Origin of the sequence: Streptomyces sp. NPDC021212, from assembly GCF_044332925.1 — a bacterium.
Lineage (GTDB): Bacteria > Actinomycetota > Actinomycetes > Streptomycetales > Streptomycetaceae > Streptomyces.
Genome location: NZ_JBIRPZ010000018.1, coordinates 112,272 through 164,964 on the forward strand (window position 1 = coordinate 112,272; position 52,693 = coordinate 164,964).

Genomic DNA, 52,693 nt, shown 5'->3' on the forward strand with positions numbered 1-52,693 from the left:
CGTCGTCCCCATGTTCACAGCCACGTGGTACGTGAGGCTCCGCACCCGCCGCTGACGGCGGCGCACCGAGCGGATCCACGTCTCCCTGCCCGCCGTTCCGGCCTTCCGCCGGGCGGCGTCTTTTCTGCTGCCCGGCTCCATCCCGAGCTGCGGAGCACCCTGTGTCATCCCTTCCCCCCGCGGGCTCTTCGAGCCTGCCCCCGAACGCCCATCTGCGCGCCGATGACGTCACCGTCACCCGTGGCGCACGGCATATCCTCCGGCGCGTGTCCGTCACCGTCTCGGCCCGCTCCCGGCTGGCCGTCGTCGGCGAGAACGGCCGAGGCAAGACCACGCTGCTGCATGTGCTCGCCGGTTTCCTCGCGCCCGACAGCGGCACGGTGCACCGGGCGGGCACCTTCGGCCTCGCGCGGCAGGCCCTGCACTCCCGCTCCGGCGAAACCGTCGGGATCCTGACCGCCGAAGCACTTCGCAGCGCCCACGCGGCCCTGCGCGCCCTGGACCTGGCCTCCGCCGACCTCGCCCGGGGCGCCGACGGGGCGGACGACCGGTACGCCTCCGCGCTGGAGGCCGCCACGCGGCTGGACGCCTGGGACGCCGAACGGCGCGTCGACATCGCCCTGGAGGCCCTGCACGCGTGCACCGACCGGACCCGCGAGCTGGCCACCCTGTCGGTGGGACAGCGCTACCGGGTGCGGCTGGCCTGCCTGCTGGGCGCCCGGCACGACCTCCTGCTGCTCGACGAGCCGAGCAACCACCTCGACGCCGACGGCCTGGCCTTCCTCACCGACCGGCTGCGCGGCCACGGCGGGGGCGTCGCCCTGGTCAGCCATGACCGCGCCCTGCTGCGCGACGTCGCGCGGGAGTTCCTCGACCTGGACCCCACCCAGGACGGGCGCCCCCGCCTCTACTCCGGTGGCTACGACGCGTGGCAGGACGGCCGCCGCCGCGACCGCGAGCGGTGGGTCCAGGACCACGAGGAACAGCAGGCCGAACACCGTCGCCTGACCCTCGCGGTCGACCGGGCCCGCGACCGGCTCACGTCCGGCTGGCGCCCCGACAAGGGGACCGGCAAGCACCAGCGCCAGTCCCGGGCGCCGGGCGTCGTGCAGGCGCTCCACCGCGAGCGGGAGGCCCTGGAGGCGCACCGCGTCACCGTTCCCGAGCCGCCGCTGTCGCTGCGCTGGCCCGATCTGGCCACCCGTACCGGCTCGGCCCTGGTCCGCGCGCGGGACGTGCGCGTCACCGGCCGGCTCACCGGCCCCGTCACCCTCGACATCGACGGCGGCGACCGGCTGCTCATCACCGGCGAGAACGGATCCGGCAAGTCCACCCTGCTGTCGGCGCTCGCCGGTGCCCTCACCCCGACGAGCGGTACGGTGCGCCACCTACCCGGTGCGCGGGCGGCCATGGTCGCCCAGGAAGTCCCGGCCTGGCCCGGTGAGTTCACCGCCCGGCAGGTGTACGACGAGCATGTGGGGCGCCTGCTGGTCCACGGCGCGGTGCCCGAGCGCGACCTCGTATCCCTGGGCGCGACCGGCCTGCTGGACCGCGAGGCGATGCGCACCCCGGTGGCCCGCATGTCGCTCGGCCAGCAGCGACGTCTCGACCTGGCCCTGTGCCTGGCCACCCGCCCCCACCTGATCATCTTCGACGAGCCCACCAACCATCTCTCGTCCGTGCTCGTCGACGAACTGACCACCGCCCTGCTGGGCACACCGGCCGCCGTCATCGTCGCCACCCACGACCGGCAACTCCTGACCGACCTCGCGGCCTGGCCGCGCCTGCACCTCACGCGGAACTAATCGCTGGGCGGCAACGGCGTCCGTCCCTACGCTGACCCGTATGCCGCCCACCGACCGACTGCCCGCCTTCGCGGCGATGTCGCTGCTGCTGATCGTGGTCCCCGGCCCCAGCGTGCTGTTCGTGATCGGACGCGCGCTGGCGCAGGGCCGCCGCGCCGCCCTGACCTCCGTCCTCGGCAACACCCTCGGCGCGTACACCCTCGTCCTGGCCGTGGCGCTCGGGGTCGGGACGCTCGTGGAGCGCTCGGTCCTCGTCTTCACGACGCTCAAGCTGGCGGGCGCCGCGTACCTGGTGTACCTGGGCGTGAAGGCCATACGCGGGCGCCGGACCCTCCCCGCCGCACTCACCGGCGACGGCCCCGCCGCCCACGGCGGCCTGCGCACCTTGGCGGAGGGGTTCGCGGTCGGCGTGGCGAACCCGAAGACCATCGTCTTCTTCGCCGCCGTCCTCCCTCAGTTCGTCGACCGCGACCAGGGCCACGTGGCCCTCCAGATGCTGCTGCTCGGCCTGGTCTTCAACGCCATCGCCCTCGCCTCCGACAGCGTCTGGGGCCTGGCCGCCGCCACCGCCCGCGGCTGGTTCACCCGCTCCCCGCAGCGTCTCGCCCTGGTCGGCGGCGTCGGCGGCCTCACGATGATCGGCCTCGGCGTCACGGTCGCCGCAACGGGCCGCAAGGACTAGGGAGTTGGACAGAAAATAATCTCCGGCACACCGAACCTCCCCCGGGTATCGCACATCTTCAGCTGCGTAGGCGCGCACTGATCTCGCGCCCCCGATTCGTATGCGAGGGGAACCCCGAACATCATGAAGAGCAAGCTGACCGCTGTGGCCCTTGCGGCTCTCGTCGTCGCCGGCACTGCCGCCACCGCCATCCCGGCCTCGGCCGCCCCCGCCAAGGCCGCGCCGACCCGCTGCCACACCGCCGACCTGAAGGCCGGCTTCGCCACGGGGGAGGACGCGAGGCCGGAGATGGAGCAGACCGAGAAGCAGACCCAGGCGCACATCTGGTTCACCAACCAGAGCAATCGCACCTGCACCCTGTCCGGCTTCGCCGGTGTCGACATGGTCGGCGCTCAGCAGACCGACGGCACGTGGTCGCTGGCGCGCTCCTCCAAGACCCCCGAGAAGATGACCCTGGAGCAGGGGGACACGGTGGACTTCAGCATCACCCTGCTCCCGGTGGCCGGGTCCACGCCGCAGAAGGAGAAGTTCGTTCCGGCGAAGTTCCTGGTCACCCCGCCGAACGAGACGGAGCACTTCACCCTGAAGTGGCCGTTCGGCGGCCAGATCCTCAAGCAGGACGGTGCCACCCACCCGGCCACCTACCTCAACCCGATCGGGCTGTAACCCTCTCCGCGCTTCCTTCAGCGCCGGTGGTGGCCACCGCAGGACTCCCGGAGTGAAGCCTCCGGGTGGTGTGGTGGCCACGTCTGACGCGCGGCCTGGTCTGGACGCCGCCACCGCGACGCACGTCCACCTGCTCAGCGCTCATTTCGAACTCGTAGGCGATGTCCTCGACCGTCTCCCCGGCTTCCCACAGGTCGGTGATCGGCGTCCCACGCCAGGTAGCGGAGGTAATGGACACCACCTCTTGGATGGGGACCTGCCCATCCCGGGCCCTGCCCGTCGGTGAATCTGTCGACCATGAGCCACCTCCCTTGGGCGTCCGTTCAGCACCCTGCTGGACAAGGGCCTCGTGCTGAACGCGGACATCATGGTGTCGGTCGCCGGGGTGGAACTGCTGGGCATCCGCCTGCGCGCGGTGCTGGCCTCGTTCGAGACGGCTGCCCGTTACGGTCTGGAGTTCCCCTCCGGCACGGACACGGAGACCGCCGCGTGGCGTCGGACGCGCGAGGAGAAGGAGACCTGCCCGGCGTGCGACAAGCGCGTTCCCGTCGAGCAACTGCTGAATGAGTGGTGCCCCTGGTGCGGATGGCGCAGCGCCCAGGCCCGGTTGCGGGACGGCTCCGGACACGCCCCCGAGGCCATCACCGAAGGCGGGCCCGACGAGGCGGCCGTCCCGTCCCCGGCCGAGGAGCGGCATGGACCTCACCGAGGGCATCGTCCGCTGCCGCTTCCACCGCTCCTACGAGAAGCCGGAGTCGCTCACTCCGGGCCAGGTGTACGAGATCGAGGTCACCGCCCCCGGCACGGCGAACCGCTTCGCCGCCGGCCACCGCATCCGGCTCGACATCTCCTCCAGCAACTTCCCCCGCTTCGACGTCAACACCAACACCGGCCCGAACCGGAAGCCGCCGCCCGCCGCACCGCCATCGCCGCGAACACCGTGCACATGGACGCCGCACACCCCTCCCACCTGCGGGTGTGGGTGGAAGGAGGAGCGGAGGCCCTAGGCGGACGTGAGCTCGCTCAAGCGTCGTTGCGTGGCGCGGAGTTCGGCTTGTCTGGCGTCGAGCCGTCGGGCCAAGGCGACCAGCTCGGCTCGTAGGGCGGGGCACATCTCCAGGGTGGTGCCGTGTTCGCCGCTGCGGGCGCAGTCGAGGTATTGCCCGATGGTCGAGGTGTTCAAGCCGGCGGAGATCATCGTCCTGATCTGCATTACGCGGGTGACATCGGACTCGGTGTAGTTCCGGTACCCGCTGCTGTCACGAGCCGGGACCAGAAGTCCCCGGTCCTCGTAGTGACGTAGCGCTCGCGTGCTCACCCCGGTCAGCTCGGCGAGTTCGCTGATCAGCACCGTTACTTCCTCCCCATCGGCTTGACCTTCACGCTGACGTGAACCCATACCGTCCTGCGGCATGACAACAGGAACAACCCAGCGGCGTGCCTCGATCATCCACGGCTACGGGGCATCCCCCGAAGACCACTGGTTCGGCTGGCTGGGCGAGCAGCTCGACGCCCACGGCATCGTGACCACGATCCCGGCCCTTCCGAACCCACAAGACCCGGACCCCGCACAGTGGACGGAAGCCGTACGCACCGACGTGGGAACTCCCGACGAGAACACGATCGTCATCGCGCACAGCCTGGGCTGCCTGACGGTGCTGCGCCACCTGCGATCACTTCCGGCCCCTTGGCGCCTCGGCACCCTCGTGCTGGTCTCCGGATTCGTCGACCAGCTGCCCGCGCTTCCGGAACTGAACTCCTACATCGGAGACGGCTGCGACGTGGAGGAACTCACCCACCACGTCGATCGACTGACGATCCTCCGGTCGGACGCGGACCCGTACGTTCCCCCTGGTCACACCGACCGTCTTGCCGGCCTGCTCGGGATCTCCGCAGAGGTGGTCCCCGGAGCCGGTCACTTCCTCGCCTCTGACGGCGTCACATCACTGCGCGAAGCCCTCGAAGCGATCGCACCGTAAGGGACATTCCGGGATTCACCGGAGCGGCGTAATGTCCGGTAAAGGGGCCGGTCGCGGCCCAACGGGCGGGAGGGGAAAACGAGGGTGGCGGACCGGTTATCGAGAGCGCGCCGCACGCGGGAGTGGCTGCCGGCCACTGTTGTCGGCCTGCTGTGCGTGCTGCTCTCCGCCGGGCTGTTCGCCACCGTGCCGGGCGCGCTGGCGGACGCGCGCGCGTACGCCGCCGCCCCCGCCTGCGCGGGCGGCACCCGGCCGGACGCGTGCACGGTGACGGTTCCGGCGACCGTCGAGGGCACGGAGGGCGAGCCCAGAGGCAAGAGTGTCCGTCACTGGCTCCTCGTCACCGAACGCGGCTCGGACACCGAGCGGCGCGTGCGCATGGCCGGGTCGCGGCCGGTGTACGACGCCGTGCGCACCGGCGACGAGGTGACGCTGACGTACTGGCGGGGCGAGATCCGCACCGTGCGGTTCGGCGCAGCCGCCCAGGAGACCCATGCCTCGCCGGCCGACGACTGGCGGCTTCCCACGGCCTTCGGCCTGCTGGCCCTGCCGTTCGGGCTCGCCATGCTCCTGACCGGCTGGGCGTACCGCCACCGCCGTCCCTCCGCGGCACGAACCGTCCCCTGGGTGTCCACCGTCGGGCTCGTGGCGGGCGCCCTCCTGAGCTGTGTCGGCTCTCTCGGGGGCATGCTCGGCGGCAGCGTACGGGACGCGTTCATGATCACGGCTGCCGGCATTCCGCCCGCCGTCGGCCTGGCGGCCCTGTACGCGTGGTGGTCTCGCCGACGTGCGGTCCGCGCCGCGGACACCAGCGACATCGTCGCGCTTCCCGCCACGGAGCGGCGATGTGTGCGCGCGTCGGTACACGGAGACGTCCCGTACAGCGGGCACGGCTGCGACCACGTGGTGATCGGGGACGGCCGCCCGGCGGCCACCCCGGACCCCACGGGGCACTTCGCCCGCAGGACGCTTCCGGAGACGCTGACCATGCGGCACGTGCGGGGGCTGGGGCCCGATGACCCGACTGACTGGCACAAGAGCTACGAGTACGACGGCCTCGTCATCGAATGCCAGGACGGCGACCGGCCGGTGCTTGTCGTCACCCGGCGGCGTGACGCCCCCTGGATCCTCGGCGCCCTGGCGACCCCGGAGGCGTCCCGCGAGCCTGTGATGCAGGTCAGCTCGCTGTCATAACGGAGCCGTTCTCTTCTGGGATCAACCCAGCTGTGAGGCCGGAACAATGGTGCGGGCGCGCTCGTGCAGTTCGCGTGCCGCCCGGTTTTTCAGGTGCGGGCGGACCATTGAGAACATGTCACGGATCTGCTCGTCGCATCGCCCCGATCGAACATCGGGGTAGTCGTCAAGGCACGAATCCCAGGTGGCGCACGCTTCTTCGAGATATCCGGTTTCGCATTGCCGAGATGCCAACCTGGCGGTCTCCAGGACGCGGCGGCGTCGCCGGTGATCCCCGGTCAATGACGCGACGTATTCACGCATGGGCGAGATCGATGCGGACGCATCTCCCAGACCGTATGTCACCTGCGCCACGTAGCGAGTCAGGGTCGGAGGGCTGAAGTGTCCGACCACCACCTTTCCGTATTCGGGCTCTGCCTGAGACATCGCCTTTTCTGTTCGCCGCAAGTGGGTACCAGCGCTGGAGCGCTCACCTGCAACGGCGGCCGCATACGCCTGCTGAGCGGCCAGGTGCGCACGCATATTGGGGCTGGCGGCGGGGGCCGCATCGGCCGCGGCGTCGGCCAGGCGTAATGCTGATGGGCCGTGTCCCAGATTCGCGGCCTGGGAGCTCATGCCATGCAGGGTGAGGCAGTATCCCGATTGGTCGTCCGCCGCACCGGCGAGCTCCAGCGCTTTGACGTAATACTTCTGGGCCGTGCCGTGTAGTCCTTCGTCAACGGCCATGTAGCCGATCAGGTAGCACAGTTCCGAGGCGGCGGACAGCATCCTTTTGCGCACGTCGTCGGGTGCTTGTGCCTTGAGGTGGGGCACCACGACGTTGACGAGGAACGATGCCGCACTGGGGAGTGCGATGCGCCCCCCTCGCGCGTAGTCCAGCTCGGAAAGTCGCTTGGTTACGTCCGTGACCAGCTCGACGTCGGGCATTCCCATGCGGTGTGTCTTGCCGGTCGGGATGGATTCGAGGCGCCCCGCCACCTCTGGCCACCCAGGTACTGCCAACGCGGCGGAGAAGAGGCTCGCTCCGAGCACACTTCGGCGGGACGGGTCCATGTCGAGCCTCCCCAGGGCAGCTAACTCTTCAACGGTATTGATGCCCGGATCGCCGTTCGGCTCATCCCTCGGAGTAGCGAAACCGGCGTCCGCGTGGGTGATCGGCCGACGCAACCGGCGGGCCAGTGCTTCGAGGATCAGCGTGCGTCGTTCCTCGTTCGGAACGTGTCCCTTGAGCCAGGTGTGAGCGGTCTGAGGCGTGTACGTCGTCGGGGTCCCGCGCTCCGTGCCGACGCGGTTGACCGCCTGGGCGAACTGGCGCAGCGTCCACCCCGTCTCGCGGAACAACCGCTCAAGGTCCTGGTTCGGCACCCGGTTCGCCATGCCCCCACCCTCCCGCGCGCACAGAGCATTTGACGCTTTTGAAAGCTGACGCGGCTTTCACAGTACCGCTCTGCGTAGTGGCGCGGTTGCCTAGAGCGAGAACGCAGGCATGGTCAACGCTGAAATGGAGCGTCAAGAGTGAAGAAGGCTATTGCCCGGATCCTTGAATGGGGGCTGCGACTGTGGCTACCCGCCCCGGAGCCCCATGAGGCAACCTGTGCCCCGAAACGTACCCCGGCACCGGCTGCCCAGCCTCGTCTGTCGGTCTTTGTCTGCGCCGTGGGCCCTCCGACGCTCCCGCTCCCGCGCGTCCCCGTCGCCGACCGTTTCCCCATCGCGTGGGACACCGAGCCCGTGCCGTTTTACATCGTCCGGTACGACCAGCAGCGTCGGGCGCTGGAAGCGACGCGGTGAGCGCGGACGCGCCGCCTCCGCCCGAGCGCCCCACTCCGAAGGAGTTGGACCAGCGCGCGGAATCCCTGAAAAGGAAGATCGACAAGCACCTCGGCCGGGGGAGTGGAGCATGACTGAGGAAACCCCGCCCTGCGCGGAGTGCCAGAAGTACACCGCGCTGCGTGAGAAGGCGAAGCGGTCCGGGGATTACCGGGCCGCGGCCGACTACGAACTGCTGCGCCGTCAGCACCCCTCCCACGAAGCGCCGTCCGTGACGGCGCGTTGGGGGCTGCCCGCGTGAACAAGGCGATGCCGTACGAAGGGCCGCAGCTGGGGCAGGAGGCTTACGACGCCGTCACAGGACGGGCCGGCGTGCTCCAGGCCATCTGCCACGTCAGCGAGCTTGCCTTCGACCACGGGATGCCGGGGCCGCTCGTCGCGTTCCTCCGCCCCGAGAAGGGCGGACAGGAGTGGACGGCCGACCCAGGGAACCTCCGCCGTCCCGAGTGAGTACGGAGGTGCCGCCCGCAGCGGCTCGGCGCACCTACCGAACGTCCTCTGGGACCAAGTGGAACAGGCTCTGCTCCTGTGGCGGGACGCGGGGGCGCCGGACCTGACGGAGTGCGGGATGACCGCCACTCCCTTCGAACAGACCGTGTGGATCGGCTCTCCGGAGGGGCCCAGCCGGCAGCTCCCGGTCTGACCGCTCCGGAACGGGCGAAGGGGCCGCGCCCGCCGGACAGTGGCGGGGGCGGCCCCTTCGGGTTCGGGGGGCGTCAGGCGCGTGCCGATCAGTCGTCGTCGCCGTCGTTCTGGTCGTCGTCCTGGTCGACGTGCTGGGCGAGGACCTTGCCGTCGGCCGCGTCGACGGTCACCTCGTGGCTCTTGTGGTCCTTGCCGAGGACATCGAACTCCCAGGTGGCGGAGCCGCCCCGGTCGTTGTCGTCCAGGCCGTAGGAGGTGACGGTGCCGGGGGTGGCCTTCAGGGCCTGGGCGGTGGCCTTGGCGTAGCCGGTCTTGTCGGCCTTCAGCAGGGCCTGGGTCTCGGCGGCGTCCTCGGCTGCGTCGTCGTCGCGGTCGGTGTGCCGGTCCAGGACCTTGCCGTTGCCCGCGTCGATCGTCACGTCGTGGTTCTTGTGGTCCTTGCCGAAGACGTCGACCTCCCAGACGAGGGAGCCGTTGCGGTCCGCGTGGTCGAGTTCGGCGGAGGTCGCGGTGCCGGGGACGGCCTTCAGGGCCGCCGCCGTGGCCTCGTCGTAGCTGACCTTGTCGGCCTTGACCTGCGCCCGGTCCTCGGCGGTGTCGTCCAGGTGGCGCTGAGCCTGGGTCAGCTGGACCGAGGACTTCGGCGCCGGGCCGTCGTCGTCCGCGAAGGCGGTCGCGGCGCCCGTGCCGCCGATCAGGGCAATGGCGGCGGCCGTGGCGAGGACGACGGCGCGGGGGGCGAGCGTGCGCTTGGCGTTGGCCTTCATGGGGACGGTTCCTCCGGTTCGTGTCGCGGTTGCGGTCCGTCGGCGGGCCCTGTCGCGCCCTTCCGACGCCCACTACGTTGCCGAACCGGACCTGAAGGGACGCTGAAATCCTGAAGCGGTCTTCAGGTTGCCGCAAGCAGAACGGGCGAAGGGGCCGCACCCGCCGGACAGTGGCGGGGCGGCCCCTTCGAGCTGAGGGGTGGCGTTACGCGTGGGCGTGGGCGGGGGACATGGCCCGCCGTTCGACCCGCGCCTTGCGCGTCCCGTACAGGGTGATCGCCGTGGCGCCGACGACGGCCAGCAGGCCGAGGGCGACGGTGCCGGTCCAGCCGCCCGTGTGGAAGGCCATGGCGCCGAGCGTGCCGCCCGCGCTGCTGCCGACGTAGTACGAGGTCTGGTAGAGCGCGGCGGCCTGGGCGCGGCCCGTCTTCGCGGTGCGGCTGACGGCCGAGGAGGCGGCGGCGTGGCCCGCGAAGAAGCCCCCGGTGATCAGGACCAGACCGAGCAGGACGAGCGCCAGCGCGTCGGCGAGGCTCAGCAGGAGACCGGCGGTGGTCATGGAGACCGCGACGTACAGGGCGCCGCGCCGGCCGAGGCGGCCGACCAGCTTGCCGGTGGCGGCGGAGGAGACCGTGCCCACCAGGTAGATCAGGAAGATCGAGCCGATCATGCTCTGCGAGAGCCCGAAGGGCTCGGCCACCAGCCGGTAGCCGATCACCGTGTAGACGCCGCCGAAGACGGTCATGAAGAGCGCGCCGATGGCGTACAGCCGGCACAGCAGCGGGTCGGACAGGTGCCGGCGCACGGTGCGGGCCAGGGCCCGGGGGCTGACCGCGGCGGGGGTGAAGTTCCGGGCCTTGGGGATCAGCAGCCGGAAGGCGATCCCGCACACCAGCGCCATGGCGCCGACCGCCGCGAGGCCCATCCGCCAGCCGTAGCCGTCGGCGACCCAGCCGGTGATGAGGCGGCCGCTCATGCCGCCGACGCTGTTGCCCGCCACGAACAGGCCGATCGCGCCGACCAGCGCCCGCGGTTCGACCTCCTCGGAGAGGTACGCCATCGCGGAGGCCGGGATTCCGGCGATCGCCGCGCCCTGGACCGCGCGCAGCGCGATGAGCCAGCCCAGGTCGGGGGCGTACGGCACCACCAGCGCGACCGTCACCGCGACCGTCAGCGAGACCGTCATCATCGTGCGTCGGCCGAACCGCTCGGACAGGGCACTCAGCGGGACGACCATCAGCGCCAGCGCCAGCGTGGCCGCGGACACGCTCCAGCTGGCGGCTTCGGCCTGCACGTGGAGGTCGTCGGAGATCGCGGGAAGCAGCGCCTGCGTCGAGTAGAGCAGGGCGAAGGTGGCGAGTCCGGCCGTGAAGAGCGCGAGTCTCATCCGGACGTAGCCGGGGCGGCCGGGTGCCATGCGCTCGGGGGTGGAGGAGACGGGCGGGGCGGAGGCGTCCACGCGACGGTGGGTGGACGCCCCGGTATCAGCAGGAGGCATGGTTCGACCGTAGGACGCGGGCATTGATGCGTCCAATGCACGGAATCGCGATAATCGATCCACAGGAGCATCAGCAGAGGTCCAGGGGTGTTTATGTCACGCATCAGCAATGAAAACGACATTCCGGTGACAGTCGAGATCGAGGCCGAATCGTGGGCGGGGGCCCTGACACCCCGCCTCGCCCAGTTCGCCGCGGTCGCCCGCCACGAGCATGTCACCCGCGCCGCCCAGGAGCTGGGCGTGCCGCAGTCGACGCTCAGCCGGGCGATGGTGCGGCTGGAGGAGGACCTGGGCGTGGCGCTGTTCGCCCGCCGCGGCCGTACGGTGGCGCTCACTCCGGCGGGGCGTACGTTCCTGCGCTCGGTGGAACGGGCGCTGGCCGAGGTGGACCGGGCCGCCGAGTCCGTACGGGCCGACGCGGACCCGGCGGCGGGCCGCGTCGCGTTCGGCTTTCTGCACACGCTGGGTTCGGAGACGGTACCCGGCCTGATCCGCGGCTTCCGCGTCGACCACCCCCGGGTCCGCTTCCAGCTGGTCCAGAACTACGGCCAGGCGATGATCGAGCGGATGCGCGAGGGGGGTCTCGACCTGTGTCTGACCTCGCCCGTTCCCGACGCTCCCGACCTGGTCGCGCGCCGCCTGGACGAGCAGCGGCTGCGGCTGGTGGTGCCGGACGACCACCGGCTGGCCGGCCGCCGCCGGGTGCGGCTCGCCGAGGCGTCGGCGGAGCTGTTCGTGACGCTGGAACCGGGTTACGGGCTGCGCCGGATCACCGACGCCCTGTGCGCGGAGGCGGGCTTCACGCCGAAGATCGCGTTCGAGGGGGAGGAGGCCGAGACGCTTCGTGGTCTCGTCGCCGCCGGGCTGGGCGTGGCGCTCCTCCCGCCGCCCGCCGTGCCCCGCCCGGGCGTCGCGGAGCTGACGGTCACGGCGCCGCGCGCGGTCCGGGAGATCGGCGTGGCGTGGCTGGACGGCCACCCCGACACGCCTCCGGTGGCCGCCTTCAAGCGGTTCCTGCTGAGCCGCCGCGGTCAGCTTCTCGACTGAGGTCTTCCGGGCCGAGCTCTTCCGAGCAGGGGGCTTCCGGGCAGGGGGCCTCCGGGCAGGGGGCTTCCGGGCCGAGCTCTTCCGAGCAGGGGGCTTCCCGGCCGGGGTTCTCCCGGCTGAAGTCCGCGGCGTCCGGGCTGATCAGGACGTCGACCCCGGCCCGCAGGAACTGTTCGAAGACCTCCTGGTTCTCCGCCGAGGCCAGCGCCGGGGTCTGGATGGTGCCGCGCATCAGGCTCGTGCCGAGCACCCAGGCCACCAGCAGCTCGGCCCGCACCTCGGCGTGCGGTCCCTCCAGCCGGGCGGCGAACCGCTTGGTGAAGATGTCGGAAAGCTCCTCGCGCAGCCGGCCGATGGCCTCGTCGCGGCTGGAGGAGCGGAGCACGGTGAGCACGGGGTGCGGGAAGTCGGCGTCCTTGGGCTCGCCGGCGATCAGGGCGCTGAACCAGTCCGCGACGCAGTGCAGGGGTACGTCGAGCAGTGGCTCGAACACCCTGGACTTGCTCGACACCGTCTCGAACAGCGCTTCCTTTGAGCCGAAGTACCGGTAGACGAGCGCGGCGTCCACGCCGACGTCCCCGGCGATGTCGCGCACGCTGGTGCCGTCGTAGCCGTACCGGCCGAAACGGAAGGCGGCGGCGGACATCAGGGCGGTGCGGGTCCGTTCCGCGCTGCGCTTGCGCATGGGCGTGGCGGCGGGCCCGGAACAAGCCCCCGAAGTCCGGTCGTTCGCTGGTTCGTTCACCCGATAACTCCTCGCGCAGTACGCCCTGGTACGGCCGTTCGCCGATCGCCCATCCTCCAGGCTCTGCTGACTGTCTCAAAGTCACCGATCGTTGTCAGCGCTTGTTGACTTTCCAATCGGTGCACGCGCACGATGATCGATAAGTCAACGATCGATGACTTAGGGGTTGGGAGATCAACTGTGTCTGATGTATCGGATCGACATGTCGCCGTGATCGGAACCGGCTATGTCGGACTGACCACCGGCGCCTGTCTGGCGTCCCTCGGCCACCACGTGGTGTGCGCGGACGCCGACTCCCAGAAGGTCCAGCGGCTGCGGCGGGCCGAGGTCGACATCCTCGAACCCGGGCTGCCGGACCTCGTCCGGGACACCGTGGCCACCGGCCACCTGGAGTTCACGCAGGACACCGCCGCCGCCGTGGCGGACGCGGACGTGGTGTTCCTCTGCCTGCCGACGCCGATGGGCGCCGGCGGCGCGGCCGACCTGGCCGCCGTCGAGACGGTGGCCGGGGAGATCCGGACCGTCCTGCCCGACGGCAGCGTGGTCGTCAACAAGTCCACCGTGCCCGTCGGCACCGCGCAGCGTGTCGCGGACCTGCTCGGCCGCCCGGACGTGACGGTGGTGAGCAACCCGGAATTCCTCCGCGAGGGCCGGGCCGTCCACGACTTTCTCCACCCGGACCGCATCGTGATCGGCGCCGGGAAGGAAGCGGACCGGGAGGCCGCCCAGCGCGTGGCCGACCTGTACGGGGCGCTCGACGCGCCCGTGGTGCTGACCGACGCCGCCAGCGCCGAACTGACCAAGTACGCGGCCAACTTCTTCCTCGCGATGAAGCTGTCCTTCGCCAACAACCTGGCCACCCTCTGCGAACACTTCGGCGCCGACATCGGCGACGTCACCGACGGCATCGGCCACGACCCCCGTATCGGCCCCGCGTTCCTGCGGCCCGGCCCCGGCTGGGGTGGCTCCTGCCTGCCCAAGGACACCCACGCCCTGCTGACGATCTGCCAGGAGGCCGGGGTGGACTTCCCGCTGCTGCGGGCCACCATCGAGACCAACGTCGAGCACCAGCACCGGCTGGTCGAGCGCATCGCGGCCGAGCACGGCAGCGGTGACGGCTCGCTGCGCGGCGCACGGCTCGCCCTGCTCGGCCTGACGTTCAAGGCGGGCACCTCCGACCTGCGCGACTCACCGGCGCTGGCCATCGCCCGGCTCCTCAAGGAGCGCGGCGCCGAACTCCTCGCCTACGACCCGGCGTTGGGGGGCGCCACCCGCCCCGACCTCAGCGACCTGCTCACCCTCGTCGACGATCCGCTGGACGCGGCGGCCGGTGCGGACGCGTGCGTCGTCCTCACCGAGTGGCCGCAGCTGCGGGACCTCGACTGGGAGGCCATCGCCGGGCGGCTCGCCACCCCCACCGTCCACGACTTCCGCAACCTCCTCGACCCGGCCCGGCTGGAGCGTGCCGGGCTGCGGTGGCACGGCGTCGGCCGTACGCCCCTGCCGGCACTCCACGGCTGAATCCGGCTGAGGACGGCCGAAGCCGGAAACGCGGCTGAAGCCGCACGTCACCGCATCCCGAGCACGCATCCCGTCACCGAACAGAAAGGGTCCACCCCATGCGGGTCCTGTGCACCACAACCGGCAGCCCCTCCCACGGGCGTGCCCAGCTGCCCCTGCTCCGCGCGCTCGCCGCGGCCGGACACGAGGTGCTGGTGGTCACCAACCCCAGCCTGGCCTCGGTCTTCCAGGACGATGACCTCCGCCTGGACACCACCATGCCCGACCTCGACCCCCGGGCCCGGATGATGGAGCGCGCCGACGAACTGGCCGCGCTGCCGAAGGACGACACGGCCGTCCTGCACGGCGCGATCGCGAAGCTGTTGTTCCGCGGCATGGCCGAGACCGGGGCGAAGATCTCCCTGGAGGGCGTCTTCCCGCTGGCCAAGGAGTTCCAGCCCGACCTCATCCTGCGCGACGGCTTCGACCTGGGTGCCGTCCTGATCGCCGAGCGGCTGGGCATACCCCATCTGCCCACCCCCTCCGGCGCCATGAACATCCTCGACCCGGCCGATGTGCTGCCGTACTTCAACGCCACCCGCGAAGAGGTCGGGCTGCCCACCTACGACGACCCGCTGTCCGTCGTGCCGCACGGGCGCGTCGACTGCGTGCCGCCGGAGTTCACCTTCGCCCGGAACCTGCCCCCGACGTGGTCGTACCGGCAGACCGTCGATGTCGAGCGGGCGTCCGTCCTGCCGCGCTGGGTCGCCGAACTCCCCACCGACCGGCCGCTGGTGTACGCCGCCATCGGCACCGCGCTGCCGAAGATGCTCGAATTGAGCAACGACGCGAACGACGCACCGGAAGGCGCCCCCGAAGGCGCCGCGCCGCCCTTCGAGTTCCCGGACCCCACCGCCGCGCTGCGCACCATCGCCGACGCCCTGTCGCGGCTTGAGGACTGCACCGTCGTCCTCACCACCTCGGGCATCCCGCTGGACACCGACGGCCTCCCGTCGCACGTCCACGTCACCGAGCGGCTGCCGCAGCCGATCCTGCTGGAGTCCGTCGACCTGTTCCTCACCCACGGCGGCTTCAACAGCATCCGCGAGTCGCTGCGCACCGCCACCCCGCTGGCCGTCCTGCCGCAGTTCGGCGACCAGCACGCCAACGCGCTCCGGGCGCAGGAGCTGGGCATCGGCCGGGCCGTCACCGACACCGCGCCGGACGCCATCGCCGCCGTCTGCCGGGACGTCCTCGCCGACGACTCCATCGCCGCCCGGGCCCGTACGGCACGGCTGGCGATGCTGGCCATGCCGGGCATCGAGGCCGCGGTCGGCGACCTGGAGAAGCTCACCGCATAGCCCGCCCCGCTGCCTGTCAACGGTACGAAGCGACCCCCGGGAAGAGACGGACCTCCTCGTGACCACCTCCGACACGACCGAGCGGGGCGCGGCCCCCGACGCGGACGGCCCGACCGTACGGCTCACCCACCGCCAGATCACCACCGTCATGTCGGGTCTGGTGCTCGGGATGTTCCTGGGGGCGCTCGACGGGACCGTGGTGTCGTCCGCGCTGCGCACCATCGCGGACGACCTCCACGGCCTCACCGCCCAGGCCTGGGTGACCACGGCCTATCTGATCACCGCGACCATCGCGACCCCGCTGTACGGCAAGCTCTCCGACATCCACGGCCGCCGCCCGGTCTACCTGGCCGCGATCGTGCTGTTCACCATCGGGTCGCTGCTGTGCGGGATCGCCACCTCGGTGTACGAGCTGGCGGCCTTCCGGGCGGTGCAGGGCCTGGGCGGCGGCGGGCTGATGTCGCTCGCCATGACGATCATCGCCGACATCACCTCGCCCCGGGAGCGCGGCCGCTACCAGGGCTACTTCATGGCGGTCTTCGGCGGTTCCAGCATCGTCGGGCCGCTCGTCGGCGGGGCGCTGGCGGGTCGCGAGACCCTGCTGGGGATCGACGGCTGGCGCTGGATCTTCCTGATCAACGTGCCGCTGGCGATCCTGGCCATCACCGTGATCCTGCGTGTGCTGCGCTTCGTCCCGCACCGCCCGGTGCGGCACCGGCTGGACTACGGCGGCGCGGCCGCGCTCGCCGTCGGTCTCGTTCCGCTGCTCACCGTGGCCGAGCAGGGGCGCAGCTGGGGCTGGGGCGCGCCGCTGTCGCTGGCCATGTACGTGATCGGGGTGCTGGGCCTGGCCGGGTTCGTGCTGGTGGAGCGGCGGATGGGGGACGCGGCGCTGCTGCCGCCGCGGATGTTCGGCATCACGTCGTTCCGCCTGGGCACGACGCTGCACTTCATCGTCGGCATCGGGATGTTCGGCGCGATGACGACGCTGCCGCTGTATCTGCAGCTGGTCAAGGGCATGAGCCCGATCGAGGCCGGTCTCGCCACACTGCCCACCGTCGCGGCGAACCTGACGGTCACGCTTCTCGTCGGCCGGCTGATCTCCAGGACCGGGCGGTTCAAGGTCTACCTGGTGACGGGGATCGGCTCGTTCGCGGCCGCCATGGTCGTCTACGCGACGCTGGGGGTGGACAGCCCGCTGTGGCACGTCTCCCTCGGCATGGTGTTCATGGGCGCCGGGCTGGGCGCGGCGATGCAGACGCTCACCACCCTCGCCCAGAGCGAGGTGCCCCGGAAGGACATGGGCGCCGCGACCGCGGGGGTGAACTTCTTCCGTTCCAACGGCGGCACGGTGGGCGCCGCCGCGTTCGTCTCCATCCTCTTCTCGTTCGCGGGGACGCGGATCGGCGACCGCTTCACCGAGGCGCTTCAGCAGCCCTCGTACCGCACGCTCGCCGAACGGCCCGCCAACGCGGAGGCGCTGAAGGCCGCCGTCGGCCCCGGTGGCAAGGTCAACCTGGAGGACTCCGCCTTCCTGCACACCCTCGACCCGCGGGTCGCCCAGCCGTTCCTGGAGGGGTACGTCAGCTCCCTGCGGATCGTGTTCCTCACCGGCGCCGCCGTGATCCTGCTGGCGTTCCTGATCGCCGCCCGTCGGGTGCCGAACCTCACGCTGTCGGACGAGTAGAGGCCCGTACGCGGCTCACTGGAGCGGCGAGTCCGGCGGCGGGAGCCGTACGATGCGCTCCCGGTCGACGGCCTCCACCCCGTCCACCGCCTCCAGCACCGGGATCCGCTCCTCGTCGATGGTGCCGGACAGCGTGCCGAGCAGCGGCTGTTCACCGGTGACCGCGAGACCGGCCGCGCGGGCGGCCCGCACGACCTCCGCGAACCGGTCGGGGTCGACCGAGACGATCACCCCGACCGGTCCGGACTCCTCGCTCACGGGGCCCGTCACGGCGCCTGCAGCAGGCCCGCGCCGACATCCCTGGCGGGGAGCGGCAGCGGATACGCCCCGGAGATCAGCCGGGACTGCAGACCCGGCCCCGACGCCTCCGGCGCCGCCTGGGCGATCAGCGCGAGGACACCGGCGGCGTGCGGGCACGCCATGCTGGTGCCGCTCATCGTCTGGTACTTCCCGTCCCGCGCGGCCGAGAACACGTCGACGCCGGGCGCCGCGATGTTGACCTCGCCGCCCTCGCCGTTGATGGCGCCGCACGAGAAGAACGCCGTCCCCAGCTCCTTGCCGAGGGCCGCGACCGCCAGTATCGACGGGCAGTTGGCGGGCCGTCCGACGGGGGCGATGAACCCCGGCCGTTGGCTCTCGTTGCCCGCCGCGGCGACGGTGACCGCCCGGTGCTGATGGAGCGCGCGGTGGGTCGCCTTCTCGTACGTCAGCGGGTACAGCTCTCCCGGTGCCACCGGGGCGCCGAGCGACATCGAGATCACCCGTGCGCCATGGGCGACGGCCCAGGCCATGCCCGCCAGGATCTGGCCGTCGCTGCCGGTGCCGCGGTCGTCGAGCACCTTGCCGACGAGGATCCTGGCCTCGCCCGCCACGCCATAGCGGGGCGCGTGGGCGGGCTTGGCGGGGCCGGCGATGGTGCCGATGCAGTGCGTACCGTGGCCGTGGCCGTCCTCCACGCTCGAGCCCGGTACGAAGGACGCCGTCAGCTCGATGCACCCGGCCAGATCCGGATGGCCGGTGGCCACCCCGGTGTCCAGGACGGCTACCTTCACTCCGCGCCCGGTCAGGTGCGAGAGGTTGGCCCGGATCGCCTGCAGTCCCCAGGTGGTGTTCTGCTCGTCCCAGGCCGGGCCCAGCGCGGCGGCGAGTTCGGCCCGGGTGTGCCGGTCGACCTCCGCCTCGTCGCTGCGGTAGGTCGGGAAGAACCCGGTCAGCGTCCGCTGCGGCTCGGTGATGACCGAGGCGTACACCCTCCGTTCCGGCTCGGCGGCGATGATGGTGGGCTCGGTCTGTGCCGCGGTCACCAGCGTGTGCCGCTGGTCGGGCTGCACTTCGACGACGGCGGCGCCGAGTTCGTCGAAGAGCACCGAGACGTCGGGGCGTTGGAGCAGCTCGGCGGCGCCGGCGGGCTCGGTCCCGCGGACGCGTTCGACGGACGCTATCCCCGCGGACGAGCGCAGCGCGTCCAGCCCGCGTTCCGTCTCCTGCTGGTCGAGCAGCACCACGTACCGGCCCGTGTACTCGGTGGCGTGGGGCATGAGCGGCACATCGGCCCGCTCGGGGTGTTCGCCGTTGGGCGGCCTGCCCATGGGTCCGTTCGTCATGGGGATTCTCCGCTTCTTGAGCTTGTGTGCGCTGTCTCCCCCGAGGGAGGGGACGTGCGCCGCTTCGCGCGGAGGGTGGGGCGACGCCCCCACTCATCCACCGTCACCCCGCCCACCGGGGCCCGCAACTCAGCCGATCAGCCCCGCCATACGGACATCACAGAGATTAAAAGAGCGTCAAAACGGAATATAACGCACTCAAGAGTTTAACTTTGCGTCATGAATGCTCACTCTCTGTCCGTCGCGTCGACCGAGCCCCGGTCACGACGCGCCCGGCTGCCCCGGCGCCGTTCGCTCGTCTCGGCGGTCGCCGCGCTGGTCGTCGGCATCGGCGGCACCTCGGCCGCCGCCGGCCACCACGGGTCCTTCCTCGGCCCGCTGCACAGGGTCACCACGATCGCGTCCACCATCCCCGCCAACGGGGACCTCAACCCGTACGGCACGGCCGTCGTCCCGAAGAGCATCGGGGATCTGCACAAGAACAACGTGCTGGTCAGCAACTTCAACAACGCCGCCAACGAGCAGGGCACCGGCACCACCATCGTCCAGGTGCACCCGAACGGCAGCGTCAGTCAGTTCGCCCGGATCAACCCGGCCCGGCTCCCGAGCCCCTGCCCCGGTGGCATCGGCCTCACCACCGCGCTGTCGATCCTGCCCGGCGGCTGGGTCGTGGTCGGCAGCCTGCCCACCGGCGACGGGAACCCCGCGAACGCCGAGGCCGGATGTCTGCTGGTGCTGGACAGTCACGGCACCGTCCGCGAGACGTTCACCGGCCACGGCATCAACGGCCCCTGGGACATGACCGCGGTCAGCCACGGCGACCGCGCCGACCTGTTCGTCACCAATGTGCTCAACGGCACGGTCGCGGGCGGCGGCGATGTGGTCAACCGGGGCACCGTGCTCCGCATCGCGCTCACGCTGCACGGCAACAAGCCGCCGACCCGCGAGAAGACCACGAAGATCGGCTCCGGCTTCGCCGAACGGACCGACCCGGACGCCCTCGTCGTCGGCCCCACCGGCGTCGGCCTCGGCCGCGACGGCACCCTCTACGTGGCCGACACCGTCAACAGCCGCATCGCGGCCATCCCGAACGCTCTCAAGCGCAAGACCAGCGCGGGCACCGGCCGCACCGTCAGCACCGGCGGTGCGCTGGACGGCCCGCTCGGGCTCGCCATCGCGCCGAACGGCAACATCCTCACCGTCAACGGCGGTGACGGGAACATCGTCGAGACCACCCCGGCCGGCCGCCAGGTGGCCATCCGCCGGCTGGACTCCACCGGCACCCCGCCGGGCGCGGGCGCGCTGTTCGGACTGGCGGTCGCACCGGACCACCGCTCGGTGTACTTCGTGGACGACGCCACCAACACCCTGAACCTGCTCCACTGACAGGCGACTGATCCGCGACCACCCATGACGTGGGGTGGGGCCCCGCCACCCGGCGAGCCCCACCCCACTTCGCGTTCAGCGCCGCAGCGTGGAGCCGAACCCCGCCGCCAGCGGCATCCGCAGGCCCAGCGGGGGCGGTGCGGCCAGGGCGTCGGCCACCGGGCGGGAGAAGCCGGTGGCGAAGAGGGAACCCAGGAGGAAGTCGATGGCCAGCGCCTGGACCTCGGAGCGGTGCTGGTGCAGCCCGTGGCCGTCGGTGTGCACCTCGAAGCGGCACACATCGCGGTTGACCTTCTTGGCCCGCTCGGCGAACCGGTACGACAGCTCCGGGTCGACGCGCTCGTCGTTCGTCCCGTGGGCGATCAGCACCTGCCGCCCCACCAGGTGCTTGACCGGTTCGGGCTCCAGCGCGTCCGCCTCCTCCGGGAGCCAGGGCGCCAGGGCCACCACCGAGGTGACGGCGGGATGCCCGGCGGCGCGCAGCGCGGCGCGGGCACCCATACCGTGCCCCGCGAGGCACACCGGGACGTCGCCGTAGCGCCGGACGACCTCCTGGGTGGCCCATTCGGCGTCGGCGGCCGCGGCGGCGTCGGGCCCGTTCCAGCCGCGGCAGCGGTAGTGGACCACGTGGGCGGCCAGCCCCTCCTCCTGGCCCGCCCGGACCAGCCGCCGAGCCAGCGGCAGCACGGCCGCGGCGGACATCCGGGTGGGCCGCCGGGTGCCACCGTCCGGATCGCCGCCCGGAAGCAGCAACACCACACCGTGCACGGTCCTCCGCGAGGCGGCCGCGCCCATCGGCCGCCCCAGCCGGGCGCCCCGTTCGGGCAACGCTTGCTGAGCCATGGCAAAACGATCGCAGAACGGCGGGTGGAGTCCACTACCCGTGCGGGTCACTGTTCCGTATCTATCCGCGACGGGCCACGCGACGGTCTACGCGCGTAGGGGCTATGGTGCGCAGATGACGAGCGAGCACAGCCATCAGCCCACCCCCGAACAGATCCGCCGTGCCCCCAAGGTGCTGCTGCACGACCACCTCGACGGTGGGCTGCGGCCCGGCACGATCATCGACCTCGCCCGGGAGACCGGATACGAGGCGCTGCCGGAGAGCGAACCGGACAAGCTCGGCCTCTGGTTCCGCGAGGCGGCCGACTCCGGCTCGCTGGAGCGGTACCTGGAGACCTTCGCCCACACCTGCGCCGTCATGCAGACCCGGGACGCCCTGGTCCGGGTCGCCGCCGAATGCGTCGAGGACCTGGCCGAGGACGGCGTCGTCTACGCCGAGATCCGCTACGCCCCCGAGCAGCACCTCACCCGGGGGCTCACCCTGGAGCAGGTGGTCGAGGCGGTGAACGAAGGCTTCCGCGAGGGCGAGCGGCGGGCCCGGGACTCCGGCCACCGCATCCGCGTCGGCGCCCTCCTCACCGCGATGCGCCACGCCGCCCGCGCCCTGGAGATCGCCGAACTCGCCAACCGCTACCGCGACCTCGGCGTCGTCGGCTTCGACATCGCGGGCGCCGAGGCGGGCTTCCCGCCCACCCGCCACCTGGACGCCTTCGAATACCTGAAGCGGGAGAACAACCACTTCACGATCCACGCGGGCGAGGCGTTCGGGCTGCCCTCCATCTGGCAGGCGCTCCAGTGGTGCGGCGCCGACCGGCTGGGCCACGGGGTGCGCATCATCGACGACATCGACATCGCCGACGACGGCTCCATCACGCTGGGCCGCCTCGCCAGTTACGTCCGGGACAAGCGCATCCCGCTGGAGCTGTGCCCGACCTCCAACCTCCAGACGGGCGCGGCCACTTCGTACGCCGACCACCCCATCGGGCTGCTGCGCCGCCTGCATTTCCGGGCCACCGTGAATACGGACAATCGTCTGATGAGCGGTACGAGCATGAGTGCCGAATTCCAGCACCTGGTCTCGACGTTCGAGTACACGCTGGACGACATGCAGTGGTTCACCGTTAATGCGATGAAGTCGGCCTTCATTCCTTTCGGTGAACGTCTGGCGATGATCAGTGACGTGATCAAGCCTGGATATGCTGAATTGAAGTCCGAATGGCTGTTCCGGCAGGTGGGCACGGTCGCCGCTGTGACCAGGGGATCTATGGTCGAGGGCAGCTGATCGTACGGACGGAAGAAAAGGCCGGGAAAAGGGTTCGGCGTCCGTTCGGTCGCCGCCTTTCCCCGTTTGCGGGCGCCCGAAAAGCGGGGCTACGTTTCCGTATCGGTCAAGCCCCCCGTCTGCAAGGACAGATTTCTGATGAAGCAGGGAACCCTCAAGACCCTCGGCGTCATGGCCCTCGGTGCTGCTGCCCTCGTGGCCGGAGGCGGTGTCGCGTCCGCGGCCGGCAGCGCCCCGGGCCCGCACGGCTCCGGTGCTCCTGGCCTCGGCATCGCCGCCCCGCAAGCGTCGCTTCCCGGCCAGGCGGCCCCCGGCAAGGCTCCCGCCGCCGGCAAGCCCGCCGCCGCCCGGCCCAGCCAGTCCGAACCCCAGGGCCTGCTCGGCAACCTCAGCAACCTCGGCGGGCTCAAGAACCTGCCGACCAGCAACCTCATGCGTCTGGGCTGATCTTTCCGTCCGGCACCCGGCCGGGCCGCACACCCGCCCTCGGGTGTGCGGCCCGGCCGCGTCGTCAGCGGCCTCCTGTCATCACCAGGCCTCGCGGTAGGAATCCTCCGCCGGAAGGAGGATCCACAGCGCGATGTAGAGCAGGAACTGCGGGCCCGGCAGCAGACAGGAGACCAGGAAGATCACCCGCATCGTGGTCGGGGTCGTCCCGAACCGGCGGGCCAGACCGGCGCAGACACCGGCGATCATCTTGTCGTTGCGGGGGCGGACCAGTGCGGCTGCCATGATGGCGGCTCCTCGGGCGTATCGGATGTGTACCCTCCCGGGCCGAGTTGCCCGAGCTGGTACCTCCACGCTAGGTCCGCGAGCCGGATGAGGCGTCGCCCCACGGTGCGAGGCCGACCCTGGTCATCGTCGGGGTCACCGTCCGGGCGCCCTCCTCCCGAGGGAGGGCGGCGCCCCGGGCCCGGTCCGCCCGGCGGCGGACCAGGGCCCGTACGGCGGGCACCACCAGCAGATGCGCGAGCGCGACCCCGACGGTGTTCAGCAGCAGCGCGTCCACGCTCACGATCTGGCCGGTCACATCACTGCGCAACAGCGCGATCCCCATCGCCGTCATCGCCCCCGTGAAGGTCGTCCGGACGAACGAGGCGCACGGGTACGCGTCCACCCGGCCCCCGGCCAGCGGCAGCAGCACCCCCAGCGGCGCGAGCAGCAACAGCCCCCCGCCGATCGAACGGGCCGCGGCCCACGGGGTGAGCGCCAGATCGGCGCGGATGGCGCCCAGCGGTTCCAGGGTCTCGGCCGTCACCCACGGCACGGTCAGCGGGCGCAGGGTCAGCCAGCAGACGAACGCAAGGTGGGCGACGAGGAGAACGAAACCCGCGGCGCGGTAGCGGAAGGCGGCCCGACGGCCGAAACGACCCTGCACGTATCTCAGGACGCGACCGGCCGGGCTCTCGGTTCCGCACCCACCCCTGCTGGTCAGTAACGGGTTACCGACGAGTCGGTCACTGGATCGCCACGGGAAGCGGGCCGGGAACGGGCAGCGAACCGCAGGGAATCGGTCAGTCCGCGGGCCCCTGCGCCGGGGACGTGCGGCTCGCTCCCGCACGTCAGGACACCAGCACCCCGGAGTTCACCGCGACCTCCGGGCGGTTCCGCATCTCCTCGGTGCACTCGTACCGCTTCAGCGGATCCCGGTCACTGTCCGGGCCGCCGAGCACCACCTTGTGGTCATCGTCCGCCGCCGCCGAGCCCGCGAACGTGCAGATGATCTGCGCGAGCGCGTAGGACTGCAGCTCCTCCGGCGGCCGGTTGAGCCGCAGCGCCCCGTCCGGATCGCCCCGCGCCGGACCGGAGACCGTGACCCAGTCCTCCACCGCGGTGGAGAACCCGGCCGAGGACTCGGCCGCCGAGGGCGGCTGCCGCAGCTGCTCCAGCAGCGCCCGGGCCGCCTCCACCCGCTCGATCGGCGCCTTCTTCTCCGACAGCTGCGCGTTCCGGGTCACCGACAGGATCCGCGAGGTGCACAGCAGATAGATCCGTACGGAGATCCGGCCCGCCCCCTCGGCGGCCCGCCCCGTCTCCGGTGCCCGGCACGACGCGCGCGAGGGCGCGGCCCCGGCGTCCACCGGCACCGAGGTGCCGCGTATGCCGCACCCGGCCGCCAGCAGCGCGACCACGACGGTCAGCAGCAGGGCGGCGGGCCACCGGATCGTTCGCGCCCTCATGACGCGCCCCCTTCGCTCCGACGGGGACCGTCCGGGCCGTCGTCCTTCCGCTCCTCGCCCTTCCGCCCCTTCTCGCCCTTCTGGCCCTCACGGTCTTCGATCGAGGCGAGGCGGGAGGCGTCCATGGGCAGCCGCAGCGTGAAGACGGCACCGCCCTCCGGCGAGTTCGCGGCGCTGATGTCGCCGCCGTGGATGTGCGCGTTCTCCATCGCGATCGACAGCCCGAGACCGCTGCCCTCCGAGCGGGGCCGGGAGGCGCTCGCCTTGTAGAAGCGGTCGAAGACATGCGGCAGCACGTCCTCCGGAATGCCCGGACCGTGGTCCCGCACCTTGATCAGCAGATCGTCGCCCTCGGGCAGGATCGACACCCGCACCGGGGAGCCGCCGTGCTTGAGCGCGTTCCCGATGAGGTTCGCCAGGATGACGTCCAGCCGCCGCGGATCCAGCCGGGCCATGATCCCGCGCGCCGCGTCCAGCTCCACCGCGTCCAGCCAGGCGCGCGCGTCGATGCACGCCGTCACCTGGTCCGCCACGTCGACGTCGTCGAGTACCAGCCGGGCGGTGCCCGCGTCGAAGCGGGTCACCTCCATCAGGTTCTCCACCAGGTCGTTCAGCCGCCGGGTCTCGCTGACCACCAGCTGCACCGCCGGGGCGATCATCGGGTCCAGGGAGTCGGCCTCCTCCTCCAGCACCTCGGTGACCGCCGTGATCGCGGTGAGCGGGGTCCGCAGCTCATGCGACATGTCCGCGACGAAGCGCCGGCTGGACGCCTCGCGCGCGCTCAGCTCGTCCACCCGCTTCTGCAGCCGCTCCGCGGCCCGGTTGAAGGTGCGCGACAGATTGGCCAGCTCGTCCGAGCCCGAGACCTGGAGCCGGGTGTCGAGATGCCCCTCGCCCAGCCGGTTCGCCGCCTCGCCCAGCCGCTGCACCGGCCGCAGCACGGTGGCCGCGGCCGCCTGCGCGAGCAGCGCGGAACCGACCAGCGCCAGGGCGGTGGCGATGCCCAGCGACCAGGCGAGCGAATTCAGATCCTGCCGCTCGGTGTCCAGGGACTTGAGCATGTAGCCGGTCGGCCCGCCCCCGTTCACCTGCGCCCCGCCCACCAGGTACGGGGTGCCGTCCAGCGTGATCCGCTGCCAGTAGAGGTGGTACGGGGCGGCGTGCGACCCCTCGGCCGCGCGCCGCTCGTCCACCGCGCGCCGCAGCACGCCCGGCACGGCCTTCATGGTGAACAGGTCCGGAGCGGAGGCCGCCGTACAGGCGCCGCTGCCCCGGGGCCGGGTGACCAGCAGCACCTCGTACTTCTGCGTGTTGTCCGCCATGCGGTCCGCGGCGTCCTGCAACTCGGGACAGCTCGGCGTGGCCGGCAGCGGATCGGTGTCGTCCTTCAGCGCCTTGCGGAACTCGTCCAGCGCCGCGTCCTGCGTGCGGGTCAGCACCGCGTCACGGTTCAGCCAGTACGCGATCGCCGACGCGGACACCGCGGCCGCCAGCGCCACCAGGCCGAACACCAGCATCAGCCGCAGCCGCAGGCTGAGCCACCGCAGAATCCCCGCCGCCCAGCCCCGCGCCCGGCCGGGCTCCTCGCTCACACCGCTCAATTCCGCGACTCTCCGCCCCACCTGTGCGCACCGGCGTACGTGCCCGTGCCCGCGCCCGCGACCCTCACGCCGGAGCGTCCAACCGGTACCCGACCCCACGCACCGTGCGGATCAGCGTCGGCGACGAGGGCACGTCCTCCACCTTGGCGCGCAGCCGCTGGACACACGCGTCCACCAGCCGGGAATCACCCAGATAGTCGTGTTCCCACACCAGCCGCAGCAGCTGCTGCCGCGACAGCGCCTGCCCAGGGCGTCGGCTCAGCTCCAGCAGAAGCCGCAGCTCGGTGGGGGTGAGCTGAAGATCCTCGCCGTTCTTGGTCACCGTCATGGCCGCCCGGTCGATCACCAGGCTGCCGAACGACGCCGCGTCGTTCGCCTCCCGTTCGCCGCGGCGCAGCACCGCGCGGATACGGGCGTCCAGCACCCGCCCCTGCACGGGCTTCACCACATAGTCGTCCGCGCCCGACTCCAGCCCCACGACCACGTCGATGTCGTCGTTGCGGGCCGTCAGCAGAATGATCGGCAACTGGTCGGTGCGGCGGATACGACGGCACACCTCGAAGCCGTCGATCCCGGGCAGCATCACATCGAGCACGATCAGGTCCGGCCGCTGCTCGCGCAGCAGCTTCAGACCGTCCTCGCCCGTCGCCGCCGTCGCCACGCGGTGGCCCTGGCGGGACAGGGAGAGCTCGAGGGCCGTGCGGATGGCGTCGTCGTCCTCGATCAGCAACAGGAAAGGCACGTTGGTCATTCTGGCCTACAAGGGGCCTGTAGTTCGACCGTCGGGGGGCCACGAGCTTGATCCCCTGTGACGAGCCTGTGACAGTCGGCAGACAGCGCCATGAAACTGGTTCGGCAGAGTCTTCTGTGCACCGGCCGGAACGAGCGGCCGGGCAGCCAGCGGACAACCGAGCAGGCTCCACCGACGGGGGGCGCGACATGAGCACACTGCACTTCACCCACGACAGCGCAGTCATTCGCACGCGCCTTCACGACGCCGTCCGGAGCGCAGAGAAGTCCGGTGCCGTGAGCGGGCGGGGGTGCGCTCGCGGCACCGGGCGTCAGCGGCCGCCGTACATGGTGGCCATTGACGCGAACCCGGGGGCCGGGGAGGGCCCCGGGGGGAGCGGGGGTCCCGGGGGGGACCACGGGGGAAACAACGAGGGCAGCGCGTACGGGGAGGCAGAGGGGGAGCGGCGCGCGCAGAGCTTGGCGGAGGCGGAATTCACCGCCTACGTCCAGGAGCGCCGCGCCTCCCTGTACGCAACCGCCTACCACCTGACCGGCGACCGGTTCGAGGCCGAGGACCTGCTGCAGAGCGCGCTGTTCTCGACATACCGCGCCTGGGACCGGATCAGCGACAAGGCCGCGGTCGGCGGCTACCTGCGCCGCACCATGACCAACCTGCACATCAGCGCCTGGCGCCGGCGCAAGCTCAACGAGTACCCGACGGAGGAGCTGCCGGAGACGGCCGGCGACCACGACGCGATGCGCGGCACCGAGCTGCGCGCCGTCCTCTGGCAGGCCCTGGCCCGGCTCCCCGAACTCCAGCGCACGATGCTGGTGCTGCGGTACTACGAGGGCCGGACGGACCCGGAAATCGCGGACATACTCAACATAAGTGTCGGCACGGTCAAGAGCAGTATCTGGCGTTCGCTGCGCCGGATGCGCGAGGACGACGTCCTCAGCTTCGGCCGTGACGAGGAAGAGTCCTTCGGCGAACTCGTCGCCTGAGGGCAAGGGGAAAACGGGGGCCGGCGCTCGGGGGAGCGCCGGGAGCACGGGGAAAAATCGGGGGAAACGGGATCGGGGGATCCCCACGGGGGCGAGCGGGTCCGGACGGCCGGGGGGGTCGGTCCGGGCCCGTTCGTGTGTGTGGTCGCACGGTGCGGTTTGAGTACGGATACTCATGCCCCCGTATCGCCCGTTTCGACAGGCTGAGCCGCATGCTGATCCGCAGGAAAACACGCGACGTCCTACGACGCGTCCTCGACGTGGTCGCGGGCGACTGGCTGTCCCGCGGCTACCTCGCCGTGGTCCTCGCCCTGCTGGTCTGGGCCTGGGTGGACGCGAGCTTCTTCCCGTACGACGACGCCTCGTTGGCGGCGGTCGTCCCCGCCCTGTTCACGGCCCCGGCCAGCCTGCTCTTCGTCCTCCTCCCGGAGGGCACTGAGGGTTCCTACTTCGGCCTGGTCACGGCGGCGGCCGTGCTCAACGCCACCGCGATCACCCTCCTGGCCCGCGCGGCGCGCAGCGCCTAGTCCCGGGTGCCGGCGGGGTTCACCACGGGACCGTCCGGCCCCACCGGTCCAGATAGGCGAGACCGGGCGTCCCCAGCCTCGACAGCAGTACGTCCACCACCTGCGGGACGGCCTCGTCGATGGTGAACGGCGCGTCCGGCCCCCCGAGGGCCGTGCGGATCCAGCCGGGCGCCATGAGGACGAACGCGCGCTTGCTCCCGGCCTGCTGGGCCTGCCGGGCGGCGAAGCTGCGCAGGAACATGTTCAAGGCCGCTTTGCTGCCCCGGTAGACCTCGCGCATTCCGGTCGCGTTGTTCGTGATGCTGCCTTGCCCGGAGGACATCGCGCCGATGAGTCCCGTCGGGGACACCAGGTCTTCCAGCGTTTCGATGACGCGCATCGGGCTGAGCGCGTTGGTGACCATCACCTCGACGAAATCGGCGGTCGGAACCGCGCCGATCGGCGTCTGTTCGTTGTTGGTGGTCCCCGCGTTGACGAACAGCACGTCGAGTTCGCGTGGTGCGAGACGCTCGCGCAGGGCCGCCGACTGCGCGGGCTCGTTGATGTCGAGGTGCTCGACGCTTACGCGCCCGTCGGAGCGGTCCGCGAGATCGTGCAAGGGCGTTCGGGCGGTGGTGTTCCGGACCGTGCCGATGACGTTCCATCCGCGGTCGAGGAATGCGGCCGCCATCGCGTGACCGAGACCGCGCGACGCCCCGATGATGAGAGCGGTCGGCGTGTGCCGGTCCGCGTCATGGGATGACACTCCGTGTCATCTCCCTTCTTCTCCGCATCTTCTTCATCTTCTTCGCATCGTGAGCCGATGCGCGTCGAGTCTTTCCGCCACGCCGCCTTCAGAGCACGTCCGGTGCGCGAATTTGTACGATCACCTTTGTGGCACGTCCCTTCATGGCGGAATCCGCCGCTGTGCAGCCCGACGATGTGCGAATCATGCGTGCGCTCCAGATCGCTCCACGAGCCTCGTTCGCCTCGATCGCGGCCGCGCTCGGCCTCACCGAAGGCGCCGTCAGCCGCCGCTATCGTCGGCTGCGCGCCGATGGCGTCATCCGCGTCACCGGTGTCGTCGACCCCGGGGCGCTGGGACAGAGCAAGTGGCTGGTGCGGCTGCGCTGCCGACCCGGCGGCGTCACGGCGATCGCCGAGGCCCTCGCGCAGCGCGACGACGTCAGCTGGGTGGCCCTCACCGCCGCGGGCTCCGAGATCACCTGCGCGGTCCGGTCGCGCACGCGGGAACAGCGCGACGATCTCCTCGGACAGCGCCTGCCGCGCACCGCGGCGGTGATCGACATCAACGCGTCAGCGATGCTCCGTCAATTCGTCGGGGGCCGCGGCCACTACTGGGCCGCGCTCCACGGGACGCTGACCCCGGAGCAAGAATCGATGCTCGGGAACGAGGGCCCCCCTTTCACGGAATCCCCGGTGGTCGCCCGCGATCCCGTGCACCTCACCCCCGAGGACGAGAAGATCCTCGACCTGCTCGCCGCGGACGGTCGCGCCGGCCTGGTCGATCTCGCCGAGGCGGCGGACCTCACGCCCGGGCGCGCATCACGCCGCCTCCGGGCTTTGCTCCAGCGCCGTGTCGTCCACATCGACGTCGAGATCGCCGCGGCGGCCCTGGGCTATCACGCCCAGGCGAACCTGTGGCTCCTCGTCCATCCGTCGGCGGTCAAGAGCGTCGGACGCACGCTCGCGCGGGAGCCCGGAATCGCGTTCGCCGCGGCCGTCTCGGGGCCCCACAACATCCATGCCGTCGCCAACTGCCGGGATCTCGACGAGCTCTTCGAATTCACCACGGACCGCATCGGGGCCCTGCCCGGACTCCAGACCATGGAGGTCTCTCCGCTGCACCACCAGGTCAAGCAGGTCGGCACGCTGCTGTCCGGCGGCCGTCTCGTGGAGCCGCGCGGCGGTCGAGCGCGACGCCGCTCACGCACGTGAGGTGTAGAGCACGGCGGTCTCCGCGGCCTTGCGGGCCAGCGTCCGGCGGAGGTCGTCGGGGGCGAGGACCTCCGCGTCGGGGCCGAAGGCGAGCAGCGCCTCGGCGGCCGGGAGCGCGCGGAAGCGCAGCTCGACCCTGGTCCACCCCGGCTCGTGCTCCGGCTCCACCGGGGCGCCGTCGAGGTCGGGTTGGTGGATACGCAGGAACTTCGCGAGGATCTCGTCGCGGACCCTGACGGTGACGGCGACCGGCGCGGGGATGTCGTCGATGCGGCGGCGCAGGGTGTCCCACACCTCGGCCAGCTCCAGGCCGTCGCGCCGGCGGACAGGCTGATCGAGGACGGCGGCGGACACGGCGCGGTCGATGCGGAACAGCTTCGGTTCGCCGTCGTGGTCGGCGACGACGTACCAGACCCCGGCCTTGTTGACGAGGCCGTACGGGTCGAGGGTGTAGCCCTGCTCCCGGTTGTCGTGGCCGCGCCGGTAGCGCAGCCGCAGGCGCCGGTCGGCGAAGACGGCCTGCTGGAAGACGGCGAGACCGGTGGCGGGGTGCTCGGGGCCGGGGGTGCCGCGCCAGCGGACGGGATCGATGAGGACGCGGCGGCTGGCCAGGTCGGCGTCGGGGCGGTACGGGGCGGGCAGGGCCGCCATGACCTTGCGCAGGGCCGACCCCAGCGCCGGGGCCAGGCCGAGGTCGGCATGGGCGGGGCCGGAGAGCAGGACGAACAGGGCGCGGGCCTCATCGGCGGTCAGCCCGGTGACGTCGGTACGGAAGCCGGGCAGCAGGGCGATCCCGCCCTGGGGACCGCGGACGGTGTAGACGGGCACGCCCGCCGCGGACAGGGCCTCCACGTCCCGCATGATCGTGCGCACCGAGACCTCCAGACGGTCCGCCAACTCGGAGGCGGGCAGCTGTCCGCGGGTCTGGAGCAGCAGCATGATCGAGAGCAGGCGGTCGGATTTCATGGCTCCCAAAGTCCCTCGGGTATATGACCAAAGGTGTCATATATGGGCCGGAGGATGCAGTCATCGGGCCGCCGGCAGGGTGCGGCCCGGACGCTCCGCGCAGGCGAGCGACCCATCAGGAGAGGTGCACCTCCCATGACTGCCATCACCGGATCCGCCCAGAAGATCGCCGACGAATTCGTGCGGGCCTGGCTCGACCGCGACGTCGACAAGGCGATGGGCTTCATCGCCGACGACATCGTGTGCGAGGCCCCGAGCGGCCGCTTCGAGGGCCGGGACCGCTACCGCCAGTTCCTGGAGCCCTTCGCGAGCCGCCTCCTCGGCGGCGCGGTGATCGACGTCCTGGGTGACGACACCCACGCGGTGACCGTCTACACCACCGACACGCCCTTCGCGAAGGACTTCCGCGCCATGGACTACCTCACCGTCGAGGACAGCAAGATCACCCGCTCGATCGTCGTCTTCGACCTCTCCCCGGCGCTCCGGGCCCGCGGCGAGCTCCAGGACTGACCGTCCCCGGACCCCAGAGGGTCCGCCGTCCCCCAACCGGGGACGGCGGCCCTCCGGGGTCCCTCCTCCTAGGCCCGCACTCCCTCGGGACGGCGGCCCGCCGTGGCCGCCGCCGCTATCCGGGACAGCGCCGCGTCCCGGCCGCACGCGTACGCGCCCAGGGCCGTCTGCCGCTCCACGATGCCGCGCTCCGACCGCATCAGCCGCCACCCCCGCCGCACCAGATACGGCGCCGATTTGCGCCCCTCCCGCAGATCGCGCAGCAGCCGCCGCCGGAACGTGGTCGAGGGCCGCCCCCGCAGACAGATCGCGTCCGCCAGCACCCCCAGCTCCCGGCACCGGTCGATGATGTCCGCCGCGAAGATCCCCTCCGCCACGAACAGCGCCGCCCGCCCGATGTCCATCGGCTCCTCGCCCACCCACGAGCTGGAGGCGATGTCGTACACCGGCACGGTCGTTCGCCCCGTCCGGCACAACGCCTCGACAGCCGCCACCGCCGCATCCGCGTCCCACGCCAACGGCGAGTCCCAGTCGGTCCCTTCACCCCCGGCGAGCTGCGGGAGCGTCGGGTCGTCCCCCTCCTTGTAGAAGTCGTCGAGGTTCAGCACGGGCAGCCCGGTACGGGCCGCGAGGGACGACTTTCCCGAGCCGGAGGGCCCGGTGAGCAGGACAACGCGCGCGGAGGCGGGATGAAGGGTCACGGAAGACCAGTGTGAACCATCCCCCACGCCCACATGAACCCATGGTGCCGGGCCCCGTTCGGCGCTGTTCCCGTTCACGACCCTGGAGTGGTGTGGGTACGGTTCGGGTGACGAACTGGGATGGATGGGAGGGGATGCGCTGATGCTGGAGGAAGCCGAGGAGATCGGACGCCGGGTTCGCCGGGCACGGCTGCGGCTGGGGATGCCCCAGGCGGACCTGGCCGCAGCTCTGGGAAAGACACAGGGCTGGGTCTCGAAGATGGAGAACGGTCTCATCGAGCTGGACCGGGTCGGCCTGCTCAACCTGGTGGCTGCCGAGCTCCACGTCCACCCGAACGACCTCATCGGGCGTCCGTACAACAGCTCCCCGGCGGAGAATCAGTGGCAGGTGTCCGCCGCGTCCATCCTCCGGGAGCTGCGCCGGTATGATCTGGCGCCTGTCTTCGAGGGCACCCCCCGCTCGTCCGGCGAGCTATGGGGTGAGGTGACCCGGCTGCACAGACTGCGGGACGCGGCGGCGAACGTGGCCATTCTGCGGGTGCTGCCCGATCTGTTCCGCGAAGCCCGTGCGCTGGCGGAGGTCTCGTCCGGCCACGAACAGGAAGAGGCGTACGCGATCTACGCGGTGTGCTGCAAGTTCACGCATACGGCAGCACATGCGCTCGGCCACCCCGAGCTGATCGCCATGGCCGGTGAACGCGCGGCCTGGTCCGCCCGACTGTCGGGCGACCCGGTGCTGCCCGCGGTGGCCGACTGGATGAGGGTCTGGGACATGTGGGCCACCGCCGACTGGTCGGACGCCGTGACGCTCTCGGACAAGGCCCTCGCCGGAATCCAGCGCGATTACGAGCGGGGCGAGCCGCTGGCCGTACGGGCATGGGGGACTCTTCAACTGCGCGCCGCGGTGTCATCGGCGCGGGGTGGACGGACGAGCGAGACCGAGGATCGCATCGCCCACGCCAGGGCAGCCGCCGACCGTATCGGCGAGTACACCGGACCACCCGTCTACGACCGGCATTCGCTGACGTTCTCTCCCGGCAACGTCCACATCCATGCCATCAGCGTCGCGTTGGAGTTGGGCAAGCACGACAGCGCCCTTGAGATCGATCGCCGTACCGGCCCGGAACTTGTCGCCGTGCTGCCCAACTCCCGCCGGGGACACCACCACATGGACCTGGCACGGGCCTGGCTGTGGGAGGGCAACCGGGACAAGGCCCTCACCGAACTGGAAACGGCCGAGCGGACCGCCCCGCAGCTCATCCGCAACCACCCCATCGCCCGCTCCACCTTGCGCAGCATCGTCTACGCCGAGCGGAGTAGCACCCGCGAGAAGTTGCGTCGTATGTCCGATCGATTCCGTCTGGATGGGTGAGGATGTATTCCTCCGCTTCATAATCAGCCCCTGACGCGCTTCTAACGTCAGGGCATGACTGGACGACTCATCCCTCATCTCCCGACGCAAGGCGCCGGGTTAGGGACAGCGGCTCCCTTCTACCCCCCGGCTCGGCGACCTCGCCCACGACACCGCGCGCGACGGCAGGATCGGCATCGTGGTGGCTCTCCCCGGTGAAGGGGCGGCCACCTATCACCTCAAGCCCCCGGGCGGCGGATGCGAATGGGCGGCGCCTGCTGACGGCTCCACCCTGCGGCCGGTACCGGCCATGGTCACCCACCTGACCCCGATCAAACGCGACGCTGTCTACGATCACCGGGCCCGGCAAGGCGCTCTTCCGGTCCGGGTCCACCGCGAGGACGGCAGCACCAGCGAATCGGTTCTCATCCTCACGCCAGACGAGGTCGAGCTGTACCACCACCAGTTCGCCAGGATCATTGATCAGCGGGAGAAGGCCCGCGGAAGCCGCCCGTGATTCCCGCGGGGCGTTCCGCCGCCCGTCACAGGCGCATCGCTGACGTTCCCGGCGCCGTCATCATGCAGCCGACGACCCTGTGCCTCCCACTCGACTGCCAGTACTGCTATCTGCCCTTTCGCAAGATCGAGCAGCGGATGCCGATCGAGGTGGCACAGGCCGTGGCCTCGTCCGTCAACGCATGGAGCTGTGACGATCCGCGGTTCGAGGTGGTCTGGCATGGCGGGGAGCCGCTGTCCGTCGGCCGTGAGTACCTCGGCCGCCTGATGGCGCCGTTCGTCGGTGTGAAGCACACCATCCAGACGAACGCAGTACTGCTCGACGACGCCTGGTGTGAATTCCTGCTGGCTCGGAACGTGGACGTGGGGGGTTCTCGGCCATCGCTGTGATCAACGATCCTGACCCGACGAGAGCAGCCGAATTCTACGACTTCTTCGTGGGCCTGGGATGCCATTCACTCGGCATCAACATCGAAGAGCGCGAGGGGGTCAATGTCCCTGCGTACGAGGTCATCCACACCCAGGTCGTCGAATTCTGGGCAGCGCTCACGGCGGCGTGGGAGGCCAATCCAGTGATCCGCCTGCGGGAGGTGTCCCGAGTCATGGAGTTCGCCGCAGCTGTCTTGCAGGGGAGGCCGTTGTCCGGGCCCATGACGGGGCCCTGGGATCCGCTCCCGACCATCGCCCATGACGGAGGTGTGGTCGTCCTCTCCCCGGAACTGGCCGGATTCACTGACCAGCGGTTCGGTGACTTCACCTCCGGAAACGTCCTGCGCCACGGGTTGGATCGGCTGATGGGGGAGGTCGAGCGCCGAACCCCGTGGTTGACGGAGTTCTGGCGTGGGGTCGACGCGTGCAGGGAGGGCTGCGCGTATTTCGAGTTCTGCGGCGGCGGTCACCCGGCGAACCGGTACTTCGAGCACGAGGGGCGCTTGGACGGCACCAGGACTCGCTACTGCACCTCAGCGAAGATCGCCCTACTGGAAGGAGTCGTCAAGCATGTCAGGACCCACGGCCGCTGATCTCGTTCTCGCCGCGGCCGATCAGTTCCGGGCCCTGGTGCGACCGACCGGAGAGACGTCCATGGCGACGTTCGACAACCGTCCCACCTGGGCCAATTCAACACCGACCTTTGATAATCGGCCAACTTGGGACAACTGGAACAAAAAGAAGTAGTCTCGGGCGGCCTCGAGGAGATGCTGCACGGGGCCGCCCCTGAAGCGCAGACCGGAAAGATGGAGACTGCCCGTGAAGAGCCAGACCTTCGGACGTGTCACGCTGACTTTGCCGAACCTCGACGAGCCGGGTTTGTATCTGTCCAATCTCACGGCTCTCGAAGGAGGGCGGGGCGGGGTACGAGAGTTCCGGTACGCAGACGCCGATCTGCGTGCACTTGATCTCACCGATTGCCGGCTCGCCGTCGGGTGGATCAGTGGCCTGCGGGCTTCCCGGGTCCACTTCAATAAGCTGCGGATGCACTCCGTCCAGATTGACGACTGTGATTTGGCCTCAGCGCGCTGGCGTGACTGCAAACTCTCCCGGGTCCGCTTCCGGAACTGCAAGATCATGGGAGGCAATTTGACCGAACTGGTCTTGGATGACGTTCTGTTCGAGAACTGCAAGCTCGACTACACGACTCTTGAAAACGTCCGAGCCGCAGGTCCGGTGGCGTTCTCCGGCTGTGTCCTCACAGAGACTTCCTTCGTCGATTGTGACCTCTCCGGTGTTGCCTTCGACGCTTGTGCGATGCGGCTGACGGAGTTCATGAGAGGCCGCTACCAGGGCCTCGATCTGCGTGGCAATGACCTTTCCGCGGTGCGTGGTGCCTCCGCGCTGTCCCAGGTCGTCGTCGACCGAGCGCAGCGGCCCGAATTGGCCGAGGCTCTCCTCCAAGAACTCGACGTGACCTACGGCGAAGACCTCGATGGTGACCGTTGATCCGGAAAGAGGAACCGGCATGGGGCTGAGCGTCGCATTCGATGACATCACCGCCTTACGCGAGCGCTGCCAGGTCGCGCACCTCCGTGTCGTGAACGGCAGGTACGCGTACGAAGAGGGTGCGGTGGTCCCTTCGAGGGCGTGGGAGAGCATCACCGAACCGACCGGGAACTCTGTCAAGGCCTTACCGCAGACACCGGACAGCGCCTTGGTAGAAATCGTCAAGCCCCCACGTCGAGTAAAACTCCTTCGTAATATGGTCGATCACTTGGGTGATACGGACGCTGTCCACCTCGGTCAGGCTTACGCACCTGCCGGGGCACTCACGACCACCGTCAACAACGCGAACGGTCTCCGCATCGGCCTGCACGTCGACAACTGGGACAGGCTCCCGTACGGCACGAGACACACCGGCCGTCGTCGGCTATGCCTCAACCTCGGACCCGGCACCCGATATCTCCTGCTCGGTGACACGGACATCCAGCAGGTATGTCGTGCTGTACACGAACATTACGGCGAGCGGTACCCGCACACTGACGACATCCGACGTTACGTCGCCGCCGAACGTCCGATGCGGTGCTTCAGAATCCGTCTGGACCCAGGTGAAGGCTATGTGGTCCCCACGGAGTTGTTGCCGCATGACGGATCCACCGAGGATCAGCCTGAACAGTCAACGGCGGCGTTTTGGCTGGGCAACTGGCAGCGCGGTGTTCTGCCTTCGCTGGTGTAACGTGGCGTCACCGTCCGGTCGTGTTCGCTGATCGTCACGCTATGTGCGGGGGAAGCGAGACCAGTGTCATCTTTGTGTGTTTGTGGTGAGGAAATTGCTGATCATTTTTCTTTTTGTCCGCGATGTGGAATTGATCTGAACTGGTCTGCCGAAGTGCGTGGGACGCCAAGTCCGTCGATGACTCGTTCTCTGTGCCGAACTCTTCGTGCCTGCGCGACGCGGACATTCGAGCGTCTGGCGCATGACCATTTCGCAGGTCCCGTCCCAGGAGAGGAAGCGTACACTCAGCTCAACCTCCAAGACCTCCATCGACTGCATGGCGATCGCGTGATTATTCGCGATTTTATGCGGCGCGAAGAATCTCGTAATGGAGCCGATTGGGAGTGGTGGTTCCATGCGGGGGGCCTCGGCTTCGGGATGCGAGTGCAGGCCAAGCGTGCGAAGCGCGGGGGCGGATACGACTTGGAACATACGGTTCGCAGCACTGGCGATCGCCAGAGTGAGCTTCTGGTCAATGACGCGCTGGCCGCCGGCTGCCTCCCAGTCTACGTTCTGTACAACCACCGAAACTGGGTGCCGACTTCGAGGTTCGGACAAGCCGTCGATTGCCGTCATGGGCGTGGCGAGCAGGCCCAACTCGGTTGCACTATCGTCTCCGCGCTCACGGTGCAGTCCGTGCTTCGTAGTCGTCCCGTCAGGGCCGCGCACGTTCGGGATCAGAGTGTTCCCTGGCATCGCATCCTTTGCGATGCTCCGAGCGAGAAGCGGACTGGCCTTGAAGCGGCGCACATGGAGGTGCAACACCTCCACTTCCGTGGAGTCGAAGACCTTCAGGCTGCCGTTGTCCGGGTCGAGCACCTCTCAGACGAGAGGGCACGAGCCCGCTATGACACCACCGCTGAGTACGGGGATATGTCTGACGTGGTGGAGCCCCGCCGGGTCGTTGAAGAGGTCCACAGTGTTCCGACTGAAGCAGACTTCTACCGGGCAGACCAGGACGTGTTGAATACGCCTGTTTACCGCGGGCTGAACGTCATCGCTGACCGGCCCCTGGCTCCGTTGCCTGGCCGGGTAAAGGCCATGCTCCGAGGGAACGCTGCTGAGCCCCCTGACGAACGAGCAGCCGGAGCCGTATTGGTGGATCTCGCTGACTGACCTCGCAGTCGTCGGATGCTTGACGCATGCACGTTTGCATTGACGGGGACTGGAAATGGGGCGCCAGCCACAGCGCCAGTCCCCGCCACTGCTAGACGCCCATGGGGTGCCAGACCGTCTTCGTCTCCAGGAAGGAGAGGAGGCGGCCGGTGCCGGGGTCGGCGGTCCAGTCCACAGGGTGTGGACGGACCACGCGCTTGAGGTTGTCGGCGGCGGACCGCTCCAGGTCGGTCGCCAGCTCAGGGGACGCGCCGGTCAGGTCGATCGCGTTGACGTCCTGGTGGGCGGCGAGCGGGGTGGCCAGTTCGGCGGTGCGGCCGGAGAGGATGTTGACCACGCCGCCCGGGAGGTCGGAGGTGGCCAGGACCTCGGCCAGGGAGAGGGCGGGCAACGGGGCGCGTTCAGCGGCCACCACGACGGCCGTGTTGCCCGTGACGATCGCGGGGGCGACGACCGAGATCAGGCCCAGGAACGAGGAGTCCTGGGGGGCCAGGAGTGCGACGACACCCGTCGGCTCGGGGGTGGAGAGGTTGAAGTACGGCCCGGCGACGGGGTTGGCGGAGCCCGCGATCTGGGCGATCTTGTCGGACCAGCCCGCGTACCAGACCCAGCGGTCGATCGCCGCGTCCACCTGGGCGGTGGCCTTGGGCTTGGACAGGCCCTCGGCGGCCGAGACCTCTTGGACGAACTGGTCGCGGCGGCCCTCCAGCATCTCGGCGATGCGGTAGAGGATCTGGCCGCGGTTGTAGGCGGTGGCGCCGGCCCAACCCCCGAACGCCTTGCGGGCGGCGGACACCGCGTCGCGCGCGTCCTTGCGGGAGGCCAGGGGGGCGTTGGCCAGCCAGTTGCCCTTTGCGTCGGTCACCTCGTACACCCGGCCGCTCTCGGAACGCGGGAACTTCCCGCCGACGTACAGCTTGTAGGTCTTGAAAACGCTGAGACGGTCAGACATTGAGGTACGCCTCCAGGCCGTGGCGGCCGCCCTCGCGGCCGTAACCCGACTCCTTGTAGCCGCCGAACGGCGAGGCGGGGTCGAACTTGTTGAACGTGTTGGACCAGATCACCCCGGCGCGCAGCCTGCTCGCCAGCTCCAGGATCCGCGAGCCCTTCTCCGTCCAGATGCCCGCCGACAGGCCGTACGGGGTGTTGTTCGCCTTGGCCACCGCCTCGTCGGGGGTGCGGAAGGTCAGCACGGACAGGACCGGGCCGAAGATCTCCTCGCGCGCGATCCGGTGGGCCTGGGTGACGCCGGTGAAGAGGGTGGGCGCGAACCAGTAGCCGGAGCTGGGCAGGTCGCACTCGGGAGCCCAGCGCTCGGCGCCCTCGGCCTCGCCCGCGTCGGCCAGGGTACGGATACGGGCCAGCTGCTCGGCGGAGTTGATCGCGCCGATGTCGGTGTTCTTGTCCAGCGGGTCGCCGACGCGCAGCGTGCGCATACGGCGCTTGAGCGCGTCCAGCAACTCGTCCTGGACGGACTCCTGGACCAGCAGGCGGGAGCCCGCGCAGCAGACGTGGCCCTGGTTGAAGAAGATGCCGCCGATGATGCCCTCGACCGCCTGGTCGATCGGCGCGTCGTCGAAGACGATGTTCGCGGCCTTGCCGCCCAGCTCCAGGGTGACCTTCTTCTCCGTGCCGGCCACCGTGCGGGCGATCGCCTTGCCGACCTCGGTCGACCCGGTGAAGGCCACCTTGTCGATCCCGGGGTGGGCGACCAGCTCGGCGCCGGTCGAGCCGTCGCCGGTGACGATGTTGACCACGCCCTTGGGCAGGCCCGCCTGGCGGCAGATGTCCGCGAAGAAGAGGGCGCTCAGAGGCGTTGTCTCCGCGGGCTTCAGGACGACCGTGTTGCCGGTCGCCAGCGCCGGGGCGATCTTCCACGCCAGCATCAGGAGGGGGAAGTTCCAGGGGATGACCTGGCCCGCCACGCCCAGCGGCTTCGGATCGGATCCGCTCGTGCCGTTCAGCGGGCTCCGCCCGCGGACCGCGTACGCGAGCTTGTCGGCCCAGCCCGCGTAGTAGAAGAAGTGCGCCGCGACCAGCGGCAGGTCGGCGTCCCGCGACTCGCGGATCGGCTTCCCGTTGTCCAGCGACTCCAGCACCGCCAGCTCGCGCGAGCGCTCCTGGATGATCCGCGCGATGCGGAACAGGTACTTGGCGCGCTCGGCGCCCGGCAGCGCCGACCAGCCCTCGAACGCCTTACGGGCCGCCTTCACCGCGCGGTCGACGTCCTCGGCGTTGGCCTGGGCGACCTCCGACAGCACCTCCTCCGACGAGGGGGACAGCGTCTTGAAGACCTTCCCGTCGCCCGCCTCGCGGAACTCGCCGTCGATGAACAGCCCGTACGACGGGGCGATGTCGACGACCGCGCGGGACTCGGGTGCGGGGGCGTACTCGAAAACGGGCATGGCGTATCAGTCCACCGTCACGTAGTCGGGACCGGAGTACCGGCCGGTGCTCAGCTTCTGGCGCTGCATCAGCAGATCGTTCAGCAGACTCGACGCGCCGAAGCGGAACCAGTCCGCGGACAGCCACTCCTCGCCCAGCGTCTCGTTCACCATCACCAGGTACTTGAGGGCGTCCTTCGTCGTACGGATGCCGCCCGCGGGCTTCACCCCCACCTGCACCCCGGTCGCCGCGCGGAAGTCGCGGACCGCCTCCAGGAGGACGAGGGTGACCGGCGGCGTGGCGTTGACGGACACCTTGCCGGTCGACGTCTTGATGAAGTCGGCGCCCGCGAGCATCGCCAGCCAGGACGCGCGGCGCACGTTGTCGTACGTCTGCAGCTCGCCGGTCTCGAAGATCACCTTCAGATGCGCGGCGCTCCCGTCCTCGCGGACGCACGCCTCCTTCACCTGCCGGATCTCCTCGAAGACGTCCAGGTAGCGGCCGGAGAGGAACGCCCCGCGGTCGATCACCATGTCGATCTCGTCCGCACCGGCGGCCACCGCCTCCCGGGTGTCGGCCAGCTTCACGGAGCGGGCCGCCCGGCCGGACGGGAACGCGGTCGCCACGGCCGCCACGTGGATGCCGCTGCCGCCGAGGGCCTCCTTGGCGGTCGTCACCATGTCGCCGTAGACGCAGATCGCCGCGACCTTCGGGACGGTGCGGTCGGTGGGGTCGGGGTTGATCCCCTTCGCGCACAGCGCCCGGACCTTGCCCGGGGTGTCCGCGCCCTCCAGGGTCGTCAGGTCGATCATCGAGATCGCCAGGTCGATGGCGTACGCCTTCGCCGTGGTCTTGATCGAGCGGGTGCCGAGGGTCGCGGCACGGGCCTGGAGGCCGACCGCGTCGACGCCCGGCAGGCCGTGCAGGAAGCGGCGCAGCGCGCTGTCGGTGGCGGTCACGTCCGCCATCGACGCCAGTCGCTCCGCGGCCTCTGTGCCGTATGCGGGAACTGTGGTGGGCATGGTCACCACCTGAGCATATCTACGCGCGTAGCGGTATGTCACCCCCCGCCGGGATCGGCTCCGGGGCCGGCCGTGTCCGCCCCCCCGGCCCCGATCCGTGCTCGTTCCGTGTTGATCCCGAGGCCCAAGGCAACGAACCGTGGGGCACAATCGCCCCATGACGAGCCCGGACGACCCCGCCGACCCTCCGCAGCCCGACGCGGAGCCCACCCCGTACGCCGACCGCGTCTACCGCTCCCCGGGCGGCATCGTGGGCGGCGTGCTGCTGCTCGGGCTCGGCGGCTGGCTCGGCATCGACGCCATTCTGCGCGGCGAGGGCCGGACGCCGTGGCTGGCCCTCGCCGGGCTGCTGTTCGCCGTGCCGGTGGTGATCGCCTTCACCGTGCGCCCGGCGGTGTACGCGGGCGCGGACCGGCTCCTCGTACGCAACCCCTTCCGCACCATCACCCTCCCCTGGGGCTCCGTCGACACCCTGCGCGCGAGCTACACCAGCGAAGTGCTGGCGGGCGGCGCGACGTACCAGCTGTGGGCCGTCCCCGTCTCGCTGCGGCAGCGCAAACGCGCCGCCCGGCAGCAGAGCCGCGACGCGGCGTCCGGCGGCGTCGCAGGCCCCGGCCTGGGCGCGACGGCGGACCGCCGCGCCCAGGCCGACCAGACGATCGGCGATCTGCGCGAACTGGCCGAGACCAACGCGGGCCGCGAGGGCGCGCAGGGCGAGCCCGAGGTGCGCTGGGCGTTCGAGGTCATCGCGCCGACCCTGGCCGGGGCGGTGCTGTTGGTGATCATGCTGCTGATCTGAGGGCGGTGTGGTGATGCCAGGGCAGCGGAAGCGGCGGCGGCACCGGCAGCAGGAGTTCGCCGCCGGTGCCGGGCGTTGGGAAGTGATCTTCGAGACCCAGGACGCCGCCGAGTGGCGTGCGCGGCCGGCCCGCATGTGGGCCGGGCAGGAACCGGTCGACTGGTCGTCGGTCCGTGTGGACACGCTGTGCGGGCGCTCGACGCGGCCGACGACCTACCGGCTGAGCCGGTTCGTACCGGGCGAACCGACGGCTTAGATCCCGGCTACCGTCGAGAGGTCCTTCTTCAGGGCCGTCAGAACCGTTTCCGCCGTGCTGCGGGACGCGGGCAGGTCCGCGGCGGCGGGCACGTCCACGACCACCTCCAGGTAGCACTTCAGTTTGGGTTCCGTACCGCTCGGGCGGACGATCACGCGGGCCGACCGAACGGTGTCCTTCCCGGCGAGCTGATAGCGCAGGCCGTCCGTCGGGGGCAGGGTCTCCGTCCCCCGGGTCAGGTCCTCGGCCGAGGTGATCTTCAGACCCGCCAGTTCGGCCGGGGGCCGCTCGCGCAGGCGCCGCATCGCCGCCCCGATCAGGGACAGGTCCTCGACCCGCACGGACAACTGGTCCGTGGCGTGCAGACCGTGCGCGACGGCGATGTCGTCCAGCAGGTCCGTGAGGGTACGCCCCTGCCCCTTCAGCTCCGACGCCAGCTCCGCCACCAGCAGCGCGGCCGTGATCCCGTCCTTGTCGCGCACGCCGTCCGGGTCCACGCAGTAGCCCAGCGCCTCCTCGTACGCGTACGCCAGACCGTCCACCCGGGCCAGCCACTTGAAGCCGGTCAGCGTCTCGGCGTACGGCAGGCCCGCGTCCGCCGCGATGCGGGACAGGAGCGACGAGGACACGATCGTCGTCGCGACGGCGCCTCGGGCGCGCTTGTGGACGAGGTGGGTGGCGAGCAGCGCGCCGACCTCGTCACCGCGGAGCATCCGCCAGCCGGTGCCTGTCGTCGGTACCGCCACCGCGCAGCGGTCCGCGTCCGGGTCGTTCGCGATGACGATGTCGGGCGCCGCCTCGCGAGCCGTCGCGAACGCCAGATCCATCGCCCCCGGCTCCTCCGGGTTCGGGAACGCCACCGTCGGGAACGCCGGGTCGGGCTCCGCCTGCTCGGGCACCACCGTGGGCGCCGGGAAGCCCGCGCGCACGAACGCGGCCGTCAGCGTTTCGCGTCCCACGCCGTGCAGCGGCGTGTAGACGACGCGAGCGTCACGGGGCGAACCGGGGGTCAGCACGGCGTCGGTACGGGCCAGATACGCGTCGAGCACGTCGTCGCCCAGCGTCTCCCAGCCGGTGTCCGGGCGGGCGACGTCGTTCAGGCTGCCGATCGCCGCGATCTCCGCCGCGATCTCCGCGTCCGCGGGCGGGACGATCTGCGAACCGTCGCCCAGGTAGACCTTGTACCCGTTGTCGCGCGGCGGATTGTGGCTCGCCGTGACCTCGACCCCCGCGACCGCCCCCAGGTGGCGGATGGCGAACGCGAGCACCGGCGTCGGCAGCGGGCGCGGCAGCAGCGCCGCGCGGAATCCGGCGCCGGTCATGACGGCGGCCGTGTCGCGGGCGAACTCCGCGCTCTTGTAGCGGGCGTCGTACCCGATGACGACGAGGCCGGTGGTGCTCTGCCGCGCCCTCGCCAGGTACGCGGCCAGGCCGGCGGCGGCGCGGATGACGACGGCGCGGTTCATCCGCATGGGGCCCGCGCCCAGTTCGCCGCGGAGGCCGGCGGTGCCGAACTGAAGCGTGCCGTCGAAGCGCTCGGCGAGCGCGCGCCGCGCCTCGGTGTCGTCCCCCTCGTCCTCCTTGGCCGCGTCGAGCAGCGCGCGCAACTCGTCGCGGGTCTCGGGGTCGGGGTCCTCGGCCAGCCAGGTGCTGGCCTGGTCGATGAGGTCGAGCGCCATTGGGGGCCTCCTGGGTGCGGGTGCGGTGTGTTGTTGTGCGGGTGCGGGTGCGTGGGTGGTGCGCGGTCGCTGGGGTGGCGGGTGCCTGGTGCGGGGCCTCCGGGGCGGCGCCCTGGACCGTATATTTACGGCGCCGCTGCCGAAAAGCGTGGGGTGGGCCGGAAGTCCACGGCGCCACACATACACGTCAGCGTCCAGGACCCCACCCCTGCGACCCCGCCCCCTCCCGCCGAACAGCGGCCCCCGGTCGGGACACCGGGCCACGGCTCGGCCCAGGTATGCCCGGCGGGCCGGGTGCCCGGCGGGGGTGGGAGCGGCCCCGCCCCCTCCCGCCGTATGGCGGCCACCGGCCTGTGGCTCCGGCGGCTGGTGGCGGGCGGCGGCGTGGTGAGGCCCTGGTGCGTGGCCCCGGACGGGCCGGACCGTGGGCCGCCGGCGGGTGGCCGCCGACGATGCGGGAGGGGCGGGGTCGCAGGGGTGGGGTTCCGGACGCTGCCGTGTATGTGTGGCGCCAATCGCTCGACGTCCACGACACGTTTCCGGTCGACGGCGCCGTAAATATACGGTCCGGGACCCTGCCCCGGAGGCCCCGCACCGGCACCACCCACCGGACGCGTCGCGCCCCGGGGGCCGGGGCGGAGCCCCGGCGGGGGGTTTGGGGGGCGGAGCCCCCCAAGACCTCAGCCCCCAAGACCTCAGAGGCGGTCCAGGACCTGGGCCAGCAGCGTGCCCATCCGGGTCGCCGAGTCGCGGCCGGCCTGGAGGACCTCTTCGTGGTTGAGGGGTTCGCCCGTCATGCCCGCGGCGAGGTTGGTGACCAGGGAGATGCCCAGGACCTCGGCGCCCGCCTCGCGGGCCGCGATGGCCTCGAGGGCGGTGGACATGCCGACCAGGTCGGCCCCGATGGTGCGGGCCATGGTGATCTCGGCCGGGGTCTCGTAGTGGGGGCCGGGGAACTGGGCGTAGACGCCCTCTTCCAGGCTGGGGTCGACCTGCTGGCAGAGGGCCCGCAGCCGGGGGGAGTAGAGGTCGGTGAGGTCGACGAAGTTGGCGCCCACGATGGGGGAGGCGGCGGTGAGGTTGATGTGGTCGCTGATGAGGACCGCCTGGCCGGGGCGCATGCCTTCGCGGAGGCCGCCGCAGCCGTTGGTGAGGATGATGGTCTTGCAGCCGGCGGCGACGGCGGTGCGGACGCCGTGGGCGACGGCGGCGACGCCGCGGCCCTCGTAGTAGTGGGTGCGGCCGAGGAAGACGAGGGCCCGCTTGTCGCCCAGCTTGTACGAGCGGATGGTGCCCGCGTGGCCCGCGACGGCGGGCGGCGGGAAGCCGGGCAGCTCGGTGACGGGGAACTCGTGTTCCGGGCTGCCGAGCGCGTCGGTGGCGGGGACCCAGCCGGAGCCCAGGACCAGGGCGACGTCGTGGGTCTCCGCGCCGGTCAGCTCGCGCAGGCGCGTGGCGGCGGCGTCGGCGGCGGCGTGGGGGTCGGCGGGGTCGCCTTGGCTGTTCCTGGTAACAGATGCGTTCACGCGCACGAGGGTAGCCCCTCCTGGCCTACGCGCGTAGACGGGCTCCGTGGGTGGTGTTCGGATCGTTGTGAACCGGTCGCGCTACGAGACACCGAGACGCTACGAGACGGTGGCGAGGCGTTCGTAGGGCTGGGAGAACCGTTCCAGGGGGTCGCCGTCGGCGTTCCAGGGCCAGGGGGTCACCACGCCCGTGGTGGCGCGCAGGGCCTTCGTGGCGTCGGCCATGCGGCCGGACCTGACCAGGGCGTAGGCCAGGACGTTGAGGTCCGCGAGGGCGGCGGCGTGGTGGAGGAAGCCGGGGCGGGTCCAGTCCTGGGTGGCCTGGTCGAGGACCGAGGCGACCTGCTCGCGCCGCCAGTGCTCCCCGGCGCTGATCGCCTCCATGCCGCCGGTGGCCATGGCGCGCTGGTGGCCGCGGACGATCGCGGTCAGCTCCAGGGCGGCGGCGGGAGCGTCGGCGGGCATGCGGCCCCGGACCGAGTCGAGGAGGTCGAGGAGCTGTACCTCGGAGCCGCATTCGTCGGGGGAGAGATAGCCGAGGACCTGGAGGTGGGCCTCGCGGTTCCACGGGTCGCGGGCCATGACCTCCTGCCAGACCGCCGACAGCTCGCTGTGGGGGCGGCGCTCGCGGCGCAGGGTGGCCAGGTGCACCACGTAGGGGGTGGGGTCGGCGGGGACCAGCTCGGCGGCGAGGCGGCAGGCGTCGCGGGCGTCGCTCAGGTCGGACTGGTCCTGGACCAGGTCCGACCAGGCGTGCAGCAGCAGGGCTCCCTGGTCGCGGGGGTGGTGACGCCGCCAGATCCCGGGCAGGGCCCGCCCCGCGGCGGCGGCGAGCACGGAGAGGCGGTGGCCCTTGCGGTCCCAGTCCTGACCGGCGTCCTCGACGACCCTGGAGACCTGGGCGATCACCGTGGTGTCGAGTTCGCCGCGGACCCAGCTCGTCTCGAGGCGTTGCCGGACCCGGCCGAGGGTGGTGTCGTCGAGTTCGGGGACCAGACGCGGGCGGTTGCCCTTGCGGCGCCTGAAGACGGGCATATGGGTCGCTTTCGATGGTGGCGGTCGATAGGGACCCGCATCTTCACCCGGGTCCCACGTGGGTGAACAGGGGGAGGGCCACATCGGCACGATGATTTCACCAGCCGCGCGCAAGCGGAATCAGCAGGGGCGCTTGCGCAGCTCCATGACGTAGTCGTGGGGCGCGCCGGCGGATTCGGCGGCGTCGGCGATCTCGCCGAGGTAGCGGGCGGCGGGCAGGCCGCCCTCGTAGCCGTTGAGGACGTACAGCCAGGCGGGTTCGTCGCCGTCCAGAGTGTGGACGCGGATCCGCATGCGGCGGTATATGTCCAGCCCGACGCCCTCCCAGCGGTCCATGGAGTCCTCGTCCATGGGGGCGATGTCGTAGAGGGCGACGAAGACCTGGGAGCGCGGGGCCTCGACGATGGTGGGGAGGGCGCCCTCCCAGCCCATCTGCTCCCCGCCGAAGGTCAGGCGCCAGCCGGTGATCCAGCCTGTGCCGCGCAGGGGTGAGTGCGGTGCGCGGCGGGACATCAGCCGCGCGTCGAGGTTGCCGGCGTACGCGGCGTAGAGCGACATGGATCAGAGGGTACGGGAGAGGGGTGGAAGCGCTCTTGGGGTGGCGGGTTCGTATGAGGATGCGCACGCGAACCCCCGGGCGGAAGCCTAGCGTGTGGGTACGGGACAATGGAGCATGTGACTCGGATCGTGATCATTGGTGGCGGACCCGGCGGGTACGAGGCGGCGCTGGTCGCCGCGCAGCTCGGTGCGGAGGTGACCGTCGTCGACTGCGACGGTCTGGGCGGGGCGTCGGTGCTGACCGACTGCGTGCCGTCGAAGACGTTGATCGCCACGGCTGAGGTGATGACGACGTTCGACTCTTCGTACGAGGAGTTGGGCATCATCGTCGCCGATGACACCCCGCCGCTGGAGCAGGCGGCCCGGGTGGTGGGCGTGGACCTGGGCAAGGTCAACCGGCGGGTGAAGCGGCTGGCGCTCGCGCAGTCGCACGACATCACCGCCTCCGTGACGCGCGCCGGCGCGCGCGTCGTGCGGGGGCGCGGCCGGCTGGAGCCCGCGCAGGCGCCGGACGGATCGCGGAAGGTGATCGTCCGGGCGGCGGACGGCTCCGAGGAGACCCTGGTCGCGGACGCGGTGCTGGTGTCGACCGGCGCGCACCCGCGGGAGATCCCGGACGCGCAGCCGGACGGCGAGCGCATCCTGAACTGGACGCAGGTGTACGACCTCGATGAGCTGCCCGAGGAACTGATCGTGGTCGGGTCCGGTGTCACGGGCGCCGAGTTCGCGGGCGCGTACCAGGCACTGGGGTCCAAGGTCACGCTGGTCTCCAGCCGGGACCGGGTGCTGCCCGGCGAGGACTCCGACGCGGCGGCGGTGCTGGAGGACGTCTTCCGGCGGCGCGGGATGAACGTGATGTCCCGGTCGCGGGCAACGGCGGTGAAGAGGGTCCCCGGACCTGCATCGGCACAGGGACCCTCCTCGCCGAAGGCGGGCGAGGAGGGACGGGTCGGCGACCGGGTGGAGGTCACGCTCGCGGACGGGCGGGTCATCACCGGCAGCCACTGCCTGATGGCCGTGGGCTCGATCCCGAACACCGCGGACATGGGCCTGGAGGAGGCCGGGGTCCGTACGAAGGAGTCCGGGCACATCCTGACCGACAAGGTGTCGCGCACCAGCGCGCCGGGCGTGTACGCGGCCGGTGACTGCACCGGGGTGTTCGCGCTGGCGTCGGTGGCGGCGATGCAGGGCCGGATCGCGATGTACCACTTCCTGGGGGACGCGGTCACGCCGCTGAACCTGAAGACGGTGTCGGCGAACGTCTTCACCGACCCCGAGATCGCCACGGTCGGCTACTCGCAGGCCGATGTGGACGGCGGCACGATCGACGCCCGGGTGGTGAAGTTGCCGCTGCTGCGCAACCCGCGGGCGAAGATGCAGGGCATCCGGGACGGCTTCGTGAAGATCTTCTGCCGTCCGGGCACCGGCATCGTGGTCGGCGGTGTGGTGGTCTCGCCGCGCGCGAGCGAGCTGATCCATCCGATCGCGCTCGCGGTCGACAACAACCTGACGGTGGAGCAGATCGCCAAGGCGTTCACCGTGTACCCGTCGCTGTCCGGCTCGATCGCCGAGGTGGCGCGGCAGTTGCACACGCGCAAGTCGTCCGAAGGGTAGTCAGGAGACGTCCCCGGGGCGTGAAGTGCGCCCCTTATAGCAGCTTGTGCCCGCACAGATGAACAACTTCTGGTAATTAGTGCAAGCTGCTGAAAACAGACAGTCGTTGGCATTACTGTCAGTTTCGTGTTCGCTGCAGAACGTCGCCAATTGATCCTTGAAATGGTGCGTGCGAACGGAGCGGTGTCGCTCCGTGAGCTCGCCCGCGTCGTCCAGACCTCCGAAGTGACCGTACGGCGTGATGTGCGGGCGCTGGAGGCAGAAGGACTGCTCGACCGCCGGCACGGCGGTGCGGTGCTGCCGGGCGGATTCACCAGGGAGTCCGGCTTCCCGCAGAAATCCCATCTAGCGACCGCGGAGAAGACGGCGATCGCCGATCTCGCGGCCGGTTTCGTCGAGGAAGGCGAGGCCGTCGTGGTCGGCGCCGGTACGACCACGCAGGAGCTGGCCCGCCGGCTCGCGCGGGTCCCCGGGCTGACCGTGGTCACCAATTCCCTGCTCGTCGCGCAGGCGTTGGCGCATGCCAACCGGGTCGAGGTCGTGATGACCGGCGGCACCCTGCGCGGCTCCAACTACGCGCTGGTCGGCAGTGGCGCCGAGCAGTCCCTCCAGGGGCTGCGGGTCTCGCGCGCCTTTCTGTCCGGCAGCGGGCTGACCGCCGAGCGCGGGCTGTCCACGTCCAACATGCTGTCGGCCAGCGTCGACCGGGCCCTGGTCCAGGCCGCGGCGGAGGTGGTGGTGCTCGCCGACCACACCAAGCTGGGCTCCGACACCATGTTCCAGACGGTGCCGACCGATGTGATCACGCGGCTGGTGACCGACGAGCCACCCGCCCAGGACGACCGTGCGCTGACCGAGTTGCAGGCCCTGGCCGACCAGGGCGTGCAGATCGCGGTGGCGGGGCCGGGCGCGGGGTCCGGCCCGGCCGGTGGCGAGGCAGGCGGCCCGTCGGGCGCGGGCCGCCAGGCGGGCGGGCGGCTGGGCTCATCGGCCCCGCGGGCCGGATCCGGTGAGGACGGGCTGCCGTTGCCCGGCCCGCGCCGCAATCCGCACGGCCAGGGGCCCGGCACCGGCCAGCTGCGCAGCACGGCGTCACTGCCCGAGCAGCAGACGGGCGGTGGCCGGGTGGCGGATCTGGCGCCGCGCCGGCGCTGACCGGGCCGGCGGAAGGGGGGCCGGTTCAGTGCGCCTTGAGACCGGTGAAGGTCAGGGCGAGCAGCCGGTCCGCCAGTGCCGGGTCGTTCGGCGACTGCTCGACGGCCAGCGCGATGGCGTTGGTCAGCTGCATCAGGTCGGCGATCACCACGTCCGGCCGGACGGCCCCGGCCCGCTGGGCGCGGGCGAGCAGTTCGCTGCCCGCCTCGCGCAGCGGCAGTCGACAGCCGCGGGACAGCTCGGAACTCTCGTCGCCCGAGCACGCCATCAGGGCCTGGGCGAGTCCGCGGTAGGTGCTCGCGTGCTGGACGATCGCCCGCAGCCAGTCGATCAGCGCGGTGCACGGCTGGGGCGCCTTCGCCAGCTCGCGGGAGCGCGTCAGCAGGGCGTTCATCTCGCCCTGGAAGACGGCTCCCATGAGCGCGGTGCGGTTGGGGAAGTGCCGGTAGAGCGTGCCGATGCCGACGCCCGCGCGGCGCGCGATGTCCTCCAGCGAGGCTTCGGTGCCGTGCTCGGTGAAGGCGGTGCGCGCCTCGGCCAGCAGCCGCTCGTAGTTGCGGCGCGCGTCGGCACGCATGGGGCGGGGGAGCGGTGGCGTGTGCGCCGGGGCTGTCTCGGTCGCCATCGCGGTCCTCCCTGCTGTGCCGTACCTGTCCGTAGGTCAAGCATGCCATCACGTGAACATCCGGGTGGCCGGACGCCGCCGTTCTCCGGCCGCCAGGGTGCCGCGGCGACCGGGCGGTGGCGGCACGGTGAACCGCGGGCGCGCGCGGGGGAACGGCTGGGAAACAACGTCGGCGCCGGGCAACGCCGTTTCGCGCAATCGCCATCAAACAGGGCGTAAGGCGCCGTACGTTGCGGTGACCGGGAGTGGAAGAACCCATGGGACTGACCAGTCGATCACTTGAGTACGTCATGATCGCCACCGCCGTGGCCTGCGTCGCGCTCACGGCCTGGCTGTGGCCGCGCTTCGCCGGGCGGGGCGTACGGGCGTGGCTCGGCAGGCTCGGCTCGCTGGCGGTGACCCAGTGCGCGATCGTCACCGCGCTGGCCCTCGCGGTGAACGCGAACTTCCAGTTCTACGGGTCCTGGGACGAGCTGCTCGGCCGGGGCGAGACGGCCCCCGCCGCGCTCTCGGACGTACACGGCGGCGGCGCGATCCCGGCCGGCCCGTCCGGGGCCCTGGTGCAGCCCGCGCCGCCGCAGGGCCTGGACAAGGTGCACGGGCTGCCCGGCGGGCCGCCGGAGAAGACCGGCACGGTCGAGTCGGTGCGCATCCTGGGCCGCCGCAGCCAGGTCACCAACCCGGCGTACGTGTTCCTGCCGCCGCAGTACTTCCAGCGCCAGTACGCCCGCCAGCGCTTCCCCGTCATCGTCGCGATCAGCGGCTACCCGGGTGGGTCCTTCCTGCTGGCCCAGCATCTGCGGGTGCCGCAGACCGCGGGCGACTTGATCCGCCGGGGGACGATGCAACCTTCCGTGATCGTGATGCTCCGGCCCACCATTGCCCCGCCGCGGGACACGCAGTGCGTGGACGTCCCCGGCGGGCCGCAAGCCGAGACGTACTTCGCGGAGGATCTCCCCGAGGCGCTGGCGCGCCACTACCGGATCGGCCACGATCCCAGCGCCTGGGGCGTCATGGGCTACTCCTCGGGCGGCACCTGCGCGCTTCAGCTGGCCATGCGTCATCCGCGGGTCTACTCCGCGGCGGCCGCCCTCTCGCCCGACTACCGCGTGGTCGACGACCCCACCACCGGGAACCTGTTCGGCGGTGGTCCGGAGGGGCAGCGGCGGATGCGGGAGCACGATCTGCTGTGGCGGCTGCGGAACCTGCCGCGGCCCGAGGTGTCGGTGCTGGTGGCCTCCAGCCGCCGGGGCGAGTCGGACTACGGCGCCACCCGGTCGTTCCTGGCCGCCGTCCGGCCGCCGATGCGCGCCGAGTCGATCATCCTGGACCGGGGCAGCCACAACTTCCGCACCTGGCGGCGCGAACTGCCCGCGACGCTGCGCTGGATGAGCGGGCAGCTGACCTTCCCGCAGGACGTGGTGCGGCGCTGAGCATGCGGCGGGCCCCGGCCGTCCCGTGGACGACCGGGGCCCGACAGCGGCCCGGGGTGCGGGGTCAGTCCTTGATCTCGCAGATGACCGAGCCGGAGGTGATCGAGGCGCCGACCTCGGCGCTCAGCCCCTTGATGGTGCCCGCGCGGTGGGCGTTGAGGGGCTGTTCCATCTTCATGGCTTCGAGGACGACGACGAGGTCGCCTTCGGCCACGGTGTCGCCCTCGGAGACGGCGAC

57 protein-coding genes and 1 pseudogene are annotated in these 52,693 nt (G+C 70.9%); 33 read left to right on the forward strand and 25 right to left on the reverse strand.

The annotated features are described in order from the left end of the window. Positions 1–266 precede the first annotated feature (266 nt). The 5 genes and pseudogenes from ACH4SI_RS36350 (at position 267) to ACH4SI_RS36370 (ending at position 4,160) form a co-directional block, all read left to right on the forward strand. The gene (locus tag ACH4SI_RS36350) at positions 267–1,805 is read left to right on the forward strand and encodes an ATP-binding cassette domain-containing protein (protein WP_398303512.1); all 1,539 of its coding nucleotides are present in this window, start codon (positions 267–269) and stop codon (positions 1,803–1,805) included. Between the two features lie 40 nt (positions 1,806–1,845). Then, a complete protein-coding gene (locus ACH4SI_RS36355) occupies positions 1,846–2,487 on the forward strand; it encodes a LysE family translocator (RefSeq protein ID WP_398303514.1) in 642 nt (213 codons plus the stop codon). A 123-nt stretch (positions 2,488–2,610) separates the two neighbouring features. Continuing rightward, positions 2,611–3,153, forward strand: coding sequence for a DUF4232 domain-containing protein (locus tag ACH4SI_RS36360; RefSeq protein WP_398303516.1), 543 nt, complete (start codon positions 2,611–2,613; stop codon positions 3,151–3,153). Positions 3,154–3,487: 334 nt separating this feature from the next. Beyond that, positions 3,488–3,565: pseudogene (gene gvpJ, locus ACH4SI_RS36365) on the forward strand (gas vesicle protein GvpJ); the annotation flags it as partial. A 283-nt stretch (positions 3,566–3,848) separates the two neighbouring features. After that, the gene (locus ACH4SI_RS36370) at positions 3,849–4,160 is read left to right on the forward strand and encodes a CocE/NonD family hydrolase C-terminal non-catalytic domain-containing protein (RefSeq protein ID WP_398303518.1); all 312 of its coding nucleotides are present in this window, start codon (positions 3,849–3,851) and stop codon (positions 4,158–4,160) included. Here ACH4SI_RS36370 and ACH4SI_RS36375 read toward each other — a convergent pair. Continuing rightward, positions 4,157–4,504, reverse strand: coding sequence for a MerR family transcriptional regulator (locus ACH4SI_RS36375; protein WP_398303520.1), 348 nt, complete (start codon positions 4,502–4,504; stop codon positions 4,157–4,159). The two genes, ACH4SI_RS36370 and ACH4SI_RS36375, sit on opposite strands and share 4 nt — an antisense overlap. 61 nt (positions 4,505–4,565) lie before the next feature. Between ACH4SI_RS36375 and ACH4SI_RS36380 the strand changes: the two genes are divergently transcribed. Then, complete coding sequence (locus tag ACH4SI_RS36380; RefSeq protein ID WP_398303522.1) at positions 4,566–5,132, forward strand: RBBP9/YdeN family alpha/beta hydrolase; 567 nt, start codon at positions 4,566–4,568, stop codon at positions 5,130–5,132. An 84-nt stretch (positions 5,133–5,216) separates the two neighbouring features. Continuing rightward, positions 5,217–6,326: a hypothetical protein gene (locus tag ACH4SI_RS36385; protein ID WP_398303524.1), complete on the forward strand. Its 1,110-nt coding sequence runs from the start codon at positions 5,217–5,219 to the stop codon at positions 6,324–6,326. Between the two features lie 21 nt (positions 6,327–6,347). On the opposite strand, the gene ACH4SI_RS36390 is transcribed toward ACH4SI_RS36385, so the two are convergent. Next, positions 6,348–7,703, reverse strand: coding sequence for a tetratricopeptide repeat protein (locus ACH4SI_RS36390; protein ID WP_398303526.1), 1,356 nt, complete (start codon positions 7,701–7,703; stop codon positions 6,348–6,350). 523 nt (positions 7,704–8,226) lie between these two features. Here ACH4SI_RS36390 and ACH4SI_RS36395 point away from each other — a divergent pair. Together ACH4SI_RS36395 and ACH4SI_RS36400 are read left to right on the forward strand one after the other, a co-directional pair. Continuing rightward, the gene (locus ACH4SI_RS36395) at positions 8,227–8,397 is read left to right on the forward strand and encodes a hypothetical protein (RefSeq protein WP_398303528.1); all 171 of its coding nucleotides are present in this window, start codon (positions 8,227–8,229) and stop codon (positions 8,395–8,397) included. Continuing rightward, positions 8,394–8,606, forward strand: a complete 213-nt coding sequence (locus ACH4SI_RS36400; protein WP_398303530.1) for a hypothetical protein — start codon at positions 8,394–8,396, stop codon at positions 8,604–8,606. Before ACH4SI_RS36395 ends, ACH4SI_RS36400 begins: the two co-directional genes overlap by 4 nt. 281 nt (positions 8,607–8,887) lie before the next feature. Here the strand turns inward: ACH4SI_RS36400 and ACH4SI_RS36405 are convergent, their stop codons facing one another. Next, positions 8,888–9,568, reverse strand: a complete 681-nt coding sequence (locus tag ACH4SI_RS36405; RefSeq protein WP_398303532.1) for a PepSY domain-containing protein — start codon at positions 9,566–9,568, stop codon at positions 8,888–8,890. Positions 9,569–9,773: 205 nt separating this feature from the next. Further along, positions 9,774–11,066, reverse strand: a complete 1,293-nt coding sequence (locus ACH4SI_RS36410; RefSeq protein WP_398303534.1) for an MFS transporter — start codon at positions 11,064–11,066, stop codon at positions 9,774–9,776. Between the two features lie 93 nt (positions 11,067–11,159). Here ACH4SI_RS36410 and ACH4SI_RS36415 point away from each other — a divergent pair, with 93 nt between their 5' ends. Further along, on the forward strand, positions 11,160–12,113 hold the full coding sequence (locus ACH4SI_RS36415) for a LysR family transcriptional regulator (protein ID WP_398303536.1): 954 nt from the start codon (positions 11,160–11,162) through the stop codon (positions 12,111–12,113). Here the strand turns inward: ACH4SI_RS36415 and ACH4SI_RS36420 are convergent. Continuing rightward, positions 12,070–12,858 carry a TetR/AcrR family transcriptional regulator gene (locus ACH4SI_RS36420; protein ID WP_398303538.1) on the reverse strand — a complete coding sequence of 263 codons (789 nt, stop codon included), beginning with the start codon at positions 12,856–12,858 and terminating at the stop codon, positions 12,070–12,072. The genes ACH4SI_RS36415 and ACH4SI_RS36420 overlap by 44 nt on opposite strands. 210 nt (positions 12,859–13,068) lie before the next feature. Here ACH4SI_RS36420 and ACH4SI_RS36425 point away from each other — a divergent pair, with 210 nt between their 5' ends. The 3 genes from ACH4SI_RS36425 to ACH4SI_RS36435 all read left to right on the forward strand — a co-directional run bounded on the left by ACH4SI_RS36425 (position 13,069) and on the right by ACH4SI_RS36435 (position 17,406). Continuing rightward, positions 13,069–14,379, forward strand: a complete 1,311-nt coding sequence (locus tag ACH4SI_RS36425; protein WP_398303635.1) for a UDP-glucose dehydrogenase family protein — start codon at positions 13,069–13,071, stop codon at positions 14,377–14,379. Between the two features lie 98 nt (positions 14,380–14,477). Then, positions 14,478–15,719, forward strand: coding sequence for a glycosyltransferase (locus ACH4SI_RS36430; RefSeq protein WP_398303540.1), 1,242 nt, complete (start codon positions 14,478–14,480; stop codon positions 15,717–15,719). Positions 15,720–15,777: 58 nt separating this feature from the next. Then, the gene (locus tag ACH4SI_RS36435) at positions 15,778–17,406 is read left to right on the forward strand and encodes an MDR family MFS transporter (protein WP_398303542.1); all 1,629 of its coding nucleotides are present in this window, start codon (positions 15,778–15,780) and stop codon (positions 17,404–17,406) included. Positions 17,407–17,421: 15 nt separating this feature from the next. On the opposite strand, the gene ACH4SI_RS36440 is transcribed toward ACH4SI_RS36435, so the two are convergent. Beyond that, positions 17,422–17,676: a hypothetical protein gene (locus ACH4SI_RS36440; RefSeq protein WP_398303544.1), complete on the reverse strand. Its 255-nt coding sequence runs from the start codon at positions 17,674–17,676 to the stop codon at positions 17,422–17,424. Continuing rightward, the gene (locus tag ACH4SI_RS36445; protein WP_398303546.1) at positions 17,673–19,010 is read right to left on the reverse strand and encodes a S8 family peptidase; all 1,338 of its coding nucleotides are present in this window, start codon (positions 19,008–19,010) and stop codon (positions 17,673–17,675) included. The genes ACH4SI_RS36440 and ACH4SI_RS36445 overlap by 4 nt, the downstream gene beginning before the upstream one ends. A 219-nt stretch (positions 19,011–19,229) precedes the next feature. Here ACH4SI_RS36445 and ACH4SI_RS36450 point away from each other — a divergent pair, with 219 nt between their 5' ends. After that, positions 19,230–20,396 carry a hypothetical protein gene (locus ACH4SI_RS36450; protein WP_398303548.1) on the forward strand — a complete coding sequence of 389 codons (1,167 nt, stop codon included), beginning with the start codon at positions 19,230–19,232 and terminating at the stop codon, positions 20,394–20,396. 75 nt (positions 20,397–20,471) lie between these two features. Here ACH4SI_RS36450 and ACH4SI_RS36455 read toward each other — a convergent pair whose 3' ends face one another. Then, positions 20,472–21,239, reverse strand: coding sequence for an alpha/beta hydrolase (locus ACH4SI_RS36455; RefSeq protein WP_398303550.1), 768 nt, complete (start codon positions 21,237–21,239; stop codon positions 20,472–20,474). A gap of 115 nt (positions 21,240–21,354) precedes the next feature. Here ACH4SI_RS36455 and ACH4SI_RS36460 point away from each other — a divergent pair, with 115 nt between their 5' ends. Together ACH4SI_RS36460 and ACH4SI_RS36465 are read left to right on the forward strand one after the other, a co-directional pair. Beyond that, on the forward strand, positions 21,355–22,521 hold the full coding sequence (locus ACH4SI_RS36460; RefSeq protein WP_398303552.1) for an adenosine deaminase: 1,167 nt from the start codon (positions 21,355–21,357) through the stop codon (positions 22,519–22,521). A 138-nt stretch (positions 22,522–22,659) separates the two neighbouring features. Next, entirely contained in the window at positions 22,660–22,968 is a 309-nt protein-coding gene (locus ACH4SI_RS36465) for an ATP-binding protein (RefSeq protein ID WP_398303554.1), read from the forward strand. Between the two features lie 81 nt (positions 22,969–23,049). Here the strand turns inward: ACH4SI_RS36465 and ACH4SI_RS36470 are convergent, their stop codons facing one another. From ACH4SI_RS36470 to afsQ1, 5 genes are all read right to left on the reverse strand, one after another. Continuing rightward, entirely contained in the window at positions 23,050–23,253 is a 204-nt protein-coding gene (locus ACH4SI_RS36470; protein ID WP_398303556.1) for a PspC domain-containing protein, read from the reverse strand. Positions 23,254–23,323: 70 nt separating this feature from the next. Beyond that, positions 23,324–23,899 carry a VanZ family protein gene (locus ACH4SI_RS36475; RefSeq protein ID WP_398303558.1) on the reverse strand — a complete coding sequence of 192 codons (576 nt, stop codon included), beginning with the start codon at positions 23,897–23,899 and terminating at the stop codon, positions 23,324–23,326. A 184-nt stretch (positions 23,900–24,083) separates the two neighbouring features. Then, positions 24,084–24,701, reverse strand: a complete 618-nt coding sequence (locus ACH4SI_RS36480) for a hypothetical protein (protein WP_398303560.1) — start codon at positions 24,699–24,701, stop codon at positions 24,084–24,086. Further along, on the reverse strand, positions 24,698–26,218 hold the full coding sequence (locus ACH4SI_RS36485) for an ATP-binding protein (RefSeq protein ID WP_398303637.1): 1,521 nt from the start codon (positions 26,216–26,218) through the stop codon (positions 24,698–24,700). Before ACH4SI_RS36485 ends, ACH4SI_RS36480 begins: the two co-directional genes overlap by 4 nt. A 148-nt stretch (positions 26,219–26,366) precedes the next feature. After that, complete coding sequence (gene afsQ1 / locus ACH4SI_RS36490) at positions 26,367–27,044, reverse strand: two-component system response regulator AfsQ1 (protein WP_009717259.1); 678 nt, start codon at positions 27,042–27,044, stop codon at positions 26,367–26,369. 197 nt (positions 27,045–27,241) lie between these two features. Between afsQ1 and ACH4SI_RS36495 the strand changes: the two genes are divergently transcribed. After that, positions 27,242–28,036, forward strand: coding sequence for a SigE family RNA polymerase sigma factor (locus ACH4SI_RS36495; protein ID WP_398303562.1), 795 nt, complete (start codon positions 27,242–27,244; stop codon positions 28,034–28,036). Between the two features lie 212 nt (positions 28,037–28,248). After that, complete coding sequence (locus ACH4SI_RS36500) at positions 28,249–28,563, forward strand: SCO4225 family membrane protein (protein WP_398303564.1); 315 nt, start codon at positions 28,249–28,251, stop codon at positions 28,561–28,563. Between the two features lie 19 nt (positions 28,564–28,582). Here ACH4SI_RS36500 and ACH4SI_RS36505 read toward each other — a convergent pair whose 3' ends face one another. Beyond that, on the reverse strand, positions 28,583–29,308 hold the full coding sequence (locus ACH4SI_RS36505) for an SDR family oxidoreductase (RefSeq protein WP_398303566.1): 726 nt from the start codon (positions 29,306–29,308) through the stop codon (positions 28,583–28,585). Positions 29,309–29,436: 128 nt separating this feature from the next. Here ACH4SI_RS36505 and ACH4SI_RS36510 point away from each other — a divergent pair, with 128 nt between their 5' ends. Further along, positions 29,437–30,501: an Lrp/AsnC family transcriptional regulator gene (locus tag ACH4SI_RS36510; RefSeq protein WP_398303568.1), complete on the forward strand. Its 1,065-nt coding sequence runs from the start codon at positions 29,437–29,439 to the stop codon at positions 30,499–30,501. Here ACH4SI_RS36510 and ACH4SI_RS36515 read toward each other — a convergent pair. After that, a complete protein-coding gene (locus ACH4SI_RS36515) occupies positions 30,490–31,467 on the reverse strand; it encodes a helix-turn-helix transcriptional regulator (protein WP_398303570.1) in 978 nt (325 codons plus the stop codon). The genes ACH4SI_RS36510 and ACH4SI_RS36515 overlap by 12 nt on opposite strands. Positions 31,468–31,602: 135 nt before the next feature. Here ACH4SI_RS36515 and ACH4SI_RS36520 point away from each other — a divergent pair, with 135 nt between their 5' ends. After that, positions 31,603–31,977, forward strand: coding sequence for a nuclear transport factor 2 family protein (locus ACH4SI_RS36520; protein ID WP_398303572.1), 375 nt, complete (start codon positions 31,603–31,605; stop codon positions 31,975–31,977). Positions 31,978–32,045: 68 nt separating this feature from the next. Here the strand turns inward: ACH4SI_RS36520 and ACH4SI_RS36525 are convergent, their stop codons facing one another. Beyond that, the gene (locus ACH4SI_RS36525) at positions 32,046–32,678 is read right to left on the reverse strand and encodes an ATP-binding protein (protein WP_398303574.1); all 633 of its coding nucleotides are present in this window, start codon (positions 32,676–32,678) and stop codon (positions 32,046–32,048) included. A 142-nt stretch (positions 32,679–32,820) separates the two neighbouring features. On the opposite strand from ACH4SI_RS36525, the gene ACH4SI_RS36530 reads away from it, so the two are divergent. The 8 genes from ACH4SI_RS36530 (at position 32,821) to ACH4SI_RS36565 (ending at position 38,368) form a co-directional block, all read left to right on the forward strand. Beyond that, entirely contained in the window at positions 32,821–34,050 is a 1,230-nt protein-coding gene (locus tag ACH4SI_RS36530) for a helix-turn-helix domain-containing protein (protein WP_398303576.1), read from the forward strand. A gap of 178 nt (positions 34,051–34,228) precedes the next feature. Next, positions 34,229–34,546, forward strand: a complete 318-nt coding sequence (locus ACH4SI_RS36535) for a hypothetical protein (protein ID WP_398303578.1) — start codon at positions 34,229–34,231, stop codon at positions 34,544–34,546. 62 nt (positions 34,547–34,608) lie between these two features. Next, positions 34,609–34,935 carry a hypothetical protein gene (locus ACH4SI_RS36540; protein ID WP_398303580.1) on the forward strand — a complete coding sequence of 109 codons (327 nt, stop codon included), beginning with the start codon at positions 34,609–34,611 and terminating at the stop codon, positions 34,933–34,935. Further along, positions 34,932–35,567: a hypothetical protein gene (locus tag ACH4SI_RS36545; RefSeq protein WP_398303582.1), complete on the forward strand. Its 636-nt coding sequence runs from the start codon at positions 34,932–34,934 to the stop codon at positions 35,565–35,567. The genes ACH4SI_RS36540 and ACH4SI_RS36545 overlap by 4 nt, the downstream gene beginning before the upstream one ends. Further along, a complete protein-coding gene (gene amcA / locus ACH4SI_RS36550) occupies positions 35,545–35,721 on the forward strand; it encodes a multiple cyclophane-containing RiPP AmcA (RefSeq protein ID WP_398303584.1) in 177 nt (58 codons plus the stop codon). Before ACH4SI_RS36545 ends, amcA begins: the two co-directional genes overlap by 23 nt. Before the next feature lie 72 nt (positions 35,722–35,793). Beyond that, a complete protein-coding gene (locus tag ACH4SI_RS36555) occupies positions 35,794–36,483 on the forward strand; it encodes a pentapeptide repeat-containing protein (protein ID WP_398303586.1) in 690 nt (229 codons plus the stop codon). Next, positions 36,470–37,213, forward strand: a complete 744-nt coding sequence (locus ACH4SI_RS36560) for a hypothetical protein (protein ID WP_398303588.1) — start codon at positions 36,470–36,472, stop codon at positions 37,211–37,213. The genes ACH4SI_RS36555 and ACH4SI_RS36560 overlap by 14 nt, the downstream gene beginning before the upstream one ends. Before the next feature lie 177 nt (positions 37,214–37,390). Continuing rightward, positions 37,391–38,368, forward strand: a complete 978-nt coding sequence (locus tag ACH4SI_RS36565) for a DUF6615 family protein (protein ID WP_398303590.1) — start codon at positions 37,391–37,393, stop codon at positions 38,366–38,368. Between the two features lie 91 nt (positions 38,369–38,459). Here the strand turns inward: ACH4SI_RS36565 and ACH4SI_RS36570 are convergent, their stop codons facing one another. Genes ACH4SI_RS36570 through deoC form a run of 3 tightly spaced genes read right to left on the reverse strand, consistent with a single transcriptional unit; the run spans position 38,460 to position 41,775 of the window. Beyond that, positions 38,460–39,320 carry an aldehyde dehydrogenase family protein gene (locus ACH4SI_RS36570; protein ID WP_398303592.1) on the reverse strand — a complete coding sequence of 287 codons (861 nt, stop codon included), beginning with the start codon at positions 39,318–39,320 and terminating at the stop codon, positions 38,460–38,462. Then, positions 39,313–40,773, reverse strand: coding sequence for an aldehyde dehydrogenase family protein (locus ACH4SI_RS36575; protein WP_398303594.1), 1,461 nt, complete (start codon positions 40,771–40,773; stop codon positions 39,313–39,315). The genes ACH4SI_RS36570 and ACH4SI_RS36575 overlap by 8 nt, the downstream gene beginning before the upstream one ends. Before the next feature lie 6 nt (positions 40,774–40,779). Continuing rightward, positions 40,780–41,775, reverse strand: a complete 996-nt coding sequence (gene deoC / locus ACH4SI_RS36580; protein ID WP_398303596.1) for a deoxyribose-phosphate aldolase — start codon at positions 41,773–41,775, stop codon at positions 40,780–40,782. Between the two features lie 157 nt (positions 41,776–41,932). Between deoC and ACH4SI_RS36585 the strand changes: the two genes are divergently transcribed. Both ACH4SI_RS36585 and ACH4SI_RS36590 read left to right on the forward strand, forming a co-directional pair. Continuing rightward, positions 41,933–42,574 carry a PH domain-containing protein gene (locus ACH4SI_RS36585; protein ID WP_398303599.1) on the forward strand — a complete coding sequence of 214 codons (642 nt, stop codon included), beginning with the start codon at positions 41,933–41,935 and terminating at the stop codon, positions 42,572–42,574. 13 nt (positions 42,575–42,587) lie between these two features. After that, entirely contained in the window at positions 42,588–42,830 is a 243-nt protein-coding gene (locus ACH4SI_RS36590; RefSeq protein ID WP_398303601.1) for a hypothetical protein, read from the forward strand. On the opposite strand, the gene ACH4SI_RS36595 is transcribed toward ACH4SI_RS36590, so the two are convergent. The 4 genes from ACH4SI_RS36595 to ACH4SI_RS36610 form a co-directional block, all read right to left on the reverse strand. Further along, positions 42,827–44,509 carry a phospho-sugar mutase gene (locus tag ACH4SI_RS36595; RefSeq protein ID WP_398303603.1) on the reverse strand — a complete coding sequence of 561 codons (1,683 nt, stop codon included), beginning with the start codon at positions 44,507–44,509 and terminating at the stop codon, positions 42,827–42,829. The two genes, ACH4SI_RS36590 and ACH4SI_RS36595, sit on opposite strands and share 4 nt — an antisense overlap. Before the next feature lie 695 nt (positions 44,510–45,204). After that, positions 45,205–46,041 carry a purine-nucleoside phosphorylase gene (locus ACH4SI_RS36600; protein WP_398303605.1) on the reverse strand — a complete coding sequence of 279 codons (837 nt, stop codon included), beginning with the start codon at positions 46,039–46,041 and terminating at the stop codon, positions 45,205–45,207. Positions 46,042–46,134: 93 nt separating this feature from the next. Beyond that, on the reverse strand, positions 46,135–47,070 hold the full coding sequence (locus ACH4SI_RS36605) for a hypothetical protein (protein WP_398303607.1): 936 nt from the start codon (positions 47,068–47,070) through the stop codon (positions 46,135–46,137). Between the two features lie 120 nt (positions 47,071–47,190). Beyond that, on the reverse strand, positions 47,191–47,628 hold the full coding sequence (locus ACH4SI_RS36610) for a gamma-glutamylcyclotransferase (RefSeq protein WP_398303609.1): 438 nt from the start codon (positions 47,626–47,628) through the stop codon (positions 47,191–47,193). A 108-nt stretch (positions 47,629–47,736) separates the two neighbouring features. On the opposite strand from ACH4SI_RS36610, the gene ACH4SI_RS36615 reads away from it, so the two are divergent. Both ACH4SI_RS36615 and ACH4SI_RS36620 read left to right on the forward strand, forming a co-directional pair. Continuing rightward, positions 47,737–49,242, forward strand: coding sequence for an NAD(P)H-quinone dehydrogenase (locus ACH4SI_RS36615; RefSeq protein WP_398303611.1), 1,506 nt, complete (start codon positions 47,737–47,739; stop codon positions 49,240–49,242). A 162-nt stretch (positions 49,243–49,404) separates the two neighbouring features. Further along, the gene (locus tag ACH4SI_RS36620; RefSeq protein WP_398303613.1) at positions 49,405–50,397 is read left to right on the forward strand and encodes a DeoR/GlpR family DNA-binding transcription regulator; all 993 of its coding nucleotides are present in this window, start codon (positions 49,405–49,407) and stop codon (positions 50,395–50,397) included. A 25-nt stretch (positions 50,398–50,422) separates the two neighbouring features. On the opposite strand, the gene ACH4SI_RS36625 is transcribed toward ACH4SI_RS36620, so the two are convergent. Beyond that, positions 50,423–51,022, reverse strand: a complete 600-nt coding sequence (locus tag ACH4SI_RS36625) for a TetR/AcrR family transcriptional regulator (protein WP_398303615.1) — start codon at positions 51,020–51,022, stop codon at positions 50,423–50,425. A gap of 257 nt (positions 51,023–51,279) precedes the next feature. On the opposite strand from ACH4SI_RS36625, the gene ACH4SI_RS36630 reads away from it, so the two are divergent. Then, complete coding sequence (locus ACH4SI_RS36630) at positions 51,280–52,455, forward strand: alpha/beta hydrolase (RefSeq protein ID WP_398303617.1); 1,176 nt, start codon at positions 51,280–51,282, stop codon at positions 52,453–52,455. A 64-nt stretch (positions 52,456–52,519) separates the two neighbouring features. Here ACH4SI_RS36630 and ACH4SI_RS36635 read toward each other — a convergent pair. Then, on the reverse strand, positions 52,520–52,693 hold a 174-nt coding region (locus ACH4SI_RS36635; protein WP_398303639.1), incomplete at its 5' end, for an acetyl-CoA carboxylase biotin carboxyl carrier protein subunit.

Excerpts from the sequence above, each read along its gene's own strand:
- ACH4SI_RS36355 (WP_398303514.1), top strand. The coding sequence starts at position 1,846 with ATGCCGCCCACCGACCGACTGCCCGCCTTCGCGGCGATGTCGCTGCTG.
- ACH4SI_RS36360 (WP_398303516.1), top strand. The coding sequence starts at position 2,611 with ATGAAGAGCAAGCTGACCGCTGTGGCCCTTGCGGCTCTCGTCGTCGCC.
- ACH4SI_RS36370 (WP_398303518.1), top strand. The coding sequence starts at position 3,849 with ATGGACCTCACCGAGGGCATCGTCCGCTGCCGCTTCCACCGCTCCTAC.
- ACH4SI_RS36380 (WP_398303522.1), top strand. The coding sequence starts at position 4,566 with ATGACAACAGGAACAACCCAGCGGCGTGCCTCGATCATCCACGGCTAC.
- ACH4SI_RS36390 (WP_398303526.1), bottom strand. The coding sequence starts at position 7,703 with ATGGCGAACCGGGTGCCGAACCAGGACCTTGAGCGGTTGTTCCGCGAG.
- ACH4SI_RS36395 (WP_398303528.1), top strand. The coding sequence starts at position 8,227 with ATGACTGAGGAAACCCCGCCCTGCGCGGAGTGCCAGAAGTACACCGCG.
- ACH4SI_RS36405 (WP_398303532.1), bottom strand. The coding sequence starts at position 9,568 with ATGAAGGCCAACGCCAAGCGCACGCTCGCCCCCCGCGCCGTCGTCCTC.
- ACH4SI_RS36410 (WP_398303534.1), bottom strand. The coding sequence starts at position 11,066 with ATGCCTCCTGCTGATACCGGGGCGTCCACCCACCGTCGCGTGGACGCC.
- ACH4SI_RS36415 (WP_398303536.1), top strand. The coding sequence starts at position 11,160 with ATGTCACGCATCAGCAATGAAAACGACATTCCGGTGACAGTCGAGATC.
- ACH4SI_RS36430 (WP_398303540.1), top strand. The coding sequence starts at position 14,478 with ATGCGGGTCCTGTGCACCACAACCGGCAGCCCCTCCCACGGGCGTGCC.
- ACH4SI_RS36445 (WP_398303546.1), bottom strand. The coding sequence starts at position 19,010 with ATGACGAACGGACCCATGGGCAGGCCGCCCAACGGCGAACACCCCGAG.
- ACH4SI_RS36450 (WP_398303548.1), top strand. The coding sequence starts at position 19,230 with ATGAATGCTCACTCTCTGTCCGTCGCGTCGACCGAGCCCCGGTCACGA.
- ACH4SI_RS36455 (WP_398303550.1), bottom strand. The coding sequence starts at position 21,239 with ATGGCTCAGCAAGCGTTGCCCGAACGGGGCGCCCGGCTGGGGCGGCCG.
- ACH4SI_RS36460 (WP_398303552.1), top strand. The coding sequence starts at position 21,355 with ATGACGAGCGAGCACAGCCATCAGCCCACCCCCGAACAGATCCGCCGT.
- ACH4SI_RS36465 (WP_398303554.1), top strand. The coding sequence starts at position 22,660 with ATGAAGCAGGGAACCCTCAAGACCCTCGGCGTCATGGCCCTCGGTGCT.
- ACH4SI_RS36470 (WP_398303556.1), bottom strand. The coding sequence starts at position 23,253 with ATGGCAGCCGCACTGGTCCGCCCCCGCAACGACAAGATGATCGCCGGT.
- ACH4SI_RS36480 (WP_398303560.1), bottom strand. The coding sequence starts at position 24,701 with ATGAGGGCGCGAACGATCCGGTGGCCCGCCGCCCTGCTGCTGACCGTC.
- ACH4SI_RS36485 (WP_398303637.1), bottom strand. The coding sequence starts at position 26,218 with ATGCTGGTGTTCGGCCTGGTGGCGCTGGCGGCCGCGGTGTCCGCGTCG.
- ACH4SI_RS36495 (WP_398303562.1), top strand. The coding sequence starts at position 27,242 with ATGAGCACACTGCACTTCACCCACGACAGCGCAGTCATTCGCACGCGC.
- ACH4SI_RS36500 (WP_398303564.1), top strand. The coding sequence starts at position 28,249 with ATGCTGATCCGCAGGAAAACACGCGACGTCCTACGACGCGTCCTCGAC.
- ACH4SI_RS36515 (WP_398303570.1), bottom strand. The coding sequence starts at position 31,467 with ATGAAATCCGACCGCCTGCTCTCGATCATGCTGCTGCTCCAGACCCGC.
- ACH4SI_RS36520 (WP_398303572.1), top strand. The coding sequence starts at position 31,603 with ATGACTGCCATCACCGGATCCGCCCAGAAGATCGCCGACGAATTCGTG.
- ACH4SI_RS36530 (WP_398303576.1), top strand. The coding sequence starts at position 32,821 with ATGCTGGAGGAAGCCGAGGAGATCGGACGCCGGGTTCGCCGGGCACGG.
- ACH4SI_RS36540 (WP_398303580.1), top strand. The coding sequence starts at position 34,609 with ATGCAGCCGACGACCCTGTGCCTCCCACTCGACTGCCAGTACTGCTAT.
- amcA (WP_398303584.1), top strand. The coding sequence starts at position 35,545 with ATGTCAGGACCCACGGCCGCTGATCTCGTTCTCGCCGCGGCCGATCAG.
- ACH4SI_RS36560 (WP_398303588.1), top strand. The coding sequence starts at position 36,470 with ATGGTGACCGTTGATCCGGAAAGAGGAACCGGCATGGGGCTGAGCGTC.
- ACH4SI_RS36565 (WP_398303590.1), top strand. The coding sequence starts at position 37,391 with ATGACTCGTTCTCTGTGCCGAACTCTTCGTGCCTGCGCGACGCGGACA.
- ACH4SI_RS36570 (WP_398303592.1), bottom strand. The coding sequence starts at position 39,320 with ATGTCTGACCGTCTCAGCGTTTTCAAGACCTACAAGCTGTACGTCGGC.
- ACH4SI_RS36575 (WP_398303594.1), bottom strand. The coding sequence starts at position 40,773 with ATGCCCGTTTTCGAGTACGCCCCCGCACCCGAGTCCCGCGCGGTCGTC.
- deoC (WP_398303596.1), bottom strand. The coding sequence starts at position 41,775 with ATGCCCACCACAGTTCCCGCATACGGCACAGAGGCCGCGGAGCGACTG.
- ACH4SI_RS36585 (WP_398303599.1), top strand. The coding sequence starts at position 41,933 with ATGACGAGCCCGGACGACCCCGCCGACCCTCCGCAGCCCGACGCGGAG.
- ACH4SI_RS36590 (WP_398303601.1), top strand. The coding sequence starts at position 42,588 with ATGCCAGGGCAGCGGAAGCGGCGGCGGCACCGGCAGCAGGAGTTCGCC.
- ACH4SI_RS36595 (WP_398303603.1), bottom strand. The coding sequence starts at position 44,509 with ATGGCGCTCGACCTCATCGACCAGGCCAGCACCTGGCTGGCCGAGGAC.
- ACH4SI_RS36605 (WP_398303607.1), bottom strand. The coding sequence starts at position 47,070 with ATGCCCGTCTTCAGGCGCCGCAAGGGCAACCGCCCGCGTCTGGTCCCC.
- ACH4SI_RS36610 (WP_398303609.1), bottom strand. The coding sequence starts at position 47,628 with ATGTCGCTCTACGCCGCGTACGCCGGCAACCTCGACGCGCGGCTGATG.
- ACH4SI_RS36615 (WP_398303611.1), top strand. The coding sequence starts at position 47,737 with ATGGAGCATGTGACTCGGATCGTGATCATTGGTGGCGGACCCGGCGGG.
- ACH4SI_RS36620 (WP_398303613.1), top strand. The coding sequence starts at position 49,405 with ATGGTGCGTGCGAACGGAGCGGTGTCGCTCCGTGAGCTCGCCCGCGTC.
- ACH4SI_RS36625 (WP_398303615.1), bottom strand. The coding sequence starts at position 51,022 with ATGGCGACCGAGACAGCCCCGGCGCACACGCCACCGCTCCCCCGCCCC.
- ACH4SI_RS36630 (WP_398303617.1), top strand. The coding sequence starts at position 51,280 with ATGGGACTGACCAGTCGATCACTTGAGTACGTCATGATCGCCACCGCC.